We start from the raw sequence: 51,328 nt of genomic DNA on the forward strand, positions 1-51,328 counted from the left end.
ATTTTCTGCGTTGATTTCTTTTAACAAATAACCATCTGCACCAGCCTGAATTGCTCTGAATACATTCTCTTCATCGTCAAAAACTGTTAACATGATAATCTTGATTTGCGGATATTTTTTCTTGATGATTTCTGTAGCTTTAATTCCATCCATTTCTGGCATTTGAATGTCCATCAAAATCACATCTATATTATGATTGGCTTCCAGTTTTCCAATCATTTCAGCACCATTCGCAGCTTTAAATTTAAATGCAAAATCGTCAAAAAAAGATAGTTTTTCTATCACAGCTTTTGCTAAAAAATGATTGTCTTCCGCAATGGCAATTTTGAGTTTCATGTGATTTTTCTATTTAATTTATATTTTCTAAATATGATATTTTACACTAATTTCCGTTCCTTTATTTGGTATTGAATCAATATCAATATGCGCATTAATTTCATCCATACGTTTTTGCATATTATACAAACCGTTCCCTAGTTGAACTGATTCTTTTTCAAAACCGATTCCATTATCTTTTACACTAAAAATAAGCTGATTGTTTTCTTCTTTAAAATGTACCGTAACCAAACTTGCTTCTGCGTATTTTAGCGCATTATTAACTGCTTCTTGAATGACTCTGAACAAATGCATTCCTTCAATTGCTGTAAATTGAATAGTGTTAGTTACTTCATTATCAAATGTAAATTTCACTTGTTGTCTAGCAACTTTTGCTTTTTCAATGAATGCTAAAGTTCGGCTTTGTAAATCAATAATAGATATTTCATCTTTGTTCATTGCCCAGATGGTATCGCGTAATTGATCTATAGTTGCCAATGTAAACTCACTGATGTAACTGAGCTTGTTTTTGAATTCATCAGAAGTCTCTTTTGAAGCATATTTTAGGTTGTCAATTGATGAGATGATAAAAGATAATTGTGCTCCAATATTATCATGTAAATCGCGTGAAATTCGCAATCGTTGTTCTTGTAATTTATTTTGCGTTTCTATCTCTTTCAAGGCAACTTTCAACTTGTTTTCTTTCATTAATTGCCTATTTTTTAATTTTTGTTGATTGTAAAAGAGATATCCTAAAATACAGAATAACAATGCCAAACCTAATGCTCCATAGAGTTGATATTTGCGCTCTTGCAGCAAAAAACGTTGTTCTAAAATTTCACGCTCTTTTTCAGCAGTTTTGTACTTGGTTTCCATTTCCGAAATTCCATCTGCAAAACGTTTATTGTAGTTTGCAATTGCTAAGTTATAAATAGAATCTCCTAGCTTACTGGCTGCTTCATACGCTTCCATAAGCATATACATACGTTTTTTTTCTATGTATGCATACAATAGAGACGGATTGTCGTCTGCATTTTGATATGTTTTAATGGCTGCATTAAACATTTTTTTTGCTTGCAGATATCTTTTTTCTTTTGTCAAAAGATTTGCCTTTTTTATCAATGCAAAACCTTCTTGTCCTAGATTTTTATCTTTTTTTGCAAAATAAATAGCACTATCTAATAATTGAATTGCTTTTTGTTTATTTTGGAGTTGGTTATAACTTTCGGCAAGTAAGCTATAGTTTGAAGCAAGTTTCGTATAATTTTTTCTTTTTTTATTGATTAAAATTGCTCTATTAAATCGTTGAACAGCATCTTGCAACAATGATTCATCTTTTTGTTGCATGCCTAATTCTATATTAACCGCACCAACATTTGCCAGGGCGCTTGTTGCCAAATCTTCACTTACATATTGTTTGTTTTCCAATACTTCTAACATTGCAATTTTGGTGTCTTCACGACGATTTACATAGTAATAGCAAATCCCTATTTTATAACGTCCACGATAATAGTTTTTGTAGTCTTTTTGCAGTTTGAAGAATTCGGCAGCTTTTAGCAACACTTTCATTGCTTGATCTGGTTGCGTATTTCTAGTCAATACAGAACCGCGAATTAAATCTGCTCTGTAATTATAGGATGAATCCCGAATTTTTAGCAACAATGCATCTAACTTTTCTAAGTATACTTGCATCGAATCCAATTGCCTTTTTTGATTGAATGCTTCACTTTGTTGTTCGTATTTTTCAAATAATGAAATTGCCTCTGCAGATAATATATCTGCATTTTGCGCAACTAAACAGGTTGAAAGTAAGAGTAAGAATATAAGCACGCGTTTTTTCATCCTTATAAAGATAGAAAATGTTTTGATTGATTCTGTTTTCTGTGAAATTATCACATATACAATGTTCTTTCTTTTTCGAAGATTTTCCTATACGATGAGTTGCGTATTTTTTAAAATGAACCTACTTAGACATAGCGTTTTCAAGTTATTATTTTTAAATTAAGGTATTTATGAATGCTCCGCATTTTCAGAGGTGTTTTTAGCTAAAAAAACTAAAACCATAAGTCTTTCTATAAATTCTCACCAAGGTTTCAAAAATTCTCTAAATTCAATACTTGTTATCATTTAGCATACTCATTCATATCCTAATTCGCCTAAAAGTTGTATAATTTCTTTATTTATAATGGCTGCATTTTCTTTTTTGGTGTAGATACTATTATGATTCCCGTCAATTAAAATTTGCCTTCCATTCGTTGATAAATTTGCTAATTTCTCATTCATTTGTATCGTTTTCTGTAATCGTTTATCAGGATCAATTCCTGCTTTACGATAGGCTTCATTGTCCATTTCAATTGCCGTGAATACTCGTATTGGCAAAGCACCATAACTTTTAACTTCTCCTGCTCGCTGTAACGTTTCATGATAATATTCCATTTCTCTAGAAGCTGTCTGAATTAATTTTCCATTCATCAAAAAATCAGGCATTCGATCGTTAATTTCATCAGGTAAACCTTCCATTTTTAATATAGGTCCAAATGTTCTATCATATAACGAAACAATTCCTAAATCTCCTAAAATCGCCAATGCATCATACATCCAAATAATTGATTTAAATTTTAGAGAAGACTTTTCAGGTAGTTTCATTTTTTCTACTCGTTTAGGATGTGTCGCATCTAAAAAAAACATTCCCGCAACTTCATCAGGATATAATTGTGAAAAGACAGAAATATATGGTCCGCCAAGTGAATGACCTACCAAAATATATGGTCCTGATTCTCCTGTTTTTTCTAATAAAGTATGCAATTCACGAGCAATCGTTTCTGGATCACGCGGTGTGTCACTTGCTTCACTGTATCCAATTCCAGCTCTATCATAACGAATAACACGCATGGTATCTTTTAAGCCTTCATTTAGCCAATAATAGTTTTCAGTTGCCACACCAGCGCCACCTTCAATGACTAACGTAGGTTTATGATTCCTTTTTCCATCTGCGTGAATATGCAATTTGAAATCATCAATAGTTACAAGTTTTCCTTTTGGTTCGTGCGGATCTGGTCCAAAAATACGAAGTGACAAACCCGCTACAATAATGATGAGTATCAAAACGCCTATTACTTGACCAATTCTTTTTAGTACTTTTAATATGATTTTCATAATGTGTATATTTTAATATTTGATTCAAACCTAAACGCATTAAAATATGTACACTAATTCTTTTGATCAATCAACTTAAAAACAACACACATTTCCTCTAATTCTTGATAAATAGAGTTCAACAAAAAAATGATAGGACTGAACATGAAATTTGTAGTGTTTATCAAAAAGATTGTAAGTTGTTGAAAGGAGTTCTATTTTTACTGTATGCTTAGTTTTTTTAAGAAATATTACAATTCTTTAGCCAAAGGAGGCATTATTGCCATTCTATTGGGTATTGTTTTGTACCGAGTGGGAGTTGTTATGATCTATCCAGATTTTATATCAGGACCTATTTATGTTATTGTTCATATAGTGATATTAATTTTGTATTGGTTGACACTTTCTTTTTTGATTCATAAGTTTTCAGTGTATAAAATTTTGGGAGTATTAAGTTTGCTTATCGTTGGTATTATTGCAGAGCAATATATGGGCGGATTTAACCCTATTAGTATTCCTATTCTCATCATATTTTGGTTGGCAGTAATGTATCTTATCGTGCCTGATTTTTTCAAAAAGTACCAAAAGATTATTCTACCCTTGTATGGTTTCGTTTTGCTGTATTTTCTAATTTTTAGAATGCTGCCAAATTATGCAGAAACGTATCATCAAAATTTCATCTATTTTATTTTGTTTCCAATTCCATTTTTTTTCGTTTTATGGATGTATGAACAATGGAAATGGCTACAAACATTACAAGCAGATAAAGCAAAAGCCGAATTAATGCTACTTAAGAGTCAAGTGAATCCGCATTTCTTTTTTAACACGTTGAATAATTTATATGGATTGGTGGTGGAACAATCCGAGAAAGCGCCCGAAGTTGTATTGAAATTATCAGACATGATGCGCTATACTATTGACAAAGGAAAAGAAGATGTTGTGTTGCTAAAAGATGAAATTAGTTATCTTGAAAATTACATCGAACTACATAAAATCCGTTATCAGAAAAAAGTAGACATTGTATTTACACATGATGTGGAAGAAAACTTACAGGTAACTCCTTTATTATTTATTATCTTACTTGAAAATGCTTTTAAACACGGTATAGAAACCTTACGTGAACATGCTTTTATTCACCTCAACATGGAATCAAAAGACAAGCAACTTTTTTTTAGTATTGAGAATAATTTTAACGAAATAATTACGAATGATAGACAAGGTATTGGGCTCGAAAATTTAAAACAACGATTGCAGTTTTCGTATTCAAATACGCATAAACTTCGTATAGAAAAAAAAGCTACGTTGTATACAGTACAACTTAATATTGATTTGACATGAGATATTGTATCATTGACGACGAACCTATTGCCCATAGAATTATAGAAGGATATTGTAAAAATTTGTTACATCTTCAAAAAGTAGGGAATTGCTATGATGCTTTTGAAGCGATGCAGTTTTTGAATACAAATGTGGTGGATCTTATTTTTTTAGATATTAATATGCCACAACTTTCAGGATTTGATTTACTGAAAACTATGCAACAGTTTCCAAAAGTTATTGTGACTTCAGCTTATAAAGAATTTGCGCTTGAAGGTTATGAATTAAATATTTCCGACTATTTGCTAAAGCCTTTTTCTTTTGAACGTTTTTTGAAAGCCATCAACAAAGTTACAGAACAACCTATGGCACCTATTGCTATTTCTGTAGAAAAAAAGAATACTCGATTTTTTTTAAAAGGCGATAAGAAGATGCATCAAATACATACAGATACTATTTTGTTTATTGAAGCCTACGGCAATTACACCAAAGTGTTTTTAAAAGATGAAATGCTGGTGAGTCATGAAAAAATTTCTGCTTTAGAAGCTATTTTAGCTACTTCCGATTTTTTACGAGTTCATAAGTCGTTTATTGTTGCTATTGACAAAATAAAATTGATTGAAGGAAATAGAATTACCATTGATTCACATATAATTCCAATAGGACAAACGTATAAGCAAAACTTAAAAAAGCTTTTTAGTGATGATCAATAGTTTTATGTTTTTTTTGTTTTTGCATATACTTCTTAAATAAAAAATCTACCAGAATCGAAAAAACTACATAATACAAAATGTATTTTGGCAAGTTTATAAATTCAAAGAAAGCTCCGTAACTTTCACGTCCACTTGCGTACGGTTCTCCAATTGCTACATCAATCAAAAATGTAGCTACGATAAGTAAAAAGATAAACAGAAAAGGAATTATGCACATTCCTATAAACGCAGGCGTTGAAAATTTTCGTCTTGGATATTTTTTTCGAAACCGAAACATCATCCAAACATGAAATAATACAATGAAACTTATGAAAAATAGTGCTAATTGAAAGGATTCTATTTTTATAAGAAACCTAGCCAAACTACTCAATTTTGGCACTCGTGATATTTGCAAAATCTCCACTGGCAACTTACTAAATTCATACGTAGTTACGCCATTAATACCGCCAGTTTCTGGTGTTCCAACATTCGCAAAAACAGTATCTTTCACTTTACTTGCGTCTATTGTCACATTGAGTGTTCCGAACGATTTCCAGTATTTTGCAGGTGCTAATGCATATAAAAAACTATCTTCATTTACACGATTGTGTTTGTAGCGCCAATTGGTCGCTTTGTAAGTAACTTTTATAGTATGATTTCCTTCTGATATATCAGTTTCAAAGTATAAAAAATCTTTTAGATAGATATGTTCACTTCTTCCATATTTGAATTGATTTTCTATTTCTGAAATTGCTTTTCGGTCTGCATTATAGAGATAATGAAAGCTCGTCAGCTTTTCTTTTTCTGGTCCGTAAGCACTCCAAAAATCTTCTTGTCGTGCTAGTGTTACTTCTTTCCCATCAATGGTAACTTTGAAATTTTCATAGTAAGAAGATGCATAAAACAGTAATGGAATTTGTGTTCCACTTTTTTCGGCATGAATGTTATATTCAACTACAAAATCAGCATATTCAAAGTTTTCATCAATGACAATATGCAAGTTTTCATGTAAAATATTCACATACTGACTGATAAAAGGACTCGTACCAAATGTTCCTTCATTTACAGGAGAAGCCATATTTGCGTACAAACTTATTGCACTTAGTAAAGAAATAATGAGCAGTTTGATTCGCATATAGTCAGTTTTTGTAGTTTTCACATTTAAATGTCAAGACTTAACATTCATAATTTAAAAATAAAGAAGCTATGTATATACAAGATCTACACAGCCTCTTTATTACGATTAACAGGATTATTTAAGGTATGTAAAGGATTTCCAAACGGTTGAAATAGCCAATTTATCTTTGAAGTCAGCATATGTTTTTACCTGAGTATCTTTTGCTGCCATTAGCATAATAATATGGGTATTGCTATATGGATTTGGTTTTGCGATGACATTAAAAAAGTAACGTCCCACGAAAAGATCGCTCAAACCTTCTTTCATTTTTCCAATTGCACGAAGCGACAAGTATTTTTCTCCATCAAATTCTTCAATTGCAATGTTATCTTCTTCTATTTCATATCCGCCGCTTTTAAGCATGTCTCTGATTTGTTTCATGAATGTTTTACCATCTTTTTCAAGTTGCATGCCGCCATCCATGGAAATATATCCAAACGAATACATTTCTGAAACAATACTATCTTTTCCTATTTTTTGAATCATTCCATAGGAATATGTTTTTTTGCCTTCAACAGGTTTGTCAAATTTTAAATTTTTTGGAATATCTACTGTAAAGTGTATTTCTGGTTTGTTTATTTTTTTTGAAAATTCAGGCGTCACTTCATATGTTATGACCTCTATGTTTTCTTTGGTTTGACATTGTATAAAGCCAAATTGAAGATAGATTAGTATTGCAATGAGTTTTATCTTTTTCATACGTTATTTTTAGTTTTTAATATTCTTTAACTCTAGCTCCTTTATTATTGAAAACACCTTGTACAATATTACCTGTCGATTTGTATTTCATAACTCCAAGTCCGTCAATTTTATCATTTATGAATATTCCTTTGAATACCGAACGGTCAACGTAGGTGTATATCCCGTAACCGTTTCGTTTTCCATCTGCAGTATATGCTCCTGTGTATACACTTTTGTTTTTCCACAGATACGTTCCAACATTGCTACGTTGTCTATTTTTAAAAAATCCCCAATATACATCTCCATTATTGTACGTGTATTTACCAAATCCATCAATGCAATTTCCTGTACAGTTTCCTGCTTTTTTATTAGCTATATAGTCTGCAGCTTGCTTTTCAATTAGTTTGCCTTCTTCAAATCGTCCGGCTGATGTAATTTGTAAATCTTTGTTCATTGTGTAGCCAAAACCATGTTGTTTTCCGTTTTTCCATTCTCCAATGTAAATGTTACCATTACTCCATTTATAATAACCTACTCCATCGCGACGATTGTTTTTGTATTGTCCGTGATAATACGATCCGTTAGGATATGTAATATATGCTACGCCATCAATAGCTCCGTTTTTGAAAGTAGCATCCGTAATAATATTATTTACTTTTACGCTTCCCCAACCTTCTTTACAATCACCTTTAATACAATTGAAATCACTTACTTTTTCAGTTGTTGTGTTTTCTATATTGTTTGCGTTGGTTTCATCCGTGTTACTGTTATCTAGTTCTCCTTTGTAAAGTCTTCCCAATAAAATTTCATCTGTTTTTGCTGTTCGAAATCCTGTTAAAATGTACAATGGTTTATCGTCAATAAAAATTACAGGATCACCATTAGATAAGTATTCAAATCGTGCTTTTTCATAATCAATATGCTTACCTTTTACAACAATGAAAAAATTATCTTCTTTTAATTCACGTGTGTACAAAATAGATGCTTTGTCTGTTGTGAATAAGGTTAAGTCTTTTACTGCTTGTGATTTTATATTATTGTAATTGTACACAACATAGGTTCTTCCTAAAACTTTATCAATACGATAATCAATCATGTGTGGACCTAAGAATGCAAAATCGCGTGCTTTTACCTTATTGTTTCCTTCAACGTAGTTTATAAATTTTCCATCATGTGCATAGCTAATCATGGCTTTTCCTTTAGAAATCACTTTTGTTATGGGAATACGTGTATCCATAGTTTGTGTTGATTTTTCTTTAACACCATCAACTGCATAGTATGTTTTTGTTAAACCATCGTACACTACTTTTTCATTGGGTTTTACACCTTTACTCATGGCTATATCTGTAGCCCTAGCGCCATTAACATAAACGGTTTCTAGCTTTCCTCCTGTTTTTCCTCCTCCAGATGTATAATAACCAAATTTTAATTTCATTGACTTATTTGCATCACTGTAGTAACGATTAAAAGTTTTATAGTGTTTGGCATCTGCATCATTTGCCACGTAGAAATCAATTTTATTTCCTTTTTTATCAGTATCTACCGTGTATTCATAAATTCCAGAAGACAACTCTTCTTTGATTAAAAACCCGTTTTTATAATGATATTTTCCTTTGAATCCAGGAATACGATCTGACTTTGTATATTGCACAGAAACGATGACTACACTTCCTTTTTTCTGGTAACTATAATCTCGCTGTTGATAGAAAACTCCTTTTTTATTAATGACTGTTTTTACAATTCGATCTTGTGAATCATAAGTGTATATTTTTTCTTCTCCATAGCTGTTTTTTTCATATGTCAATACATTTTTTTTATTGAAAGAATACTTACTAACACTTCCACTTTTGTATTGAAACAATACTATATTTCCACGCGAATCATATTCAATTTTATCATCATAATTGTTACCAATCATTTTTCCATTCGCGTCATAATAGTACCGTGTTCCATAGTTATACAGCAAGTTTCCTTTTTTATCAAATATTTTTCCGCTTGACGAATAAATATCACCTCGCAAAAAGAAATGTTCTTTTTTATGCTTAAAACCTATTGGATTTTTGGGCGCATTATTCATGTCAATTTTTTGTGCATTTATCGTTTGAGACACAAAGAAAAAGAGTAAAAGAAAGAGTATACGTTTCATTGTTTAGTGTGGGTTTTATTCTGCAATTTTCACAGTATTCATTAGTTCATCACACATATGAACTTTTAATGGTTGATTGTCAAATGCTATCTTTGCCATTTCGCCTCCGAATAGTTTTAGCAACGTAACTGTTGATTCATTTTTCAGCTTTTCTTCAGCAAGTACCATTTTAAATATATATGTGTCATTTTCTTTATCTAGTTCTACAGTTTTACGATTATCATTATCTGAAAAACCATATTCTAGTAAAAAGCTTTTTAGTTTTTCTACTTCTTCTAACGTTACATTTTTGGTGTATCGAATTTCTGTAGCTTTTGCCATTATTACTTTTCGCGCATCTTCTAGTTTGTGTACACGTAACGTATTAAATGTATCATCACATAAGTGTAAATCAACAGGTAAATTCATGTAATCAGAGAGTTCTTTTGGAAAAATATTGAAAACACTCTCTAAAGATTCATCATTTAAAAATTCATCTTTGATTACCATTCTAAATACATAAACATCTCCTTCTTTTACAAACTGAACCGATTTTGTATCTCCATTTGCAAATCCTGAACTAGTTAAATTTTCGCCTAGTTTGTCTGCTATTTCCTCCGTTACTCCATCTTTATAATATACTTCTGTTCCGTTGTATACTTTCTTTTCACCGTAATTAGCACAAGAAATTAATAGTAATATTGCAGAAAGTAATGTGATTAATTTTTTCATTTTATTATTGTTATTAGTTGTAAAAAAATTGCTTTAACTTTCTTCAAAATTCATTATTAAGTGTCTTTTTTACAATACGACAAATTGCGTATTTTCACATGTACTCTAGCTGTTTTACTGTTGTTTACACTTTGACTGGTAACGTCTTTGGCTTCCTAAATACCCTAATGTTATTGCTTTTTTCCAGTTTTTACATGCATTTACTTCATCACGTTTCATATCATATACATTTCCGAGATTTGAATATGCTTTTGCATAGGTAGTATCTATTTCTATTGCTTTTTCAAAATGTGATAAGGCAAGCATTATTTTTCCTTTTTTCGCATAACAAACTCCCATGCTATTATATACTTCTGATTGTTTTTCATTTAGTGTTATTGCGTCCATATAATCAATTAAAGCTTCGTCCAAAAAGCCCATTGCATCATGTGCGCCGCCTCTAAAGAAAAATGCCTGCGCATGTTTTGGATTGAGCTGAATTACTTTGTTGTAGCTTTGAATTGCTGCTTTGTAATTTGCATAATCTTCTCGGGCATTTTTTCGTTGGATTAATGCTGTATGAAACCCTGCTTTATAAAAATAGGCGTCTGACAACGTACTGTCTATAGCAATTACTTCTTCACATAACTTGATTCCTTCTAAAAATTTTAATTGCTCTTTTTTTACCAAAGCACTATCTAATAATACTTTTGTTGTTTGCGCTTTCACGAAAGAAAACACGCTTAAAAAGAGAAATAAGCATACATATTTCATCTTCAATATTTTAGAAGTACAAATTGCCTTTTATTTCAATTTGAAACAATACGATGAATTGCGTATTTATGATTCTTTATTAAAATGATATCAATAAAAATATGTACATTGAAATTATAAACCATAAATTGAAATCTCATGAAAGCTAATTCTACTTATATACTTACATTTTTGAGTTTTCTTTTACTTGTGAATTGTGCTCAAAATGAAAAGAAGACAACGCCCGATACTACTAAAACAGAAACAACAACTGAAGCAAAAGATACGATTCCGAATAATTCATTAGAAGAAAAAGTAGCCGAACCCGATCATTATATTTGTTATAAAAATGATGAGAAATCATCAATGCAAATTTCCATTGCTTTTGATATAGATGCAAACGCATTGTATGTAAAATATAAAGGTCAAAAGGATTCTATTCCGCTTCAGAATATAAAAGAAGATTATCAAGATAGCGGTGCGTATCCAACTATTACGCAGTTTTATGATGAACTATATGAAGGTAAGAAAAACGGAACCTACGAATTGACACATTCTGGAAACTGGGATTATGCAACGTATAGAAATTTAAAAAGCGATAAAGTATATAAGTTTACCATAGATCATGATATGACGGTTACAGGCAATGGTTACCGAACTACACCTTGTTTCTAGTTATACTTAATAGTATATCTTATTTTTTATAATTATGTCTACTATACGTATATGAAGCAAAATAATCGCTAATATTAAACTTACGATCTTCAAATTTTTCTTCTAATATTTTGAAAGTTTGAATTCTGTCTATCCGAAAAGCTCTGAGTTCATTTCGTAAGTGACACCAAGCAATTAAAATCCATTTATTATCTGTAGAATACATAGCGCAAGGTTCTATTTTCCGTTGTGATACTTGATAATCATTTGCTTTTTTATAATTGATTTCCATCACATTGAAATTCGTAATTGCCAATTGAATTTCAGGTAATACATTACTAGTTGTATCTTCTAATTTCCAATTGAACACATGAATTTTATCGTTAAGAATTTCGCTTTTTTCTTGAATTGAAGTTTTAAATACTGACTTTATTTTGATTAATGCTTCTTTAAAGTCATTTACAAACGAAATATCTTTGGATTGATTGATAATATGCTCGGCCGTAATTAAAGCATTGGCTTGTTTTTCGGTAAATTGTACTGGTGCAATCGTATACGTATCTGTTAAGCTATAACCTCTTCCATCTATTGTGTATACAGGAACGCCTGCTTCTTCTAGTTTTCGAATATCTCTGTAAATAGTTCGTACACTGACATCGTATTTTTCAGCCAATTCTGTAGCTGTTAACAATCGTTTTGATCGTAATAGTGTTAATATCGATATTAGTCTTGCAAGTTGTGTCATATAATAGATTCGCAGCGAACCTCAACTGAGATCCGCTACGTTTTTTTGTTTATCCCATTGAATGAAATGCTACACGATTTCCCTCTGTATCAATAAATTGAGCTATAAACCCATTTTCTTGAATATCAGTTTTCGGCATAATAACTTCTCCACCAGCAGCAGCTACTCTTTCTAAATAAGTGTTTAAATTATCACCACCATTTAAGTAAACCGTAGAACCATGTCGTGAAGGGTTTGTTCCTTCCATTTGCATGATAGCACCACCTACTTTATGACTTTCCATATCGTATGGAAAAATACCATATTTCATATTATCCATATGATGATCTTTAATTTCTTCCCCTAAAACTTCAGAGTAGAATTTTTTTGCTCTTTCGTAATCTGTCACTGGAATTTCAAACCAATTAATTGCATTTTTCATGTTGTTGTATTTTTAAGAGTTAACAATACCACAAAAGTATTTGCGTCTTTGACAGATGATGTCAGAGGTATTTTTATTTTAAAAAAAAATTATAAAAAGCAATCAATAATAATTGAAATCGAATTTCTTATCATTCTAAAATATACTTTTTTGACAATAATTCATAGCGTATAAATCTCAATTTTAAGATTTTTTTAACTAAATTTAGAAAGCATTCAATAACCGAGTCCCAATTTTGAAATATCTACATAAAAACTTACACTTAGCATTATCTACAGGTGCTGTACTGGTCGTTGGAGCTACCTATGGCTTATACCCAAATATTTTTTTACCTTTATTTTTTGATTTCAATGTTGAAACTACCGATTTAAATCATGTTTTTAGAGCTATGATGGGCTCTTATTTTGCCTTAGGAATCTACTGGACGTATAGTTTGTATTTCCAAAATCACTGGCGAGCTGCTACATATTCTGTTGTTTTTTTCATGGGCGGATTGGCCATAGGTCGTTTGTGGAGTATTGCTGTTGACGGAATTCCTTCGATTGCTTTTACAGTTGGAACTATTTTAGAAATCATATTCGTAATTTGGGGTTGCTATAATTTAAAAGCATATCCTGAAAAATGATCATACTACGATCATTTTTGTTGTATTTTTACATTAAATTTTTGAGAAGGTTGTAATGAAAAAAGAAGCATACAAAATTTACATTATAGGAGCTGGAATTAGCGGATTGATAGCCGCACATGTGCTAGAAAGCCATGGTTTCCAGCCACATATTATTGAAGCTACCGATAGAGCTGGCGGACGCGTTAAGACAGATATTGTTCATGGTTATCAACTTGACCATGGTTTTCAAGTGTTGCTAACGGCGTATCCTGCTGCACAAAAATATTTAGATTATAATACCTTAGAATTACAAGAATTTTCACCTGGAGCTACTATTTTTAGGAATGGCAAGTCAAAAACAATTGGTGATCCATTACGTAAATTTTCACTACTATTTCCAACACTTTTTTCTGGAATTGGAAGTTTTTCTGATAAACAGAAAATTTTAAAATTAAATAAGTCTTTAAAGAAAAAATCTATTACTGAAATTTTTGAACAACCAGAAACTTCAACCTTAACACACTTGCAACAACTAGGTTTTTCCAATGAAATGATTACACAATTTTTTAAACCTTTTTTTAGTGGCATTTTTCTAGAATCAAAACTCGATACTTCCAATAGAATGTTTGAATTTGTTTATAAGATGTTTGGAGAAGGATTTGCGGCACTTCCAAAAGCTGGAATTGAAGCTATTCCGAAACAATTAGTTGCTAATTTAAAGCAAACTACATTACATTACAATACGAAAGTTTCTAAAGTCGAAGATGGAAAAATAACACTAGCTAATGATGATGTATTAGAAAGTCATTTTACCATTGTTGCTACGGAAGCTAGTAAATTAATTTCCAATTTAAAGTCGCAAAGTATCGATTGGAAATCATGTGATACGTTATATTTTGAAGTTTCTAAACGTGTTATTTCGAAACCGTTAATTGGTTTAATTCCTGCAGAAAACAGTTTGATCAATAATATTTTTTATCATAATAGTTTGGCTACTTCTTCTACTGGAAACAAAGAATTATTATCTGTTACTGTAGTTATTGATCATAATTTGGCAGAAAGTTTCTTGATTAAAAAAGTAAAAGAAGAGTTGCTACAACATTGCGGAATTGATTCATGTACATTTTTAAAACACTATGAAATTCCAAAAGCATTGCCAAATTTACAGCAACTTCAATATACAATGTCACCTTCTGAAACACGCTTGACAACTCAACTATTTTTAGCGAGCGATGTACAATTAAATGGTTCTTTAAATGCCGCTATGTTAGCAGGTGAAGCTGCTGCTTTAGGAGTTATTGAAGCATCCGGAAACATGATAAAATCTTAATTATTGGACACACACATTATCATACTGGACAAATTTCTTTAACTAAAAAGCTTTTATAGCATCAATGAACTCACTATTCTTATTGAAGTCATTTTGACTTCTTCTATTTCCTGAAAAAATATTAAAAATTCAGATTTTCTGTACTTAATTCCTGTATCTTTCAAACAAAATTCAACTTAACTGAATGTCTTTTTTTACACGCTTCTTTTTTATATGTGTTTTGTGCTGTTCAACTTCTATGTATGGACAGTTGAGCGATTTGGCACGTGTGGATTATACTTATATTCCTAACGCAAAATCTGATGTGGAGTTTACCCGTATGCGTGCATTGTTTAATTATCCTATTAAACTACAAAAAGAAGGAACCTATTTGTTTTTAGGAATGGATTATAGTAATATTCATCTAAAATCAGATGTTGACTTTTCTTTTAACACAAGAGATTTAAATGATTTTCAATTACTCGATTTTAGTATTGGATATACAATACCTCTTAAAAATGATTGGCGTTTGGGACTTCGTTTCCGACCAGGTTTTAGTACCAACTTAGCTGCAAATGCATTGAGCTTAGAAGATGTTATTATTTCTGGAGACCTTATTTTTATCAAACAAGGTGAAATGCATTATGGAAAACGACAAAAGTGGATTTTAGGTGTATATTATTCTGGAAATTCTGGATTCAATTTTCCATTACCATATATTACATATTACAAAAAATTTGCTCCAAACTGGTCTATGAGTTTAGGTGTTCCGAAGACAAATGTGCAATATTTTATTTCTGACAAACATCGTTTAAAAGCCTATGCACAATTAGATGGTTTTACATCAAATTTACAACGTGATGTTCCTGTTATTGCAGGAGAAGCTGCTAAAAGCATTAATATGTCATTACTGTTATCAGGGCTTCAGTATGAATATCATTTTACCGAACAATTACAGTTTTATGCGCGTGCAGCTTATATTTTTTCTATTGATAATGAATTAAGAAATGAACAAAGAGAGACTATTTTTTCATTTGAAAGTAAAGCAAAAATTTATTTAAGAACTGGCGTAAAATTTAAGATTTAAAGAAACTATAGCATAAGAGACACAGCTTATAAACTATTAAAATTTGGTTACTTATTAATAGTTCGCAATCCTTTTTTAATAATGTAAGTTGTTTCTTTTGTAGTTGATTTTTGCGACCAATTATTACAAATAGTTTGTACCCAAATTGGTTGTGATTTACTTGCATCATTTAGCCAGTTTCCAACAGAATCTCTCACGTATTTTGATGTATCAGATTTCAACGGTTCTATAATAGATAGTCCTTTTGCTGGATCTTCTTGAAAAGCCGCAATTTTCTTTGTCCATACACCAACAGGTCGTAAAGCTTCTACGGCATAACGACGAATGTTTTCATCCTTGTCTTTTGTCCAAGTAGTTAAAATTTTGATCGCTGTATCCAACTCTTCTATCATGCGTTCTTTACTTGCAAATATGACAACTTCACGGACACCAAAGTGTGTGTCAGCGGCATATGGCTTCATGGCTTTCAGTAAGCTTGTTAAATCATCATGATGTGTACTTTCTGCCCAACATGCCCAGCAACGTACCAAATCAGAAGTGTGTTTTTTTAAATAATCATATACTTCTTTGTTTTGGGTTAAAACACCAAGAACTTCTCCTATTATTTTAGTATTACTATTGGCTGTTGGCTTTTTTTGTGCATTTACTGCAACTTCTGCATCTACAAACCACGCTTCTTTACCAAGATCTTTTAAAACTAATTGTAACAAACTCAATTGATCCGTTGCAAGCCATTCCATCAGGTTTTTGGTTTCTACCAAGCCTTTATTAAGATATTCAATTACTTCTGGCTTGATATCTTTTAAGCTTCTTGCGCCTTTTCGATTTAAAATATGTTCAGGAATCATCTTAGTTAGTTTGTATGTTATTTTTGAAATTTTGCTTGTACAAGTTCACTTTTTGTTAGTATTTCTTTCGTTGCGTCATAACCAATTTTGAATATCTTATCTAAATTACCTCTATCAAATGTTCCGTATTTATTTAATTCTTGCGGAGCGATAGCAATATCACAATGTTTAAATTTTGCATAGTCTTCTTGTACTGATTTAAACATAAATGCACGTTCTACAACTCCATATGTACTTTTTAAATCTTTAATTTCAAGTACATCATATCCACTTACGTGAATTCCTATGATAACATCGCATGTTTCTGTGAGATATGTTACAGGGAAATTATCCAACACACCACCATCAATATAATAATGATTTCCTACCTGAACAGGCGTGAAAACCCCTGGAAATGCCGCCGAAGCTAGTATTGGTTTTATTAATTCTCCTTCTTGAAATATAGTAAGTTTTCCATTTAAAACATCAGTAGCTGTAATTGTCAGTTCTTTTTGAAGTCCTTCAAAATTATCTTTCCTAAAATATGTTTTAAACTCTGAATAGTATTTTTCTGCATCTAAAAAACCTGGTTTTCCCAATGCAAATTTTGTAAAATTCAAAAGTTTCACACTTTTAAAAAAGCGAAGCATGGTTTCCCAAGAATAGCCATACGCGTACAACGCACCAACAATAGCACCTGCGCTTGAACCTGCGATATGTGTGGATACAATACCATATTCTTCCAATGCTTTAATAGCTCCAATGTGTGCAACTCCTTTGCTTCCACCTCCTGAAAGTGCCAAACCAATTTTCATGATGATGTATTTTTTATCAGTCATTCAAAATTATAGAAATTAACTAGATTTCATTAACAAAAATTTAAAATAATTCGTATTCATTTTTATGAATGATCTGTGAAACCCGTACAATTATTCGCCGTTTTTTTCCTAATTTTAGGACTTCCAAATAGATACTATGTTTCAACAAGATCAAGATATTTTTAATGTGCTTTTAGGCTCTGTTTCTGAGGGCGTTATTATTGTTGATGAAGAACAAAAAGTCGTTGAAGTAAATGCGTCTGCGCAAAAAATGTTTGGTTATACCAAAGATGAACTTATTAAACAGCATTTAAACCTATTGATTCCTAAAAATTATCGTGCTGGACATGATTCGCATTTTAATAATTTTATGAAAGCGAAGCAACAACGCAAAATGGGACATGGGCGCGATGTACATGGTGCACATAAAGATGGAAGTATTTTTCCTGTGGAAGCTGGACTGAATCCTTTCTCCATATATGGGAAGAATTACGTAATGGCATTGGTAATTGATATTTCTATTCGAAAAGAGCAAGAACAGAAAATTCAAGAGTTAAATGCTGAGTTGGAGAAGAAAGTATTGTTGAGAACCCAAGAATTAAGCGAAACTATTCAACAACTAGAAGTAGAAAATGCCAAACGTGTAGAAGCAGAAGAAGAAGCAAAAACAGCATTAAAAAGAGAACAAGAACTCAACGAATTGAAAACAAAGTTTTTGTCATTGGTTTCGCATGAGTTTAAAACACCTTTGAGTGGAATTTTGACTTCTACGATGTTGTTGAGTAAATATAAACTTACCGAGCAACAACAAAAACGTGATAAGCATATTAAAACGATTACCGATAAAGTACACTACTTAAATAATATTTTGAATGATTTTCTTTCGATAGAAAAACTACAAAAAGGAAAGGTTAGTTATAAGTTTGCTACGTTTAAGGTGAGTAAGGTTGTGAATGAAGTTGTGTACAACGCTAATATGTTATTGAAAGATGGGCAACAGATTAATTATCCTGAAAATATTGATGGTTTTTCACTGTATCAAGATGAAAAAATTATGGAATTAGCTTTGTCTAATTTGGTACACAATGCGATTAAATATTCTTCCGAAAATACGATTATTGACATTATTATTACACAAGATACAACAACGACGACATTTCAAGTAAAAGATAATGGAATTGGAATTCCTGAGAAGGATCAGAAGAATATTTTTAATCGTTATTTTAGAGCTGAAAACGCCTTGTTAACACAAGGAACTGGTATCGGATTAAATATTGTGAAAGATCATTTAGAACATTTGCATGGCACTATTGCTTTTGAAAGTGTTGAAAACGAAGGCACTATTTTTACTATTACAATTCCTAATAAAGCTGAATTATGAAAAAAGTATTATTGATAGAAGATGATGCCGTTTTACGCGAAAATACTGCTGAGTTATTAGAACTCGCCGAGTATGATGTAACGACTGCAAAGAATGGAAAAATAGGAGTTGAAGTTGCACAAATTTTATTACCGGACGTCATTGTGTGTGATATTATGATGCCAGAATTGGATGGTTATGGTGTTTTAGCGTTTTTATCAAAACAGGAAACGACCAAGTATATTCCGTTTATCTTTTTATCTGCAAAAACGGAGCGTCAAGATGTTCGTAAAGGAATGGATTTAGGTGCCGATGATTATATTACGAAACCTTTTTCAGAAGACGAATTGATCAGCGCAATTGAGAGTCGTATCGCGAAAGCATTGATTTTAAAAGAAGAACGCGAAAAGTATCAAAACCAGGTTCATGGTGAAGATACTAGCGAAATACGAACGCTGAACGATTTGAAGAATTTCTTTGATGATAATGGAGCTATTTATACATTTAAAAAAGATGATGTTATTTATGAAGAAGGGCAAAATTCTAACTTCATTTACCTGATTTTAAAAGGTGTTGTAAAGTGCCATAAATTAGATGAACAAGGAAAGGAATTAACAACTGCTTTGCATAAAGAAGATGATTTGTTTGGTTATACTTCATTTACGCAAAATATGGCATATCAGGAAACCGCAACCGCTATTAAAGAAGTAGAAATTGTTGGTTTGTCTAAAAATGAATTGAAAAATGTATTGAATAAAAACCATAAAGTTACACTTGAATTGATTCAGTTATTGACGGATAACTTGTCTATTGTAAAAGATCAATTGTTGCAAATGGCATATAGTTCTGTGTATAAAAAAACAGCTACTACTATTTTAAAGTTTGCTGAAAAATTGAACAGAAAACCGAATGATCCAATTAAGATTTCTAGAAACGATTTGGCAAGTGTTGCTGGAATTGCCACAGAAACGTTAATCAGAACTATGTCGAGCTTTAAAAAACAAGGTTTGATAGAGATTGAAGGACGAAATATTAAAATTGTAGACCTTAAAAAACTGCAACAGATTTGTTGATTTTTCTTCGTTTTTTTGAAATATGACGGATATCATGTTTTAATTTACTTCTTCCATTTAGATTTGCTACTAAAGTGTCATCTAGATGAAAAATATATTATTACCAACAGACTTTTCAGAAAATTCATGGAACGCTATTGCGTACGGATTACAGTTTTTACAAGAATATGATTGTAATTTTTACCTATTGAATGTCAATAGAATTAGTAACCTTATTGATGAAGAAACTCAATACACACCTAGGTTGACTGTTATTGAAGATGTATATGTAAAACCTGCAAAGAAAGAATTACATCGTGTTCTAAATCGAATTAAAACCACACTTCCTATAAATGATAAACACCATTTTTATACACTTACCGATCATAATTTCTTTATTGAATCGATTCGAAATCATGTAGCAGATAAAAAGATTGACATGATTGTGATGGGAACAAAAGGTGCTTCTGGTTTAAAAACGCATATCACAGGAAGCAATACTGGTGCCGTTATTACGAAAGTAAAGTGTAAAACTTTAGTCATTCCTGAAAATGCAACGTATCAAGCGATTCATGAAATTGCATTTCCAACCGATTTTATTCTGTCATATAACATGCAAACATTGGCGCCTATTTTAGACATTTTAGATCGTACAAACTCTTCTTTACGCATTCCGTATTTTGCAAAAAGGAATGAACAATTAAACACCAATCAACAAGCAAATAAAGAATTGCTGGAAGATTTTTTTGACAATTATAAACATACGTATCATTTTTTAACCAATACAAAGGTAGAAGAAGCTATTCAAAATTTTACAGAGAAAAGTAATATTGACTTGATGGTCATGGTTGCTAAAAACTTGAATTATTTCCAACAGATTTTATTCCATACCAAAGTAGAAAAAATAAGCTATCATACGGATATTCCTTTTTTGGTATTGCATGAGTAAGTTATAATTTTGACCATCTAATTATACAAATATCTTGAAAAAGAAAATCTTTAGTGTTTTTTGAAAATAAGTATTTGCTACTGTTTAGACATAAAAAAACAAACCGAAGTTTGTTTTAGAAGTTATGTGTTATTTTGGAGTTATTTTACAAGAAAACACAAATTCGATTTACACATCTTGATGCTCTGTCAATAAAGAAGCAGTCTGACCTATGAACACATCCTATAGGAAATCTGATTCCTCCATTGATGTTTCCTTGTTCTTTTTTGTTAAGTTCTTGTGCTCCTTTTACATTTAAAATCGTTTTTAACATGGTCTGAGTTTTTGGTTATGTTCAAAAATTATAACATTTACTTTTTATATGTGTACGGGAAAACCATAATTAACATTTAGTAAGCATTGTAAAATAACAGCTCCTAAACCACTTTAGAAGAAACTTTTTATTACAATATCCAAAGTAATTATATGGAGCTGTCTAAAATTTTGGTGATGCTTTTGAAATTAGATATTGTTTAAAAGTACTTAAGAAAGTAAGCGATTGAAAGTGTTTGCAGTCGTATTTATTTAAAATAGAGTAGTGAAAAGTTTGTTTTTAAAGCATAAAAAAACCTTCTTAAAAGTCAAGAAGGTTTCATGTATTTTGTACTTGTTTGTTCTTAGTCTTCTAAGAAATCTTTTAGTATGTTCTTTAAAACTATCGTGTCATTTTCTGTATTTCGGATCAATTTTCCGTTTTCGTTACATTCAAATTGAGCATAATTGATTTTCATATAACGAAACTTTTTATTGAGAACTGCTTCTTTTTTAAGTTCGTCATAGTATTTTATTTGTGTAATACGTGCTTGTTCTTTTTCATCTAAGTCTTCAAAATTTTTCTCTTTTTGAAAAAACTCAATCACAAGCTTTAGATCTTTGTAATAGGCATCTAAAGGTAGTTTTGTACGTCCTTTTCCTCTTTTATGAAGATTTCCAACTAAAGTGTCAAATGTATGTTTTCTTGATGCTTTTTGGTCTAATAATTCATCACACATATCTAATAAGTAATTTTCATCACTATTTTTGATAGCTAGCTTGCGTTGTTCCTTTTTACTGATTTCAGGAATTTCTTCTTTTGGTGTATAAGTTTTGCCTTCTCTTACTAAATACCAATACGTGTTTTCTGCTCTTCTTTCGGCATGTACTGACGGGATTTTATCAAGCTGCGATTGCTTGTCTAACTTTCGAAGTACTTTACGTAATGGAAATCCTTTTTTTACATCTTTTACAAATACACCTGCTTCTACTAATGCAGGCATAATTGTTTTTACGGGAATCCAATCAATAGTCGTATTTGCTTCAAAATACTGAGCTATTGCTTCATTAACTTTTACTATATTTTCATCAGTCATATCGGTGTACAGATTACTTTTATACTATTAAAATAAAAAAAGCTCCACATTTCTGTGAAGTCTTTACTGAGTAACTAAAATTGGATTCGATCTACTACATTTTAAGAGTAAGTTTTCGCTTTTTCAATCCAATTTATATTTGTTAAATGCTTAACCATTTGATAGTTTGCGCGGGCAAAGATATTAAACCAAAAAGTAAAAACCTCTATATTCCTATCGATTAATTTAGTTTCTATAAAATAAACGCACTATTGTAAATAATTAAATCTAATAAAACTTCTTTTTGTTTAAGATTTATTAGATAATCTCTTTTTTAGTAGGCTTAAAAATTCAGGAGTTACTCCTAAATATGATGCTAAGTTTTTTTGAGAAACTCTTTTTTCTATCGCTGGATTATTTTTTTTAAAATTTAAATACTTCTCCTCCGCTGAGAATGAAATATTTTGATTAATTCTTCTTATATGACTTGCTAATGAATTTTGATATAAGGTTCTAAAAAAACGCTCAAATTTTAGTACTTTTTTATATAATATTTCTTTTTGCTGTTTAGAAATGGTAATGATTTCACTATCCTCTATAGTTTCTATAAAGAATGTTGCAGGTTTATCAGATATGTAACTATATAAATCTCCTGTCCACCAGCCTTCTATAGCAAATAACGAAATATGCTCAACTCCTTTATTATCTATAGTATAACACTTTACACAACCACTATTGATAAATATTTCATAATCAGCTATTTTATTTGGCATTAGAATAAGTTCTTTCTTTTTGTAAGTTTTAAATTCTAAAATAGAACAAAAAAAATCAATTTCTGAACGATTTAATTTTACATGTCGATTTATATTTTTTAATATGAAATCGTATTTAGAGTAATTTTGTCTGTTCAAATTCTATAAAGGGTTTTTATATAAATTTAAAAATATGAATCTAGTTTTTCTAAAACCTGATGGGCTATCATTAATCTATTAAAATCATTGTATGTGGTCCTCGGGTAACAGGAATACTATTTCGTGTTTGCATGATCATTTTTTCCTCTGAATTTAAAGGATCTGATATAATTTTAAAAAAGTCTATTGCGCCTCCTTCTATATTATTATCATAATGATCAAATGTTGTTACAGCTATATTTCGCCCTGTTGTATCAAACACAAGAGATTCTGGTAAAATACCTTCAAATGGAATTGTATGTATTACACGCATAGCGCCTGTTTTGGGGTTTCTCTTTATTAGTGATAAAGAACTAAACCAACCTTGTCTCGAATCATTATATGGCAACCAACTTCTTTCCATGTTTGCAGATATGACAAAATCTCCTTCGGGAGAAACCGCAAAGCCTTCTGGGCTAACTCCAACCATTACTTGTGAAGAAAGCTCATGTCTTATATTTTCTTCTCCTTCTACAGCTAAACTTATATTTCCTATGGTTCCTTTTGGAGCTGAATTCCATGTTCCCTGAACATCTTTCCCCCAAAATGTATTATTTACTAAAAAATGTTTTCCTTCTTTAGTAAATCTCCCAATCATTGGAAATTTACCCACTGAAACTGTATTTCCCCATTTTGTGATTACTTTTTTTTCAAGATCTATCTTAAAAAAGGAAACTTCTGCTTTCGCATTATTTATTAATGATATTGTTTTTCCGTCTGGATGCCATGATGCATATATTAGTTTATCTGTAAGCTTCCATTTTGGTATTTCTGGAAAATAAGTTTCTACAATTTTGCCTTTTTCTACTTTATAAACTCCGAGGTGTTTTTTGTTTTCTGGTGAAGTGTAATAACTTATGAGAAGCCAATTTCCATCAGGACTTATATCAATAGATACTGGTCTTTTTTCAATTTTTTGCTTTCCTACGAGTTTAGGAGCTTTCTTATTTTTTATATTGTATACGGTTAATATTTGTCCTAAATCCAAGTCGCTAAACATATGTTCTTTGTTATTTGTTTTTGGTCTTGGAGTAAATGTTTCAATTATATATGCATACGTTCCTGATTTATCAACTGCTAAAACCGCAGGTGGTCCGCCTACAGAGTTACTTGCAGGTACTTCTATTGCGCTAGCTTTATTCAGGCTTACTTTTAAGTCTATTATAGACATCATATCTGTTCCCTCTCTAGCGCCAAGTTTACCATTTGTATATGCGGATGCTACCATATCTGCATCTGATACACTAATTAAATATTTACCTTTAAAAAGATTAATTCCCGTAGTATTAGAAACTGTTTGTGCTGTTATCAATTGTAAAGGAATCATTATAAAAAAGAATAGTTTACTAATTTTAATGTTATTGTTTTTTTGCATCGTGTTTAATTTAATTAGGAAATAGTTATCTATAAAACTTCCTCTTCTCATTGATTATGAATTAAAATGTATTATTCAAAAACCTTTAAAATATTCTCTATTTTCAGTGTATTAATAAATATCACTATTTTACATATTAGACTGGTCGTCTATAAAGTTAAAAAAACATTTTTAGAATGATCACTTTTATATATTTTTTAACAGAAATAGGTTTGACTAAATTATATGCATTTAGACTTAAAGCAGCTAAGTATTATGCTCTCTGACTATTACTCTTTAATAATTCTTTTTGAAATCTTTTTACCGTTATCTGAAGTAATCATGATAATATATACTCCAGGTTCTAGTTCAGATATATTAATTTGCTTAGTGGTATTATACTTATTTTGAACCTCTTGTCCTAGTAACGTATATATAGCTACGTTTACTACTTTTTCCTGATTAGATAACGCTATGGTAATATTTCCTTTTGTAGGGTTTGGAGTCAGCACCATTGTTGGTATTTCCTCACCATCAATTTCTATTATACCAAGCGTATTATCTTTATATTCATGAGCTCCAATATCAATGGTTCCATTGAATCTATTATTATTTAAGTAATCTTTTGGCCAATAATCAGAAGGATTTCCTGGATAATAAATATCATTGGTATAACGATCTAAATATTGCTGATAAACATCTAGCATTCCACTAGTATAGTTTTGCGTACCAGAATCTATTGCTGGTGAATTTTCATTAATATTATATTCATTATTAGCTACATTTTCATATAAAGGATCACCTGATATGTTATTTGAAGCCCAATTTTGAGTATTAAGATTAGTCAACGTTTGATATACATTATTCCCTATTGACACTTCTCCTGTATACGCATCAAATAAATTATTTTCTATAAAGACTGATATTCCGTTAGAAGCATCAAGTGTAATTGATTTAGACGTTCCGTCGATATTAGCTGATATATTGGAAAATATGTTATTATAAATGTGAAGTTTTGCTTGATTGTTGTGACGATTTGTTTTTGCCCAAATTCCATGGCAATTATTATCAAACACATTGTTTACAAAATAGTGTTCGCCCCATTGACTAAATAAGGTAACACCTGAGCATAATCTCCAATTGTCATTGCTTTCGTTATTCCTATTATCGTAAAATAAATTCCCTATGACAAATAATGGTCCTGTCATTGGATCATTTGCTGTATGCATCCAGCCGGATGAAGATTTGGTTCCGATATTATTTATCCACCAATTATAATCTCCTAAATCGTACGAATGTCCATAACATTGTCCATTACCACCTGCTAACGCGTACGTTTCTGTACAATAGTTTCCTGAAAATATAACATCAGTCGCTCGTTTTGTCCATCCTAAAGCCTGCCTTGCAAATTCTTGATAGTTTCCACCAACAAAAACGTGATGGTTTCCTCCAGAAGATGCTATTTGATCTCCTACTTGTACTAAATTTCCTGAAAGACTTTTAAATAATCCATCTACAGAATCTGTACTATCTCCTTTGATTGCATTGTTATCTATTATCCATACTCTATAAGTTTCATTTCCTCCTATATTTCCATTTACTTTATATGCATGATGATCATTATCTCTTGACAACCAATCAAAACCTCCTCCGCAATTTTTGAATACATTTCTATAGGCTACAACATCATGAAGTTCCGCATTTTCAGCAGTATTAGAATTTATGCCTACAATTGCGCCTCCACCAGCTACGTAATTGAGGTTTTCGAATCTTAGGTTCCTTAAAGTGATATGATGTGACGAAAAAGGTCTATCTCTAGTAAGTGAGAGAACGCCATTTTGTTGATTACCTCCTATCCATTGTAAATTATCAACAATAATGTGACTGCTATTAAACATCCCTAAAAATACTCCTGAAAATACTGGTTTATCGCTAGGGTCTCCATATAACCATATTGGTTGACTTGATGTACCTTGAAATTGAGGAGACCATGTACTATAGAAGTTACTAGGTGTATATACACCTCCTTTTAACCAAATAACAGTTCCCGGAGTAAAAGAATCGTTAATCCATCCTTGACTTGGAATTGTAGCTCTAGGTTTATCCGGATAGCCAAATCGTCCATACACACCTGTTAACTCTCCTTGCTCAATAACATCTGTTGCATTTGGGTTATCTGGATCTACATAGTAGTAATTTTGCTTTGGCGTACTTGGCCATTCTGTTGGTGTTTCCAATTCAATTTTAAATGGATCATAATCCCAATCTGTATATGGAATTCCTGTATATTCCCAAGCATTCTGGCTATACATTTGATTTAATCCAAAAATGACTAATATTAAGACTATAAATATCTTTTTCTTAGTGCTAGAGAGAGATTTAAAAAATATCATATAATAAAGATTAAGGTTGAAAAATTCACATAAGTTCTACTTAAAAACACTAAAGTCTATTTTACTGTTAATCAGTTTATCTAATGATTTTTTACCACTTCCATTAATGAATACAACAAATGAAATTCCAATTATTAGTAGTGCATATTCATATCCTTCTCCTTCTTGGTTTCCAAGCCAGTTCATAAAAAAGCCATGGTTAATATGAACTGTAAATATTATCCCTAAAAAAAGAAATATAAAAGCAATTGCCCATACTCTGCTAGCAAAACCTACTATTAAAGCTATTGAACCAAAAAATTCTATACAAATAGTAGAAAAAGCAACGATCCAAGGTAGTTCCATATGTGTTGTAAATACGTTCATTGTTTCGCTAAAACCTTGTCCTCCGAACATTCCTAACATTTTTTGTGCTCCATGAGGAAACAAAACAATACCAAGTGTTATTCGTGCAATAAAACCTGCCCAATCATCATTTGTATTAAACATTAAGTTCTTCATAATTATATTATTTATGTTATGTTAATTTCTGATTTGCAAAACTGATGTGTTTTAGTTTTAAAAAAAATAATGTAGATTAAGAAAGAGGAAACTATTTTAATTTTTCTGCCCACTCTTTCCAATTAGATAATTCACCATTTCTTGTTTGTCCACCCTGAGAGAAAAACTTATCAACTCTATTATCAAATTCCGAGGATTTAACGAGCTTAGAGAACCATTTGTTAGATGTTATAAATTCTTGTTCTCTACCACTTTCAAATAAGTTTACTGTTGCTTTGTTATGAGCTATAGCTTCTATTGGGTAACTAGCAATTCTATAAGCAAGATCGTCTACAAAAAAATCTATTTCATCATCCGGTATTGCTCTATTGATATAACCATATTTTTCAGCATCTATAGCTTTAAAGTCTTCACCTCCTAAACATATTTCCATTGCTCTTGACCTCCCTACTTTTCTAGCTAAATATTGAGCTGCTCCGCCTCCTGGTAGAATTCCCATTATAATCTCCATTTGAGAAAGTAATGCTGAATTTGCAGCTCCAAAACTCATATCCATTGCCATAGCAAATTCGGCTCCTCCTCCTCTGGCTCTACCTTGAATTTTTGCAATTGTAGCTTTGGGCATTTTTCTGAATTTTTCTAATAAAGCAGAATATAATGGCATTTCTTCTCCATCATAAGCTCCTTGATCTCTAAAATTTTGAAGCAATTTAAAATCTGCATGAGAGAGAAAATAATCTGGGTTAGCACTTTGAAAAACAATTACTTTTATAGATTTATTTACCTCAAGAATGTTTGCTAATTCAACAAGTTCGGTAACAGAAGTTAAATCTAAGATATTAGTTTCACCATAATCAAAAGTAATAAATGCTACTCCTTTATCTATTTTTATGGTAAAACTTTGGAAACTACGATTGACTAAAGTCTTATTATCAAATGAATAATTTTGTTCTGATTTCATTTCTATTAATTTTTATTTTTATGAAATCAAAATTCTGGCATTTCTGATTGAATAACATTGATTGAAATCAACGTTTTTTCAATCTACTCAATGTCTCAGGCCTCATTCTTAAATAGGATGCTAAATATTTATTAGGAATCTCTTGAAAGACCCAAGGACTTCTTTTCAATAATCTATTGTACCTTTCCAAAGGCGTTCGTATAGATATATCTAATTCTCTCTCTAATTGTTGAATTGCAAATTCTTCTAACATTTTAGTCCAAAGTATTTGATTTTCCTTTGAAGATTCAATAAATGTGTAAAAGTCTTTTTTCATTATTTTTAATAATGTACATTGTTTTAATGCCTGAATATTAAACAATGAAGGTTGATTATTTAAAAAAGAAGGAAAGGATGTCATCCATGAACCTTTATAGCCGAGTCTTAATGTAATTTCTTCAGATTCATTTCGCACAAAAATCCTAAGAGTTCCATTTTGGACTATATACATATTGTCTTCAATAAACCCTTCTTTTATTAAATAATCGTTACGTTTCAAAATAATATTTTCATTCCCCATCTCCTTTATATACTGAATCAATTTCTCCTTTAAAGTATTAGAAGCATTCATTTTTTCATTTGTCATTTTAATGGTTGATTTCTTGACTTATTTTTTAAAGTCATATTTATAATGAAAATATATTGTTTAAAAACTTATCTCATAAAAAGAAAATCTCGAAATTCGTATTATCTCTGATATTCTATATACGAAAAAAGGGGTAAAATAATACAAGTTTCGTGTAAACATGTGTTGGCAGTAATTATAAATTAAATTTTAAAATTGAAGTCATAAATACTTATTTTTCATAAATCAACATAGCAGACTCATGCATAAAAAAGAAACAATTATAAAACATCTAATCAATAAATACGGTTGATTCAAAAACTAAATCATATTCTAAAATAAGGTTTTTCCATGCTAATTCGTTACTTTTAATGACTAACACTTTTTCTAACCCTAAAAGACATCTGCTTTGAAGATTAAAAAATTCTGGAAAAAAATTTTATTAGCACTAATCTTAGTTCCAATTATATTGATTGGAGGGCTAATATTTTATATTCAGAGTAATCAATCTGAAATCATTAAAGATGAGATCGCAAAACTAAACAAAGAACACAAAGGACTTATTAGCGTTGGCGAAAGTGAATTATCCATTTTTGACAATTTCCCATATATCTCTATAAAAGTTTACGATGTACACATCTTTGAAACAAAAGAAGACAATGCTCCCATTATAATGGATGTAAAAGATATATACATAGGCTTTAACCTATGGGATATTGTAGAAGGAAATTATGATATTCAGTCTTTAATTATAGAAGAAGGTGTTTTTAATCTTGTTATTCATGAAAATAATACTACTAATATACAAAACTCTTTAGCTAGTACTGATGAAACAGAAACACCTGCTATTAATATTCATCTAAAAAAAATTAAATTTAAAAATTTAGATATTCATACTTTAGATGAAGCCACTAATACAGATGTAGAAAAGTTTATATATGCTGGCACAGGTGGTTTTAGCCGAAAAGACAGTATCATCGCTGGACATCTAGATACAGATTTTGAATTAAATGTGATCACAGAAGCTATTGTTCCTGATTTTATGAAAAAAAAGCATTTCGAAATTCATACAGATGTTGTCTTTAACGAACACACAGGAATTCTTGACATAAAACCTTCTGGTGTTAAAATGGAAAATGCCGATTTTGAGTTAAAAGGCTCCATAGATACAAAAAATGATGTAAACCTTGATCTTTATATAAAAGGAGCAAAGCCCAATTTCGATATGCTTATTGCTTTTGCTCCGTCAGATATGATTCCCTTCTTAGAGAAATATAACAACTCTGGTGATATCTATTTTAATGCGACTATCAAAGGAGCTTCAAACAAAGGAAATAGACCTGCTATTAATGCTGAATTTGGAGCTGGAGAAGCCTTTTTAGAAAATCCTGCCAAAGGTAAAAAAATTGATAATATGGGCTTCAAAGGACATTTTTCCAATGGAGCCAACAGAGATACCGACACCATGGAGTTTTCGCTCACCGATATGACAGCGTCTTTGGAGAAAGGAAAATTTAAAGGTTCACTATTTGTCAAGAACTTTAAATCTCCAGAAGTTGATATGCAAATAGACTCTAACTTCAATCTTAACTTTATTACAGATTTTTTTGAATTAGAGCAGGTACAAAATGCTTCTGGGCAAGTTTCGTTAAAAATGAGTTTTCATGATATTATTGATATTGACAAACCCGAAAAGGCATTACAAAAACTAAATCAAGCGTACTTTGCAGAATTAATTGTAAAAGATTTAAGTTTAGCTGCAAAAGAGCTTCCTGCTCCTTTGGACAGTTTGAATGTACATTTAGTAATGAATGGTAAAGAAGCCACCCTAAACCAGTTTGAACTAATGATGGGAAATTCAGATCTATCGGTAAGTGGCTTTCTTTCGGACTTACCTGCAATTGTACATCATACTGACATTCCAGTAGAAGTCCATTTAGATATTGCCTCTAATTATCTAGATATAGCCCAGTTAACTAATTTTTCAGAACAGGACACGATTCAAACTGGTTTTGATGAACAAATAAAAGATTTAAGCTTGGGATTATCTTTTAAAGCTTCTGCTAAAAACTTTACAGAATCTAAGTATTTACCGAAAGGTGAATTTTTTATCGATAGTTTATATGCAGACTTGAAACATTATCCGCATAAATTACATGATTTTCATGCCGATGTATTAATTGATAGTTTAGACTTACAATTAGTAGATTTTACAGGATTTATAGATGACAGTGATTTTCATCTTGATGGACTTATACATGATTATGCCTTTTGGATGCAACCTGAACTTAATGGAGATGTAAATTTAGATATCAATCTTACGGCTAAGAAGTTACGATTAGAAGATATTTTCTCGTATAAAGGAGAAAATTATGTTCCAGAAGAATATAGGCACGAAGAATTTGATGATTTGGCATTACATTTTACTTCTAGTATGCATTATAAAGATTCTGCTTTGCATTCCATCGATCTGGCGCTAGACAAATTAGATACAAAAATGAAATTGCATCCGCTTCGCTTTCATGATTTTAAAGGAAATATCCATTACGAAAATCAACATGTGGTAATAAAAGACTTTCATGGGGAAATAGGAACTACCAATTTTAATTTCGATTTAAATTATTATGTAGGAGAAGATCAACAAATAAAGAAAAGAGATAATTATCTCAATTTAAAAGCAAATTATATTGACTTTGATGCACTTTTTAATTTTGAGTTAAATTCACCAAAACCAGCAGCGATTGTTGACTCAAAAACTGCAGATGTAACAGCACACGCAGAAGCCTTTAATTTATATGAATTGCCATTTACTGATATGCAATTTAAGGTAGATATCGCTCATTTTATTTATCATAGAATAGACCTTCAAAAAATTAAAGCAGATTTAAGAACAACGCCTAACCATTACATTTATATAGATACATTACATATGGATGCTGCAGGAGGAAATATTCAATTAAGTGGCTATTTTAATGGCAGCGATCCAAAACACATTTATATGCAACCAGATTTGGTTATGACTAATGTTGATTTGGATAAATTACTGTTCAAATTCGAAAATTTTGGGCAAGATCATCTCGTTTCAGAAAATTTACAAGGAAAACTCACTTCTAGAATTAAAGGTAAAATTAGAGTATACCCAGACTTAGTTCCAGATTTGGATCAATCTACTATAGAAATGGACGTAAAAGTATTAAATGGAAGATTAAAAAATTATGATCCAATGCTAGCACTTTCAGATTATATGGGAAATAAAAACCTGCGAAACATTCGATTTGACACCTTACAAAACAGTTTGGATATAAAGAAAGGGAAGATTCATATTCCTTCTATGACAATTGAATCTACTTTGGGTCATATAGAATTGTCTGGCACACATGATAAAAATCAAAATATCGATTATTATTTACGTATTCCTTGGAAAACTGTAAGAAAAGCTGCTTGGCAAAAATTATTTGGACGCAAGAAAGATACTATTACTAATCAAGAACAAGAAGATGAAATTGTAGAAATAGATCCCAACAAAAGAATAAGATATCTCAATTTAAAAGTCAAAGGAAACATAAATGACTATAAGATTTCATTGGGTAAGAAAAAGAAGAGTAAATAACACTAGTATTTGTTTAACAAAAAAACCGCCAAGTTCATTTTGACGGTTTTAGGAATATTATTTATTAGCAGGATCCATTTCGTAATACTCAATACCTTTTTCAATCCAAGCTTGAAAAGTTTCTGCTATTTTTCCAAATGAATACTTATCAGGGTATTCTTCATAATATTCACAATCCAATCGATATACCGGTGGATTGTCACCTTCATCCAAATGAAAATACCAAAAAGCATTGGCATCTGTAGCAATTACCCAAAATGGTTTTTTAATTAAGTGATTAAGCTTGAAGTTTTTTAATAATTTTTGAGCTTCTTTTTGTTTTTCTTCTAGAAACTCAAACATATGTCCTGGGGCAATAGCAGCACTTTTTAAGCCACTAAAAATTAAAAACTCTCTATAGGCTAAAGGAAAAAGAATTTCATACTTACTTTCCATTTGAGTTATTTTGCTTTCTTCTACACCAGTATCATTCCATTTTTTACTGTCTTTCCATTTTTTCAGGTTGTACATATATTGTAATTCCATATTTATATCTGATTAAAAGTTCCATTGTTAATAACAACTTTCTTTACGTTATCTTCTATGTCAAAATAGAATGGTCTTTCCACAGTCATGTTCCCACCAAAACGTTCTTGAAATAAAAGTAGTTCTTTTAACAAAAAAAACCGCCAAGTTCATTTTGACGGTTTTAGGAATATTATTTATTAGCAGGATCCATTTCGTAATACTCAATACCCTTTTCAATCCAAGCTTGGAAACTTTCGGCAATTTTTCCAAATGAATACTTATCAGGGTATTCTTCATAATATTCACAATCCAATCGATATACAGGAGGATTGTCACCTTCATCTAAATGGAAATAATAAAATGTGTTCGCATCAGTAGCAATCACCCAAAAAGGTTTTTTAATTAAGTGACTAAGCTTGAATTCTTTTAGTAATTTTTGAGCTTGTTGTTGTCTTTCTTCTTCATAATCAAAATCAAAACTTTGGGGAATTGCTCTACAGAAATCTCCTGACACAAATAAGAACTCTTTATAGGCTTTAGGATAATTAATACTATACTTTGATTGAATTCCTGAAATTTTGTCTATTTCTAAACCTCGTCCTCTTTTATATTTTTCCTTCCATAATTGAAGGTTATTCATATACATAGTTTCCATAATTATATTTTCACCTTGTGCTAAAATAAATTTAACAAAATTTTCATCATATACTTAGCTCTTTTTTACAAAGATTACAAGTTGATATTATTGAAGTTTATTTATCATATTTAGGATCATAGTCATCAATAGCTTGTTCTACATATTCAGAAAAGCTATCAGCTATTTTTCCAAAAGCTTCTTTCGGATCGTCCTCATAATTTTCAACGTCCAAACCATACACTGGTGGATTATCTCCTTCATCAAAAAATATGAAGTTGATGTATAAAGAACCATATATTTCTCCAATAATCCAGAAGTCTTTTTTGATTACATGCTCTATATTATATTCTTTTAAGTTGGCTTTTGCTAATTCATAATATTCCTCTAAGTAAAACAATTCAATAGAAAGGCCAGAAACTGAGATAGGTCTAAATCCTTTACCTGCTAATAGGCTATATTCTTTATAAGCCTTTGGAAATTGAATATTTAATTTTTGTTCAAAATTTTCTATTTCAGTTATCGAAATACCAGAACTATCTTTTATGTCATTTTTAATTAGATATTCATCTAATTTTTGCATGAATGTTATTTCCATAGTTATTTGTTGTTTTGATTTATAAATTTAATGTAATCATTATTACCTGCGACAGGTATTCTTCTTTTAGATACGTCATCAAAAAAGACAGGTCTTTTTACATCAAAAGTAGCTTTAGGATAAATAATAGCTCTACTGATGATATCTCTTTTACAAATATTACAAGGGTCATAAGTGGTAAGATATTTAAAACGAATATCTAAATCTTTGATGTCTAATCCAAATTCAGTAGCTACTTGCGCAATATCTTCATCTTGTAATGAGGTGATTTTTATTTCTGAGTCATTATTTCTATTTTCTATTTTTGTTTTTGGGTCAGTATCTTTCATGAATTTTATATCAACTTTTTCAGTTGATTGGCCTATTCCTTTATTATCAGGAATGAGGTCTTTCTTGGAGGCACTTGCAATATAATCATCTCTATGAAATATTCTTTCACCATTATACCAGATTTCCATTTCACTTTTTGCGATATTTGTGCCTTTAGCTTTTCCTGTTTTAAATTTATCTAAATCCTTTACTTCTTCCAGCGAAAGTTCTGATTTCTTAATTCTTTTTGCTATTTCCCCATTATACCAATGGTTTTTTACTTTTCTGTAATTAAGACCAGCCCGTTTCTTTTGATAAAGCTTTCTGGCACTGTGTAGCTTAACTTCAATTTTCTGAAGATTTTTGTTGGTCTTCCTAAATTTATTTCTTTTACTATATTGTTTGTTTTTTGCTCTTGCTATCTCAGTATTTAAAATATTTTCATTATTATTTATTTTATTTAAATATTTTTCAGCATCATTTTTGTTTGTAAAACGCTTTAATTCTAGATTGTAGGATTTTACAATAATCAAATTTTCATTAAGTAATTCTCCTGTTTTTAAATCTAGATCAACCTCAATAGTAGTTTTTACTTCAATTTCTATTCCTTTTTTATTTAATGATTCTATTGATTTTTTATCAAAAAAAGGAACTTTTATTTTTTCAGTTACTTCATCAAGTTTGTTATTTATAAACTCTTTTGTTTTCGTGAAATTTTTAACAATTCTTCCCACTCCTTTAGCAAATCCAATAATTTCTAAAGCAATTTCAAATATCTTTGGAATGAATAGTCCAAATTCATAAGCATTCTTGTAAGCTTCACCACCAATTAAAAAAGCAAATAATTTACTGAGTTTTTTAGAAATGATTTCTCCTATTTTCTCCCAACTAAGTTCGGCTAAAAACTTATCAATGGCTTTGGTGATTGCCACTTGATTTTGATAATTGAGTAACCCTATCAAGCCACCAACACCATCTACTATACTAGCTATGAAATCAATAATACCGTTAATAAAACCAATAATATATGCATTGTATAGTTTTATAATATGATCAATGTTTTCCTGTATACTTTTAAATGCTCCAATAATTGTGTTTTTAAACCATATAATAATATCGTTTATCACATTAATTCCTCCATCTATGATAGCCTCTGCAAATTGTTGTTCTTTCTCGGAACCTTCATGTTTAGGTAAATTCAGTGTACCTAAATCGTTAACTAACATAGCATCCATTGTTACAGCAAATGCATTTGTCATATATGATTGACCAGAAAATAATGGATTGTATTTTGTATTGGCATAAGGAATATCTTTGTATTGTAATACAGCAATATTAGGATTCCAAGTTTCTTGCCCTAACTTAAATCCTCTGATGTAATCTGCTACAGCTCCAAATACTTGATCAGAAATATATCCAGTTGTGTTAGATAAATCTACAACACCTAACCGTATACACATTAAAAAAACTTGATGCATTAACTCTAATGCGTTGGGAGGTGTATAGTTTTTAACTGCAACATACTTTCGTAAGTGTTCTTCTAGTAAAGTTAAAATATCATTTCTGTCAAAATCATATTTTTGTTTATTAATATCCATCCATTCTGCTAAATCATGAATAATGTCCTTAGCAATACTTTTGTCTACTATTAACTTTTCTAAAATATTTTCACTAAGTGTTATCCCTAATGGTTCTAAATCATCAAATTTAATACCCGAAAGATCCAATCTAGAGACTTTAGTCCTCAGAATTTCCTTTTCGCTTTTTTTACGAACATACAAATATAAATGGTTATCCTTTTTCGGTCTTTTCCTTAAAACTTCAAATGCATCTTGATTATGTACAATATGAATCTCGAAATGCATTTTTAAATTTTTAGAAAGAAAATTAGTTGTTACTTTTTCTTCCAAATCTTGCTTTTCTGCAAAAAACGATTTTTTTCCCAATGGACTTATATAGCCCATTTTTTGTGTGAGTTTACTCATGGGCTATACAATTAAAAATCCATCTTGATTATTTCCATAGAAGCTAGTGGCATCATCAATTGCTTCAAAACTTACGATACAGTTTCCTATAACATTAAAATCTTTCCAATTGACTCCAGATAGTGTAATTCCTTTGATAGCTAATGCTCCAATAATGGCTTCATCTATTTCCGAAGCAATATCAACTTCATATCGAGTTTCATCTAACTTGTTGGGATTAGAAATATTTGTATTGAGCGTTTTAAAAACAACTACAATCGTATGATTATCTACCTCAATAGATTCATCATACGGATTGGGTACTTGCAATGCTTTGAGAGTAAACTGTCCGTTCTTCTGTAATATCTTTACAAGTATACTGTCTTTATTTAGTTCATAGGAAGCAATATTATTTACTGCAATGAGTGCTTCTACACTTTTGGTGTCATCTTTTTGCAAATAATCGGAAACCATATCAAAGCTTACACTTTTGTTTCTAAATGTAGAGTAATCGTCTATAACATCTATTTCCAACGGTATTCCTGCATTAATTGCATGGACTCTATCTTCTTTTGACAAGTTTTTATGTACTATAATTGTTGCTATTTTCATGTGTCTGTTTTTTTATTTAATAAAATGCGCTTATGACAACATTTTAAAAATTAGTATGTGTTTGTAGTTTCCGTAATTAGTATAGCTTCCGTATTTGTATTTCCAGTAATAGTGGTATTGAGTACCGCATTGGTTTTAAGCCCACCTGCTGTAAATTGTTTATATGAAACTCCTATAGGGTTTGCTGTGGAATATTTTGTTACTAAATCACTACCTGGTATTTTATGTAAAATGGTATTGTGTCCTTTTAGCTCTAAAATAGGCGTTGTAAAACTTGTATGGGTTTCAATAGCACATAAGCCTCCTTGTTCAATTTCTACTAGACAATCCTTGAGTACAATCTTTTTTTCCGGACTGTGAATTGATGCAATTCCTCCATGTAATATGAGATGCATTTTGGTAAATGTAATATCAGCGCCTATTCTTGCTATTTTAAGTAGTGCTTCTAAAGAATGTCCTGAAAAATTGAGTGTTCCCTGAAAGGTTCCAAATGATTTTGCATTGTGTTTGCATACAATATCTACCGTCCCGCCGCTAGAAGACATTTCCGTTAAGTTTCCTGCTGATGTAGGTAAACATTCCCCAAAGAGTATTTTTGCTCTTTTCCCCGGTAAGGATACTTTTAATAACATTAATTTTCCAGTGGAAGTCGCGGTGTCAAAATCTATAAGGTTATAGCCATTTCCTTGGCTATTAAGCACCATATTACCTTCGGCAGCAATATTACCGATAAACTCATTGAAGGAAGAAGGGCTATAGCTTCTAAACACATTTCCATATCCTTTTACCAAATTGTATTTAATTTTAATTTCTCTTGCGGTAATAAAGCGTTGTGAAAACCCTCCAAAACCATTTCTCCGAGTATCTATCACATCACAAAATCCATAAAAATTCATGTTTCCATGCGCAATAAAATTTTCTGAATGATTTTTTAGGGTAAGAAATTCTCCTTTTATAATGAAGTTGAACATATTCCCTATAGTTTCATTTAAATGCGCATTCAGATTATTTGAAAAATCAATCGTTACGCTATAATTTTCCGTATCTATAATAATATTTCGCTCAGGGATCAGTGTATTCCATTCATAAACACCTTCGTTTACAAATTTTAAAACCAAGTATGGGTGATTGATTGTAGCATTCTCTCTTGGATTTTGCTCATTGAATGTTGTAATAGCAGCATCGATGGTCTTAAATGGATTTGCTCTACTTTCTATTTTTGCAGAGGCATTGTCACCATTCACAACATCTATAAAAACAGTTCCAATAAATGTGCTAGAGCCATCTTTTTCTTTATGGACAAAGCTATCAATTAAGTCTGCAAACTGAGCTTCAGTTGGAAAATCTCCAGCCTCAAAATAGCTTTTTAGTATATCTATATTTTGTATCATCTTTTTTAAATTTATATGTGTTAAAAAATGGTAGCTAAAGAGGAATCGCTATTTTCGATTCCTCTTTTCTACTTTTTATGATGATACGACAAACTTTCCGATACCTCCTACTGTTGGACCTTCATCTCCACCGATTAAATCGGTACTCATTTGTATAGGATTGCCTTCTTGATTTTCTGCACAATAACAAGGTAATCCGCTTTCTTTTAGAACTGCAGAATCTGCTTGTAAAATGGTTAATGATGTAGGAATACGTGATTCCCAAGTTCCTTCTATAGTTCCTTCTATAGTTTGCATTTCTTCTGAAATTGACAAGTATAAATCATCATCTTGATCGATTACCAATCCTTGTCCATTCCAAATCTCTCCTGTTTCCATATACCAATTGACAGCTTCTTCAAATCCAGGGCGTACAGGAACAACAGCGCGCGCCATACCAGATTGTAAAAAGGCTTGAAATAATGGATCGGCAGCATCTGTTTCTTGAAATAAAGAAGTCCAATCTTTTTCACTTGCATAGAAATAAGGATAGAAAATGTATGCCATAATATCCCAATCAAAAGCTTGTTCAAAGAATTTTACGGTCGAAGCATGTACTTCTAACCCTGATTTTTTTATAACTTTGGCTACTCCAGTAGTAGCATCTACACTTGTGTAGTTGTTTTTAGCAAGTGAATGCCCTTTTTGCTCTGTAAGTAACTCAATAGCAATACGTTTTATTTCTCTTTTTTCTAAACTTCTATTCAATAATGGATTAAAGCTAATTCTCTCATTATTTACATCTTGAATTACTTCATTGGCTTGTTGTGCTTCATTATATTCTTGGACTTTTCTATCATACGCTTCTATAATAGCTCTGTAAGTTTCATTTTGCCATTGTTGTTTTGCTTCTTGAGATAATGTACAAATTACTTCTACAGTAGCATTGACTCCAAGATAATTGATAGCAAAGAATGAGAGCGCCAATTCTCCAGAGAATTCTTTAAAAATACTTCCTGATTGTGGTGTTAATGCAACAGCATTGTGATATAACTCATTTACATTATGAAATACTTGATTTCCAACAGTTACACTTATTCCTTGACCAGAAACTACATCTCCATCATGCATTCCTGATGCATGTACAGTTGCTCCTGTAGTATAATATCCTTCAGGAATAGAAAGTGTTTTATTCTCTGAATGTGTTTCGTGTCCATTATCAACGGAGTGTCCTGCATATTCAAAAGATTCATTTATGCGAATTGTATCCGAAGGTTTTGGCGATACTTCTGCTCCGTAATGAGCAGCTATTTCCTGATAATTGCTTTCATCAATATCTGTAACGCCATCTATTTCAAATAAAACAGCTGGATGTACAGGAGCTTCTGGAACAATAGCGCCAGAAACGTTTTCATCATTTTCTAGTTGTTTATAAATAGCTTCTTTAAAAAATTTAGATGGTTCTGGAATTGCAAATTCATACATCAATCGCTTTCCGTAGTTTACTAAGGAGTTTTTATAAATTTTATCAACCCAACGATAGACTCCAGTAACATTAGCATTCCCCTTGGTATTGTCATACCCATGAATGTTTTTCTGTTCAAATTCTTTTAAGATACGCGTAGTACGCTTCGTGCTTATTTTTTGTACAATACGTTCCATAGCACGTTCCGTTACTTCTTGCGCGTGTGTTTGTGCTTGTGAATTAGAATCGGAAATAGAACTAGATGAAGAGAAGTCTGCAAAAGAATCTACTCTAAAATCTCTACCAGCAATTTTCCCATTTACTCCTGCACTAGCTCCATATCCTTCTGATTGATCTTCATTAAGAACTGTAGCTATTTCACTCTGCATTTCATTACGTTCTGTAGTGGTTGTATCAGTAAGGTTTTCTACTTCACGTTCTTCTGTGCGCTCATTTGTAATATCTACACTATTCAAACTACGAGTTTCACGTTCTTTATATTCACGCGCCATCACATTTTCAATATGAGATACTTCTCCTGGTACATAACAGCATACTTCTTGTTCTACACGTCTAAAATCAGCAATCCCTAACTTACTTACTCCATATATACGATTAGTATTCACAGAAGCGTCTGGAGTTTCATTTTTTATAGAGATACAACTTTTAAAGTTGAATCGTAATCTTGCTCCAGCAATGGATTTAGCGGAAAATTCATAGGTAATTCCATTACTGAGTGTCAATTCTCCACTAAACTCTATTTCAATACCTTCACCTCTTATAATTGGATCGAACTCAAAGAAGACATTAATGTATTCTGAACCGCTCAGCATATTCTGAAAAGAAAGTCCATTTAGTATGTTTCCATTTGAGGTGTATTGAAGCTGAACATTAGCATCTGTTACTGTAATTCCTGATTCATCTACTCCTAATATCATACTAACTCCATGTTTTCCTGTCGGTAGTTTAGTATCGATAGCTGTAAAACAAAAAGGTGTTACTTTAGTATCAGAAACATTTAATGTAGCGCCACGAAGGCTTACTTTTTTAGCTCTACTTGTTTTATTGTATGTGCCAATTGTTTTATAATTTTCCTTTTTTTCTTTGCCAATAGCAGTATAAACTTCTTGGAATGTTTCTAATTGATCCCAGCCTTGCGACCTTATAATATCTAGAGAGGTATCTGAAATTTTATCTTTCAGATAATTTTCAGTAATCGGAGTTGTTTTTTGAAAACTAAAAGCTGGTAATTGTAAATCAGGATAGGTTTTAATTCTTGAAATTACATTTCCATTTTCATCTTTTTGCTCGATAATAGTTGGCGTTGCTTCATCAATAAGTATTTGTACTTCTTGTTGATGTTTTTTAAGTGTATTGTCATACAACTCTTGTTGTTCTTTAGTATATGTTTTCTCAACTTTACTAAGTTCGGCATTAAGTATTTTGTATTGTTCAATATGTTGTTTCGCAAGAAATGAATCTGCCAATCCTTGCAATTTCTTCATAGAAGGAGATACTTTTGCTGAAGTATACTGTGTTACATCTGCAAAAAGAACCTTGGAAATTACAACACTAGCATGTGCACGACGCGTAAATTCTTTATCCTGATCTTCTGAAAAAGTGTGCTCGCTAGTTACTGTAGTCGATAACGCGGTGAAAGCCTTTAAAAACTTATTTGCAATAAGTAGTTGAATACAAGCTTCTCTCACATATACTGAAGTTTTATTTACAGTTTGATAAATCAAGTTTTCCCAAACAAGTAATTCATTTTCCTCTATTAGTACTTCAACATTTTGAATGTTTTCTATAATTGTCACAAAAGAAAGCATATTCTTGTTGCGCATCAACCAGTAAGAAAAATCATATAATTTTTCAAAACGAGAACGCACTTCCGTTTTGGTCTTAAAGCTTGAAAAATTTGAGCTAACAGTAGCTAGCGCAACTTCTTTTTCTTCTTCTATTACATTTTTTACAGCTTCATAAAAAGCACTTTGAGTTTTATTGGGATGAAATACAAATCCTGGTTCTTTGTCTTGTGTTGCAATAAGTTGAGGATTTCGTAAGGTAACGAAATTGAATAATTGATTTTTAACTAGTGTTCTCATATATAAATATTAAATTAAAATGTTCTTAAAAATTGGACATACCTATCCTGTTCTCGAATAATTCATGATTATTCAGATTAAAATTGTGGCTGTATTTTTTTAGGTATAAGGGTGCGGCGGGTTGAATTCTTATCGAATATAGAAACAAAAACTGATATTTATACCGGATATTATATAAGCGTAACTAATAATTAATAAGCGTAACGTTTTAGCTAAAAATTATGTTAATTTTTTATCTTCATTAACACTAAGAGAAATTCTAACTAGCTTATGAATTGATTGTTTTCAACTCTTATGTGATAAAAAAGTGAATTATTGTTACATATAAACTGTATTTTTTGAATTTCTCCTGTAGTTACAGTAAGTTTTATTTAGAGAAAAAATCGTTCTATAATTATTGGATATTGTTGAAAAAGTTATATTAAAAACTTCAAAGTAGTTGTAAGGTTATGCATATACAATCTAAATTAATTTTATCATTAGAGATAACAGATTGAGTATAAAACCAAAATGTTTTAGGAAAGACATTAAAAAAAGCCCTCACATTTATGTGAAGGCTTGATTTACTTAGTAGCCCCAATGTTTCCAAAATCGAACTTTTTGATTGAAGATTTGAAGGCTATCAGTCAATTTGCAGAAGAACATAACGCATTATTAATCGCTTCCTAAAACATTGATAATGCAACAAGACCACAACAAAACAGCAGCATTTCAAAATTGGAGTAGTTACTTTATCATTAAAGATAGCATTCCACAGAAAGTTTCTCGTCCTTATATACTAAGTGAAGATCGTTTACAGATGTTAAAACGATATAGAAGTTATATAAATAACTATAACGATCTAGTAAAAGAGCATAATAAAGATATCGTAGCCTATAATAAGAAGGTTAAAGATTTTATAGCAACAAATAATCTACAACAACATTCGGTTATTGCTAAATCTAATTTTGAAAACAAAGAGTAACAAAACTCAAAAAATAAATGGTTAGCTATCCAAGATTACAACGCGCTAGTTGAGTCTACAAATGGAAACATGTTATTGCTAACCAAAAGAAAATATAGTAAGGTTAGCACAGCTCTCGAACGTACATTTGAAATAATACTATGGTTGTATGGAAATCAACTACGTGAACTTAGAGAGCATTTAAAAGACCTTGATGTAAATTTAGCAGTTACTTTCCCAAAAGTAAAAATTACCTCTACTGGAATAGCTCATATAACCAATGACGGTGAACGGCGAGTTACATACACTTCATGTACTATTCAGAATCATCTATATAGATTACGGGATGCAGGAATTATTACTGATTATAGCTTTCATGGAACTAAAAAACCTGTTAACTTCTTTATCAATCCTTCAATTTTTCAAATGCATGATAAGTCGTTATCTTCAAGTGAAAATCAATTGGTTACAGATTTTTTGACGAAAAAAGTTCGGGATAAAAGTGAAGATACAAGAACATTTACTAAAGAAATAATAAAGAAAGTAGGGAATGTTGATAACCATTCCCATGAGAAGGAAGTTAATTCTTTTACTGATAAAAAAATCAGCAAAAACAAGAAAACTTACAAGAACACCATAAGAGATGAATCACAAAAATTTTCCAATCAAAACGCAAGCAAACTAGGCGCGCACGAAATTTTCCCAAAAAATGAGTTATCTAAATATCTGCGAAATCAACTACAGTATAGAACTGTATTACTACAAGGGTTAACAGCACATCATTATGACGATTATAGTTATTCAGCATCTCAGATGAACAGGCGCTTAGATGTAGAAGCTAGACAAGGTTCGATGTCAAGAGAAGAATTCAGAGAATTACTTTTACAATTATTTCTAAAGATGGCTGCGCCTATTTGGAAAGGAATGAATGTGTATTATGGTAGTTGGCACAAAGCATACATTCAAATTGATGATGAGTACTTACGTAATCCTAATGGAAGTATTCCAAGAAAAGAAACATTACTATATATGTTCGGCTTTTTAGTGTATCGAATTAATCGCGCTAAACGTTTTTTTAAGAGTAAAAAACAATATTGCATCCATTATCCTTGTATATATTTTAATGTAACAAGAAAACTGCCAAGTGAAGGCGGTTTTGCTTATACATTGAAATGGTTGAAACAATATCAAAAGTATAAAGATTTACGCGCAACAAAGAGCAACAAAGAGCAACAAAAGCAGGTGCAAGACGCAGACAAAAAACAAACGAAGAAAAAGTAAGAGATCAAATCAAGCTTTATGTTAAAGGGAAAATTGCATTACCACAAGTATACAACTACATCGAAACTAATAAAGGTATTCCAAATTACTTTACAGGTGAAGTACCTAGATTTATAGAGATAGAGACTAATAAGGAGTTTGAGTTGTATAATTAGAAAAAACATACGTTCATAAAATATTTCTAACGCTTATTAAATAACTAAAGGAATTGAATCAGAACTTCCGTATATTCCTCTTATTTAGTATAATAACAGGAGGTTTTTATGAAAGTAAGAGAGATTTTATATGAAAATGAATATTGGTATGGAGTTGAAATTCATCAAACAGAGAACAGGATTGGACTTATCAAGGCTTATTCTCACTCTAAATGGTCTCATAAACATAAAAAATGGCTGTTTCCTAAAAATAAAACCTCAAGAACATTTTTAAAATCCATCGCAAGGCAACCAAAAAAAGAAGTTACATTTATTATTCTCAAAGGAAATAGACTCCGCATCACTTGTCATCCTACGCAAGAAGGGATTGAATTTATTAAGTCCCTTAGCTATTATTACTATAATTCAGCATATAAACATTGGACAATTCCCTACACAGAAATTAATATTGACACATTGGAATCGATACTTGAAAACAACTATAAAATCAATTACATTGATAAGAGAGAAAAAAGAGCTAAAAAGCCTTATAAAACTCAAATATTAAAAGAACATCAAAGAGATTGTCCTGATATTGTAATTGATAAATTAAAAGCATTACGTTACAGTGAATCAACTATCAAAATTTACAAAAGTTTTCTATCAATTTTTTTTACATATCACTATGCTTATCAACCTCAGGAAATTACTAATGAAATGATTAGAGCATACATGCGTTATTTAGTTCAAGAAAGAGAAATAAGTGAATCCTATCAAAATCAAATGATTAATGCCATAAAATTCTATTATGAAAAAGTATTAGGAGGAAAAAAACAAACCTATTTTATAGATCGTCCTAAGAAAAGTAAACCATTACCTGTAGTACTCTCACAAAAAGAAACAATTCAATTACTCAAATCTATTCCCAATTTAAAACATAAGACCATTTTAACTGTAATTTATAGTTGTGGTCTTAGAATCAGTGAATTAATTAATTTAAAATTATCATCTATTTATTTAGAAGAAAATAAAATACATATTGTAGCTGGTAAAGGTAAGAAAGACCGTTATGTGACTTTAGCTGAAAGAACTAGGAAACTCATAAAAATTTATACTAAAAAATATGCTCCAGAATACTATTTAATTGAAGGACAAAAAGGAGGAAAATATACAACATCAAGTATTCAAAAGTTTATAAAGAAATATTGTAACGAAGCAGGTCTTACAAAAAAAGTAACTCCTCATACACTCAGGCATAGTTTTGCAACACATTTATTAGAAAAAGGAATCAGCCTGCGATACATACAATATATATTGGGACATCAAAATTCTAAAACTACAGAAATCTATACACATATTACACAAACAGGTATTGAAAACATTAAAAATCCATTGGATGATTTTGATTTTGAATAAGAAAATTGTAGTTTTAAAAATAACTAAATTCTTAAAAGTAAATAGGTTTAGTTATAGTAGAAATATACTGAATTCGGTATATACATACGTTGTACACCATTTAAGAAAAACCGCAAAAATGAGTTGGGACATTGTACTTTTTAATTCAAAACAGAAAATACATTCAGTTGTGGAATTGGACGAATCTCAATTGGAACCGACTGATTTTAGCGGAATTTTGGAATCTTCTTTTGACCGAATTAATGAAAAAGACATCCATAGAGAAATTGTCGGAACTGACTTTACGATTGACTTTTTTGCAGACAATGAACAATCGAGCAATTTTATGCTCTCGCTATATGGAGAAAACGGAATTTATGCCTTAATTGAATTAGCCAAAAAACATAACTGGCAAATTTATGACTCTGGAGTTGACGGAATGGTCGACTTGGAAAATCCAGAGACAAACGGATTTAAAAACCACAGAAAATACGTTGAACAAATAATGAATCCTAAATCATAATGGCAGAAACAAGCGAACAAACATATGACTATGTCTGCTTTAGTGATTTAGCTTATGAATTTGATTTTTGTGACCTAAAAGAAGCTGAAAAGAAGATTAAGCAGAAATTAAGGTATTATGGACTTGGAGAATATGACCAAGAACGAGTGGAATACATCAGAAACCTGAAAAATGACTTGTTCAATGAGATTAGACTTTATGACAAGTCAGAATACTACATTCCTTCAAAATCGGAATTTGCGGAATTCACAGACTTTGACCATTTTAAAATGAAACGTGATTTCCAAAATAAATTTGGCAAAATAAGTGATTCAGATATGTCTCAAATTATAAATTTTGCGATTTATCTGTATTACATGAGATAAAAAACGGTATACAACAATGGCTATAAGTAATTGCTTGAGTCAGGTAAGTGCTAATCGGAATATTCTCCGAATATTCCTCACGCTGTGACTTTTTGCTATCTTTAATACTTTAAGCAACTACTCATAGCCGAGACCGTTGTACACAATTCATGAAACACCTAATTTACATAATTATAATTCTTTTTTCAATTCAAACGAATGGACAAAACTCGACTGAAAAAAATCAGTTTAGAGTTGACTTATTAACTGTTGAAAAGCATACTAAAGATACTTTAATTGGCTCAATAGTTGAAGTGTTTTCAGGAGAAAGAAGAATTGAAACAAGTATTTCGGACTTTGACGGAATTAGTATATTTTTTCTAAAGTCGAAAGATATTGCAAACGACAAAATTCGACTAAAAATTCACGGAATGAATTGCTCTGAATTTGAAATGGAATATGAATTGAATAACGATTTAAATACTAAAATTTATCTCGAATATGGAGAATCAGAATATACAAATCGGAATCAATTGATTGAAATGTACAAAAAATTTGATATACAACCAAAAATGTTTGAATGTCAAGTTATTGAACCCGAGATTATTTATATCGATAAAAATTGATAAAAAACTGTGTACAACATTGTATATAAAAAATTGCTATTTTGTGCTTAACCAATGGAAGTTGCTTTGTTTACTAGCTTCCGATTTTCCTTCGGAAAATCCTCGCACACAAACACGCAACTTTCCATATACGTAACCGTTAGCAACAAGCAGAACTAATCTTCGAAATTTATGAATAGAATTATACTTATAGGGAATGGTTTTGATTTAGCTCACGGAATGAAAACAAGCTACAATGACTTTCTTAAATATTTTTGGAAAAAAACTATTACAGAAGTCCATAAATTCGAAGGAAAAGAAATTTTCGAAAACGAAGACATTATTGTTAGAAACGTACCTTTACAATGGCTTCCTGGTTATGAGTATTCTAATTTAAAAAAAACACTTAAAGCTGCAAAATCCAAAATAGAATTTAAGAATATTTTTTTAGAGAAAATTTCAGAAAAAGCATATATTCAAAATTGGGTAGATATTGAGAATGAATATTATGAATTATTAAAACAATCTTTTGACAAAAGACTTTCTTCTAGCTACTATATTCAGCAACTTAATTCAGATTTTGAAAGAGTTAAAGATTTATTGGAGGAATATCTTCTAAAAATAGAACTAGAATTTGATAAAAGTGAACACGCTAATTTTTCAAGGACTAGACATCGAATTCAGCAAAGAATATATTCCTCATTCAAATTAAAAGATTTTTCAGAAAACTCACAAAATATAAAAATTGATGCTGAATATGCTGATTTTTTAAAAGATGCTGTACCGTTTGGAAAAGGAGACATTGATAGAGACGATTTATCAGAAAAAAGATTGGCACTTATACAAACAATTGGTGCTGATGCAGACAAAGAGAAATTTAAGAAACTAATTTTATCTCAGGATGCTGATAAGTTTTTCGACTTAATTCCAAATCATACACTTTTTCTAAATTTTAACTACACATTTACAGAACTTCATTATGAGTTTCCTTTTCATAAGTCAGAATGGAAAAACGGAAAAATTGCTGAATTTATTCACATTCACGGAAGTAATAGGAAAGAAGATAATAATCCTATCATTTTTGGTTTTGGAGATGAATTAGATGAGGATTACAAAAGAATTGAAAAACTTAACGATAATGACTATCTAGAGAATATAAAGTCAATTAGATATTTAGATACAGATAATTACAAAAGATTATTAGAATTTGTAAATAGCGGAAAATATCAAATTATGATAATGGGACATTCTTGTGGAACATCAGACCGTACATTATTAAATACAGTTTTTGAAAATGAAAATTGTGCATCTATTAAAACATATTATCATAACAAAGGAGATAGTAAGGATAATTTTAGTGATATAATTAAGAATATATCTAGGAATTTCAATGACAAGGCTTTAATGAGAGATAAAGTTGTAAATAAGACATACTGTGAACCGTTGAATTGAAAATTGCCAGTTGCTAACAATGTATAAAAAACATAGGGCATTTGCGCTAAACCGAAAGTTCTGTGTTTATTTACAAAGTCCGCTAAATATAAAATTTGGCGTTTATAAAAGAAAATATAAAAGCAAAATATTTATATTTGGCTTAGTACCAATCCGAAACGTATCGCTTATCACCTGCCCTACGTTTCTTATACTAAACGTTGTGCGCAATAGCATAACTTCGCGTCGTAGAGTTGGATTGTAGAGCGTAGTTGCGAAGTGATTTAGAACTTTGTTTTGGGAAAAGTTTGCAATTACTCAAGTTCCCGACAACCCCAAAAAGCGATTTTAGATTTAACGAAGTTTCCAAGACAGATTTACGTACTCTCGTGGTGAAAAATTAAAAAATCGAAGATTAAATTGAATTGCAATTTTGATTCACTCTGAGCAACTTTTCTAAACATGAAATTCAAATTTTGTGGTTGTAAATTTTCGTCTATGTTGTGGTTTGAATTTGCTCTTAAGTTAATTCAGTCGCTTGTTAGTAATTTTCACCAGAATCAATTGAATTAAGAAATTAGAAGATTTAAAAATCGCTTTTAGAGGTTCGAACATTTAATCAAAAGAAACTCTATAATCAAAGTTCAAAAAAGCTTTAAACAGCGCACAACAAACGCTATACAAAATATTGGTTTTGCTGGGTTAGGGAAGAGCAGGTCATTTAAAGAAGTTCGCCTGTTTGTTTAGTTAAGATTTTTAGATAAATTTAAAATCGAAACAAAAAAACTGGCTACAGCAAACCTGGAAAATCATTTTTCAAATTCCAATACTTTGCATAGCTGAAACGTTAGCTGTAATTGAGACAATGAAACTATTCAAATCAAAAAATCGAAAGATAAAAGCGAGTAATAAATCTCTCAACAATTTGTTTTTAGATATTGATACCATTTTAATCAAAAGTGACGATGTACACGAAGATAAAGCATTATCTAACGATGTGGTTTTGACAATTAACGAGCTATCTAAAGTTGAAGACTTCAGAAGACTGATTGCTATCAAAGAGCCTACCGAAGACTTTCATTGCATGTGTCTTGGAGATTATGCTATTGAGCTTTTCCAAGGAAATGAACTAAAGTCAACTATAGGATTTCATCATGGAGTTTCTATCCGTTTCCATCAATGGACAGGTGATGCAGAATTAAAATATCCTGATGAGCTTCTTGAACTATTATTTGATTTAGGTTTAACGGAACCCTTAGAACAAAAAAAGTTAGATTACGAACGTGTAGAAGAATCTGAAAAGGAATCTAATAACTGGCTTGCCAATTCTCCAAACAGTTTCGCAAAATATTGAAATGAAATAAATGACTTTGATGAAAGCTATATATCTAAGTTAAAAAGTGATTTAACAAGAGAATTCAATAATGAAAAAGACCTAATTACTGCACTGCTCAAGTCTTTTGGAACGAGCAATAACTTATGGTCTGCTTATCCAATGTATGAATCAGTTTCTCAGAAACTCCTTGATGAATATAAACTTGAATCAATTCTTGATTCTTTTCACAAATCAAGTACTGATCTGAAAGCAAAAATTGGTTTAGGTAGATATTTATTTTCGTGGGATTTTAGAAAAGAAATCAAAAAGAATCGAGAAAAACTAAACACCGAACTATTAAATATTCTATCTGAGGCTTTCAGTACTATCAATGACTCAAATGGAATTGAAAAAATTGAAAAAATAAAAAACAGCTAACAATTTGTATATTGCATATGCCGCCTTCGGCAGGCAAACGCAACATACAAGAGACGTTAGGCTTAATAAGAAAATGACACTCTTCGAATCATTAGAACATATCAAGAAAAGACCTAAAATGTACTTTCAGGAACCGTTGACATTAGCTCATTTAGAAGCTTTTATCTATGGTTTTGAAACTGCATCTGAATCGAATGAAATTATTTTTCCAAATAAAATGAGTTTAGAATATTTTAATACTTGGTTAACTGGAGCAATTGAAAAAACTCTGGCTGGAAATAGAGGATGGCGGAAAAGAATTGAATACGTAACAGAAGATGAGAATCAAGCTGTGGAGCTTTTCTTTGATTTGATATTTAAGTTTGCTGATGGAAAAGTAAAAATAACTCAAAAAAAAACTGAACCTAAATCCTTAAAATGGAGTCGAGGTGATGGAAATACAAAACTCGAAGATTTTCAAAAAATAGAGGAAATAATTGTACGATTTGAACTTTTGGAACACGAATTTTCTGAAACAAAATTTAAGATTGGATATAATGCAAATGATTTTAAAGTTTATGTTGAACCACAATTAAGAGGAAAGAATTTAAGAACATTTAGATATACTGAAATTGAGAAAAATTACTAAGCCTAACACGGTGTATAAAACATAGCTAATAAACGCTAAACCCATAGGTTTGTGTATATTTAGAAAGTCCTCCAAATTTTTAATTTGGCTTTTAAAAGAGAAAAAATAAAAACAAAATATAAAAATTCGGCTCTTTGTTTATCCGAAAAGTTAGTGTCTTTTTACACGCTACGTTTCATACACAAGTCCGTTAGGCGCAATTTGAGAAAACTTTGAACGAATGAGTATTATTCAGGAATTAACAGATAAATA

46 protein-coding genes (1 of these 46 running past the window's edge) are annotated in these 51,328 nt (G+C 30.8%); 19 read left to right on the forward strand and 27 right to left on the reverse strand.

The annotated features are described in order from the left end of the window. The 3 genes from Q0828_RS22140 to Q0828_RS22150 form a co-directional block, all read right to left on the reverse strand. Positions 1–336, reverse strand: the 5' portion of a protein-coding gene (locus Q0828_RS22140; RefSeq protein WP_298426775.1) for a response regulator transcription factor. Its footprint begins 315 nt before the window's first position; only the first 336 of its 651 coding nucleotides appear in the window; its start codon is at positions 334–336; its stop codon lies beyond the left edge, outside the window. Between the two features lie 27 nt (positions 337–363). Next, entirely contained in the window at positions 364–2,157 is a 1,794-nt protein-coding gene (locus Q0828_RS22145; protein WP_298426778.1) for an ATP-binding protein, read from the reverse strand. Between the two features lie 294 nt (positions 2,158–2,451). After that, the gene (locus tag Q0828_RS22150; protein ID WP_298426783.1) at positions 2,452–3,471 is read right to left on the reverse strand and encodes an alpha/beta hydrolase; all 1,020 of its coding nucleotides are present in this window, start codon (positions 3,469–3,471) and stop codon (positions 2,452–2,454) included. Positions 3,472–3,678: 207 nt separating this feature from the next. Between Q0828_RS22150 and Q0828_RS22155 the strand changes: the two genes are divergently transcribed. Together Q0828_RS22155 and Q0828_RS22160 are read left to right on the forward strand one after the other, a co-directional pair. Then, positions 3,679–4,788 carry a histidine kinase gene (locus Q0828_RS22155; RefSeq protein WP_298426786.1) on the forward strand — a complete coding sequence of 370 codons (1,110 nt, stop codon included), beginning with the start codon at positions 3,679–3,681 and terminating at the stop codon, positions 4,786–4,788. Next, the gene (locus tag Q0828_RS22160; RefSeq protein ID WP_298426789.1) at positions 4,785–5,480 is read left to right on the forward strand and encodes a LytTR family DNA-binding domain-containing protein; all 696 of its coding nucleotides are present in this window, start codon (positions 4,785–4,787) and stop codon (positions 5,478–5,480) included. The genes Q0828_RS22155 and Q0828_RS22160 overlap by 4 nt, the downstream gene beginning before the upstream one ends. Here Q0828_RS22160 and Q0828_RS22165 read toward each other — a convergent pair. The 5 genes from Q0828_RS22165 to Q0828_RS22185 all read right to left on the reverse strand — a co-directional run bounded on the left by Q0828_RS22165 (position 5,464) and on the right by Q0828_RS22185 (position 10,882). After that, positions 5,464–6,594: a hypothetical protein gene (locus Q0828_RS22165; protein WP_298426792.1), complete on the reverse strand. Its 1,131-nt coding sequence runs from the start codon at positions 6,592–6,594 to the stop codon at positions 5,464–5,466. The two genes, Q0828_RS22160 and Q0828_RS22165, sit on opposite strands and share 17 nt — an antisense overlap. Before the next feature lie 117 nt (positions 6,595–6,711). After that, a complete protein-coding gene (locus Q0828_RS22170; protein ID WP_298426795.1) occupies positions 6,712–7,335 on the reverse strand; it encodes a hypothetical protein in 624 nt (207 codons plus the stop codon). Positions 7,336–7,351: 16 nt separating this feature from the next. Then, positions 7,352–9,463, reverse strand: coding sequence for an MORN motif precursor (locus Q0828_RS22175; RefSeq protein WP_298426799.1), 2,112 nt, complete (start codon positions 9,461–9,463; stop codon positions 7,352–7,354). Positions 9,464–9,478: 15 nt separating this feature from the next. After that, positions 9,479–10,174 (reverse strand): hypothetical protein, encoded by a 696-nt coding sequence (locus Q0828_RS22180; protein ID WP_298426802.1) that lies wholly within the window; start codon positions 10,172–10,174, stop codon positions 9,479–9,481. A gap of 114 nt (positions 10,175–10,288) precedes the next feature. Beyond that, the gene (locus tag Q0828_RS22185; protein WP_298426805.1) at positions 10,289–10,882 is read right to left on the reverse strand and encodes a tetratricopeptide repeat protein; all 594 of its coding nucleotides are present in this window, start codon (positions 10,880–10,882) and stop codon (positions 10,289–10,291) included. Between the two features lie 183 nt (positions 10,883–11,065). Here Q0828_RS22185 and Q0828_RS22190 point away from each other — a divergent pair, with 183 nt between their 5' ends. Further along, entirely contained in the window at positions 11,066–11,581 is a 516-nt protein-coding gene (locus tag Q0828_RS22190; RefSeq protein WP_298426808.1) for a hypothetical protein, read from the forward strand. A gap of 19 nt (positions 11,582–11,600) precedes the next feature. Here Q0828_RS22190 and Q0828_RS22195 read toward each other — a convergent pair whose 3' ends face one another. Further along, entirely contained in the window at positions 11,601–12,305 is a 705-nt protein-coding gene (locus tag Q0828_RS22195) for a YafY family protein (protein ID WP_298426811.1), read from the reverse strand. Positions 12,306–12,354: 49 nt separating this feature from the next. Beyond that, on the reverse strand, positions 12,355–12,726 hold the full coding sequence (locus Q0828_RS22200; protein WP_298426814.1) for a VOC family protein: 372 nt from the start codon (positions 12,724–12,726) through the stop codon (positions 12,355–12,357). A gap of 235 nt (positions 12,727–12,961) precedes the next feature. Here Q0828_RS22200 and Q0828_RS22205 point away from each other — a divergent pair, with 235 nt between their 5' ends. The 3 genes from Q0828_RS22205 (at position 12,962) to Q0828_RS22215 (ending at position 15,729) form a co-directional block, all read left to right on the forward strand. Next, on the forward strand, positions 12,962–13,351 hold the full coding sequence (locus Q0828_RS22205; RefSeq protein WP_298426817.1) for a DUF4345 domain-containing protein: 390 nt from the start codon (positions 12,962–12,964) through the stop codon (positions 13,349–13,351). A 55-nt stretch (positions 13,352–13,406) separates the two neighbouring features. Further along, positions 13,407–14,663, forward strand: coding sequence for an FAD-dependent oxidoreductase (locus tag Q0828_RS22210; RefSeq protein WP_298426820.1), 1,257 nt, complete (start codon positions 13,407–13,409; stop codon positions 14,661–14,663). Between the two features lie 184 nt (positions 14,664–14,847). Continuing rightward, positions 14,848–15,729, forward strand: a complete 882-nt coding sequence (locus Q0828_RS22215) for a DUF6268 family outer membrane beta-barrel protein (protein ID WP_298426824.1) — start codon at positions 14,848–14,850, stop codon at positions 15,727–15,729. A 47-nt stretch (positions 15,730–15,776) separates the two neighbouring features. Here Q0828_RS22215 and Q0828_RS22220 read toward each other — a convergent pair whose 3' ends face one another. Beyond that, entirely contained in the window at positions 15,777–16,577 is an 801-nt protein-coding gene (locus Q0828_RS22220) for a DNA alkylation repair protein (protein WP_298426827.1), read from the reverse strand. Between the two features lie 17 nt (positions 16,578–16,594). Then, positions 16,595–17,395 (reverse strand): patatin-like phospholipase family protein, encoded by an 801-nt coding sequence (locus tag Q0828_RS22225; protein WP_298426830.1) that lies wholly within the window; start codon positions 17,393–17,395, stop codon positions 16,595–16,597. A gap of 136 nt (positions 17,396–17,531) precedes the next feature. On the opposite strand from Q0828_RS22225, the gene Q0828_RS22230 reads away from it, so the two are divergent. The 3 genes from Q0828_RS22230 (at position 17,532) to Q0828_RS22240 (ending at position 20,735) form a co-directional block, all read left to right on the forward strand. Further along, positions 17,532–18,755: an ATP-binding protein gene (locus tag Q0828_RS22230; RefSeq protein WP_298426834.1), complete on the forward strand. Its 1,224-nt coding sequence runs from the start codon at positions 17,532–17,534 to the stop codon at positions 18,753–18,755. Beyond that, the gene (locus Q0828_RS22235; protein WP_298426837.1) at positions 18,752–19,807 is read left to right on the forward strand and encodes a response regulator; all 1,056 of its coding nucleotides are present in this window, start codon (positions 18,752–18,754) and stop codon (positions 19,805–19,807) included. Before Q0828_RS22230 ends, Q0828_RS22235 begins: the two co-directional genes overlap by 4 nt. Positions 19,808–19,892: 85 nt before the next feature. Beyond that, positions 19,893–20,735: a universal stress protein gene (locus tag Q0828_RS22240; protein WP_298426840.1), complete on the forward strand. Its 843-nt coding sequence runs from the start codon at positions 19,893–19,895 to the stop codon at positions 20,733–20,735. Positions 20,736–20,880: 145 nt separating this feature from the next. Here Q0828_RS22240 and Q0828_RS22245 read toward each other — a convergent pair whose 3' ends face one another. The 8 genes from Q0828_RS22245 to Q0828_RS22280 form a co-directional block, all read right to left on the reverse strand. Then, positions 20,881–21,048: a hypothetical protein gene (locus tag Q0828_RS22245; RefSeq protein ID WP_298426843.1), complete on the reverse strand. Its 168-nt coding sequence runs from the start codon at positions 21,046–21,048 to the stop codon at positions 20,881–20,883. 343 nt (positions 21,049–21,391) lie between these two features. After that, positions 21,392–22,123: a hypothetical protein gene (locus Q0828_RS22250; protein ID WP_298426846.1), complete on the reverse strand. Its 732-nt coding sequence runs from the start codon at positions 22,121–22,123 to the stop codon at positions 21,392–21,394. Positions 22,124–22,410: 287 nt separating this feature from the next. After that, positions 22,411–23,013, reverse strand: a complete 603-nt coding sequence (locus Q0828_RS22255) for a Crp/Fnr family transcriptional regulator (RefSeq protein ID WP_298426848.1) — start codon at positions 23,011–23,013, stop codon at positions 22,411–22,413. A gap of 70 nt (positions 23,014–23,083) precedes the next feature. Then, the gene (locus tag Q0828_RS22260) at positions 23,084–24,427 is read right to left on the reverse strand and encodes a hypothetical protein (RefSeq protein ID WP_298426851.1); all 1,344 of its coding nucleotides are present in this window, start codon (positions 24,425–24,427) and stop codon (positions 23,084–23,086) included. A gap of 269 nt (positions 24,428–24,696) precedes the next feature. Then, on the reverse strand, positions 24,697–26,718 hold the full coding sequence (locus tag Q0828_RS22265) for a T9SS type A sorting domain-containing protein (protein WP_298426854.1): 2,022 nt from the start codon (positions 26,716–26,718) through the stop codon (positions 24,697–24,699). A 117-nt stretch (positions 26,719–26,835) separates the two neighbouring features. Next, entirely contained in the window at positions 26,836–27,300 is a 465-nt protein-coding gene (locus Q0828_RS22270) for a DoxX family protein (RefSeq protein WP_298426857.1), read from the reverse strand. Between the two features lie 91 nt (positions 27,301–27,391). Then, on the reverse strand, positions 27,392–28,261 hold the full coding sequence (locus Q0828_RS22275) for an enoyl-CoA hydratase/isomerase family protein (RefSeq protein ID WP_298426860.1): 870 nt from the start codon (positions 28,259–28,261) through the stop codon (positions 27,392–27,394). 67 nt (positions 28,262–28,328) lie between these two features. Continuing rightward, positions 28,329–28,886, reverse strand: a complete 558-nt coding sequence (locus Q0828_RS22280) for a Crp/Fnr family transcriptional regulator (protein ID WP_298426863.1) — start codon at positions 28,884–28,886, stop codon at positions 28,329–28,331. 388 nt (positions 28,887–29,274) lie between these two features. On the opposite strand from Q0828_RS22280, the gene Q0828_RS22285 reads away from it, so the two are divergent. Continuing rightward, entirely contained in the window at positions 29,275–32,475 is a 3,201-nt protein-coding gene (locus tag Q0828_RS22285; RefSeq protein WP_298426866.1) for an AsmA-like C-terminal region-containing protein, read from the forward strand. A 57-nt stretch (positions 32,476–32,532) separates the two neighbouring features. On the opposite strand, the gene Q0828_RS22290 is transcribed toward Q0828_RS22285, so the two are convergent. The 7 genes from Q0828_RS22290 to Q0828_RS22320 form a co-directional block, all read right to left on the reverse strand. Further along, the gene (locus Q0828_RS22290; protein WP_298426869.1) at positions 32,533–33,000 is read right to left on the reverse strand and encodes an SMI1/KNR4 family protein; all 468 of its coding nucleotides are present in this window, start codon (positions 32,998–33,000) and stop codon (positions 32,533–32,535) included. Between the two features lie 172 nt (positions 33,001–33,172). After that, positions 33,173–33,622 (reverse strand): SMI1/KNR4 family protein, encoded by a 450-nt coding sequence (locus tag Q0828_RS22295; RefSeq protein ID WP_298426872.1) that lies wholly within the window; start codon positions 33,620–33,622, stop codon positions 33,173–33,175. A gap of 112 nt (positions 33,623–33,734) precedes the next feature. After that, the gene (locus Q0828_RS22300; RefSeq protein WP_298426875.1) at positions 33,735–34,214 is read right to left on the reverse strand and encodes an SMI1/KNR4 family protein; all 480 of its coding nucleotides are present in this window, start codon (positions 34,212–34,214) and stop codon (positions 33,735–33,737) included. Positions 34,215–34,216: 2 nt separating this feature from the next. Next, complete coding sequence (locus Q0828_RS22305; RefSeq protein WP_298426878.1) at positions 34,217–36,508, reverse strand: hypothetical protein; 2,292 nt, start codon at positions 36,506–36,508, stop codon at positions 34,217–34,219. A 3-nt stretch (positions 36,509–36,511) separates the two neighbouring features. Then, a complete protein-coding gene (locus tag Q0828_RS22310; RefSeq protein ID WP_298426881.1) occupies positions 36,512–37,099 on the reverse strand; it encodes a hypothetical protein in 588 nt (195 codons plus the stop codon). 50 nt (positions 37,100–37,149) lie between these two features. Next, entirely contained in the window at positions 37,150–38,490 is a 1,341-nt protein-coding gene (locus Q0828_RS22315; RefSeq protein WP_298426884.1) for a hypothetical protein, read from the reverse strand. Between the two features lie 75 nt (positions 38,491–38,565). Continuing rightward, positions 38,566–42,039 carry a hypothetical protein gene (locus Q0828_RS22320; RefSeq protein WP_298426886.1) on the reverse strand — a complete coding sequence of 1,158 codons (3,474 nt, stop codon included), beginning with the start codon at positions 42,037–42,039 and terminating at the stop codon, positions 38,566–38,568. Between the two features lie 679 nt (positions 42,040–42,718). Here Q0828_RS22320 and Q0828_RS22325 point away from each other — a divergent pair. From Q0828_RS22325 to Q0828_RS22365, 9 genes are all read left to right on the forward strand, one after another. Continuing rightward, a complete protein-coding gene (locus Q0828_RS22325) occupies positions 42,719–43,003 on the forward strand; it encodes a hypothetical protein (protein WP_298426890.1) in 285 nt (94 codons plus the stop codon). A gap of 69 nt (positions 43,004–43,072) precedes the next feature. Next, the gene (locus Q0828_RS22330) at positions 43,073–44,263 is read left to right on the forward strand and encodes a hypothetical protein (RefSeq protein ID WP_298426893.1); all 1,191 of its coding nucleotides are present in this window, start codon (positions 43,073–43,075) and stop codon (positions 44,261–44,263) included. Positions 44,264–44,526: 263 nt separating this feature from the next. Continuing rightward, on the forward strand, positions 44,527–45,813 hold the full coding sequence (xerA, locus tag Q0828_RS22335) for a site-specific tyrosine recombinase/integron integrase (protein ID WP_298426895.1): 1,287 nt from the start codon (positions 44,527–44,529) through the stop codon (positions 45,811–45,813). 118 nt (positions 45,814–45,931) lie between these two features. After that, positions 45,932–46,315 carry a hypothetical protein gene (locus tag Q0828_RS22340; RefSeq protein ID WP_298426898.1) on the forward strand — a complete coding sequence of 128 codons (384 nt, stop codon included), beginning with the start codon at positions 45,932–45,934 and terminating at the stop codon, positions 46,313–46,315. Continuing rightward, complete coding sequence (locus Q0828_RS22345) at positions 46,315–46,680, forward strand: hypothetical protein (protein WP_298426903.1); 366 nt, start codon at positions 46,315–46,317, stop codon at positions 46,678–46,680. The genes Q0828_RS22340 and Q0828_RS22345 overlap by 1 nt, the downstream gene beginning before the upstream one ends. Before the next feature lie 149 nt (positions 46,681–46,829). Further along, positions 46,830–47,285: a hypothetical protein gene (locus Q0828_RS22350; RefSeq protein WP_298426906.1), complete on the forward strand. Its 456-nt coding sequence runs from the start codon at positions 46,830–46,832 to the stop codon at positions 47,283–47,285. A 171-nt stretch (positions 47,286–47,456) separates the two neighbouring features. Continuing rightward, positions 47,457–48,716, forward strand: coding sequence for an AbiH family protein (locus Q0828_RS22355; RefSeq protein ID WP_298426909.1), 1,260 nt, complete (start codon positions 47,457–47,459; stop codon positions 48,714–48,716). 844 nt (positions 48,717–49,560) lie between these two features. Further along, entirely contained in the window at positions 49,561–50,049 is a 489-nt protein-coding gene (locus Q0828_RS22360; RefSeq protein ID WP_298426912.1) for a hypothetical protein, read from the forward strand. A 403-nt stretch (positions 50,050–50,452) separates the two neighbouring features. Continuing rightward, positions 50,453–51,076, forward strand: coding sequence for a hypothetical protein (locus Q0828_RS22365; protein ID WP_298426915.1), 624 nt, complete (start codon positions 50,453–50,455; stop codon positions 51,074–51,076). The last annotated feature ends 252 nt before the right edge of the window (positions 51,077–51,328 follow it).

Source organism: uncultured Kordia sp. (genome assembly GCF_947496985.1).
Classification (GTDB): Bacteria; Bacteroidota; Bacteroidia; order Flavobacteriales; family Flavobacteriaceae; genus Kordia.

Excerpts from the sequence above, each read along its gene's own strand:
- Q0828_RS22320 (WP_298426886.1), bottom strand. The coding sequence starts at position 42,039 with ATGAGAACACTAGTTAAAAATCAATTATTCAATTTCGTTACCTTACGA.
- Q0828_RS22175 (WP_298426799.1), bottom strand. The coding sequence starts at position 9,463 with ATGAAACGTATACTCTTTCTTTTACTCTTTTTCTTTGTGTCTCAAACG.
- Q0828_RS22245 (WP_298426843.1), bottom strand. The coding sequence starts at position 21,048 with ATGTTAAAAACGATTTTAAATGTAAAAGGAGCACAAGAACTTAACAAA.
- Q0828_RS22315 (WP_298426884.1), bottom strand. The coding sequence starts at position 38,490 with ATGATACAAAATATAGATATACTAAAAAGCTATTTTGAGGCTGGAGAT.
- Q0828_RS22325 (WP_298426890.1), top strand. The coding sequence starts at position 42,719 with ATGCAACAAGACCACAACAAAACAGCAGCATTTCAAAATTGGAGTAGT.
- Q0828_RS22280 (WP_298426863.1), bottom strand. The coding sequence starts at position 28,886 with ATGACAAATGAAAAAATGAATGCTTCTAATACTTTAAAGGAGAAATTG.
- Q0828_RS22170 (WP_298426795.1), bottom strand. The coding sequence starts at position 7,335 with ATGAAAAAGATAAAACTCATTGCAATACTAATCTATCTTCAATTTGGC.
- Q0828_RS22275 (WP_298426860.1), bottom strand. The coding sequence starts at position 28,261 with ATGAAATCAGAACAAAATTATTCATTTGATAATAAGACTTTAGTCAAT.
- Q0828_RS22150 (WP_298426783.1), bottom strand. The coding sequence starts at position 3,471 with ATGAAAATCATATTAAAAGTACTAAAAAGAATTGGTCAAGTAATAGGC.
- Q0828_RS22180 (WP_298426802.1), bottom strand. The coding sequence starts at position 10,174 with ATGAAAAAATTAATCACATTACTTTCTGCAATATTACTATTAATTTCT.
- Q0828_RS22145 (WP_298426778.1), bottom strand. The coding sequence starts at position 2,157 with ATGAAAAAACGCGTGCTTATATTCTTACTCTTACTTTCAACCTGTTTA.
- Q0828_RS22250 (WP_298426846.1), bottom strand. The coding sequence starts at position 22,123 with ATGACTGATGAAAATATAGTAAAAGTTAATGAAGCAATAGCTCAGTAT.
- Q0828_RS22200 (WP_298426814.1), bottom strand. The coding sequence starts at position 12,726 with ATGAAAAATGCAATTAATTGGTTTGAAATTCCAGTGACAGATTACGAA.
- Q0828_RS22310 (WP_298426881.1), bottom strand. The coding sequence starts at position 37,099 with ATGAAAATAGCAACAATTATAGTACATAAAAACTTGTCAAAAGAAGAT.
- Q0828_RS22305 (WP_298426878.1), bottom strand. The coding sequence starts at position 36,508 with ATGAGTAAACTCACACAAAAAATGGGCTATATAAGTCCATTGGGAAAA.
- Q0828_RS22270 (WP_298426857.1), bottom strand. The coding sequence starts at position 27,300 with ATGAAGAACTTAATGTTTAATACAAATGATGATTGGGCAGGTTTTATT.
- Q0828_RS22165 (WP_298426792.1), bottom strand. The coding sequence starts at position 6,594 with ATGCGAATCAAACTGCTCATTATTTCTTTACTAAGTGCAATAAGTTTG.
- Q0828_RS22300 (WP_298426875.1), bottom strand. The coding sequence starts at position 34,214 with ATGGAAATAACATTCATGCAAAAATTAGATGAATATCTAATTAAAAAT.
- Q0828_RS22265 (WP_298426854.1), bottom strand. The coding sequence starts at position 26,718 with ATGTATAGCCAGAATGCTTGGGAATATACAGGAATTCCATATACAGAT.
- Q0828_RS22225 (WP_298426830.1), bottom strand. The coding sequence starts at position 17,395 with ATGACTGATAAAAAATACATCATCATGAAAATTGGTTTGGCACTTTCA.
- Q0828_RS22160 (WP_298426789.1), top strand. The coding sequence starts at position 4,785 with ATGAGATATTGTATCATTGACGACGAACCTATTGCCCATAGAATTATA.
- Q0828_RS22295 (WP_298426872.1), bottom strand. The coding sequence starts at position 33,622 with ATGAATAACCTTCAATTATGGAAGGAAAAATATAAAAGAGGACGAGGT.
- Q0828_RS22360 (WP_298426912.1), top strand. The coding sequence starts at position 49,561 with ATGAAACTATTCAAATCAAAAAATCGAAAGATAAAAGCGAGTAATAAA.
- Q0828_RS22330 (WP_298426893.1), top strand. The coding sequence starts at position 43,073 with ATGTTATTGCTAACCAAAAGAAAATATAGTAAGGTTAGCACAGCTCTC.
- Q0828_RS22290 (WP_298426869.1), bottom strand. The coding sequence starts at position 33,000 with ATGGAATTACAATATATGTACAACCTGAAAAAATGGAAAGACAGTAAA.
- Q0828_RS22240 (WP_298426840.1), top strand. The coding sequence starts at position 19,893 with ATGAAAAATATATTATTACCAACAGACTTTTCAGAAAATTCATGGAAC.
- Q0828_RS22210 (WP_298426820.1), top strand. The coding sequence starts at position 13,407 with ATGAAAAAAGAAGCATACAAAATTTACATTATAGGAGCTGGAATTAGC.
- Q0828_RS22345 (WP_298426903.1), top strand. The coding sequence starts at position 46,315 with ATGGCAGAAACAAGCGAACAAACATATGACTATGTCTGCTTTAGTGAT.
- Q0828_RS22340 (WP_298426898.1), top strand. The coding sequence starts at position 45,932 with ATGAGTTGGGACATTGTACTTTTTAATTCAAAACAGAAAATACATTCA.
- Q0828_RS22195 (WP_298426811.1), bottom strand. The coding sequence starts at position 12,305 with ATGACACAACTTGCAAGACTAATATCGATATTAACACTATTACGATCA.
- Q0828_RS22355 (WP_298426909.1), top strand. The coding sequence starts at position 47,457 with ATGAATAGAATTATACTTATAGGGAATGGTTTTGATTTAGCTCACGGA.
- Q0828_RS22350 (WP_298426906.1), top strand. The coding sequence starts at position 46,830 with ATGAAACACCTAATTTACATAATTATAATTCTTTTTTCAATTCAAACG.
- Q0828_RS22260 (WP_298426851.1), bottom strand. The coding sequence starts at position 24,427 with ATGCAAAAAAACAATAACATTAAAATTAGTAAACTATTCTTTTTTATA.
- Q0828_RS22215 (WP_298426824.1), top strand. The coding sequence starts at position 14,848 with ATGTCTTTTTTTACACGCTTCTTTTTTATATGTGTTTTGTGCTGTTCA.
- Q0828_RS22190 (WP_298426808.1), top strand. The coding sequence starts at position 11,066 with ATGAAAGCTAATTCTACTTATATACTTACATTTTTGAGTTTTCTTTTA.
- Q0828_RS22230 (WP_298426834.1), top strand. The coding sequence starts at position 17,532 with ATGTTTCAACAAGATCAAGATATTTTTAATGTGCTTTTAGGCTCTGTT.
- Q0828_RS22220 (WP_298426827.1), bottom strand. The coding sequence starts at position 16,577 with ATGATTCCTGAACATATTTTAAATCGAAAAGGCGCAAGAAGCTTAAAA.
- Q0828_RS22155 (WP_298426786.1), top strand. The coding sequence starts at position 3,679 with ATGCTTAGTTTTTTTAAGAAATATTACAATTCTTTAGCCAAAGGAGGC.
- xerA (WP_298426895.1), top strand. The coding sequence starts at position 44,527 with ATGAAAGTAAGAGAGATTTTATATGAAAATGAATATTGGTATGGAGTT.
- Q0828_RS22235 (WP_298426837.1), top strand. The coding sequence starts at position 18,752 with ATGAAAAAAGTATTATTGATAGAAGATGATGCCGTTTTACGCGAAAAT.